The sequence below is a fragment of the Pseudomonas sp. BC42 genome, from assembly GCF_021560055.1.
Classification (GTDB): Bacteria; Pseudomonadota; Gammaproteobacteria; order Pseudomonadales; family Pseudomonadaceae; genus Aquipseudomonas.
Window position 1 is genome coordinate 57,672 of sequence record NZ_CP091067.1, and the last position, 55,290, is coordinate 112,961.

Genomic DNA, 55,290 nt, shown 5'->3' on the forward strand with positions numbered 1-55,290 from the left:
AGCGGACTGGCACCAGCGCGGTGCCAGCCATGTCGGCGGTTGCTGCGGCATCGGCCCGGAGCACATTGCGGTGCTGGCGCAGAAGCTGGGCTGACCCCTGTAGCCGCTGCCGCAGGCTGCGCCAAGGTCCGCAGGACCTTCAACGGCGGCGCCCGCTGCGTCGGAGTGCCGCCCAGCCCGGTCGCAGCCTGCGGCAGCGGCTACAGGTCTTCTACCAGGCCGGGTCCACCGCTCTCTTTTCGGCGCCGGCTTGCCGGCGAACCCCCCGTTACCCGCGACACTCTGCCAGAGACTTGAGCTGCCCCGAGCCGCTCTGGTTCTCATCGCTGAGCCATTGCTCGAAGCCCTTGGCGATCGCCGGCCATTCCCCATCCAGGATCGAGAACCACGCGGTATCGCGGTTCTGCCCCTTGGCCACCATGTGCTGGCGAAACACCCCCTCGAAGCTGAAACCCAAACGCTCGGCGGCATAGCGCGAGCGGGCGTTGTCGTTGTTGCATTTCCACTCCAGGCGCCGGTAGCCCAGGGCGAAAGCTTCCCTGGCCAGCAGGTACACCGCCTCGGTGCTCTTGGGCGAGCGCTGCATCGGCGCGCCGAAGGTGACGTGACCGATCTCGATGCGGCCCTGGGCCGGAACGATGGACATCAGGCTGATCAGGCCCTGGGCCTGGCCACTGGCGCGGTCGATCACGGTGAAGAAATACGGATCGCTGGCCAGGGCATGATTGCCGAGCCAGGCGTCGAACACCGCGCGCTCGGGGAAGGGGCCGTAAGGCAGGTAGTTCCACAGCACCGGGTCGGCGCCGGGGCCTTGCAGCACCTGGAACAGCTGATCGCCGTGGCGCGCCGGGTCGAGCCTTTCCAAACGGATGAAGCGCCCTTCAAGCAGGGTGGCCGAAGGGGCGGGGACGCCTTTCCAATCGGCGAGAGAAATCGACATGCAGTGGCTCCTTGCGGGTTCAGAGGGGTTTGCGGAACTGGATAAAGCCCGGACGCTCGGCAATGCGCTCGTAGAGCTGGATGGCCGTGGCATTGGTTTCGTGGGTCAGCCAATGCACCTTGGCGCAGCCGTCCTGCTTGGCCCGGGTGTAGACGAACTCGATCAACTGGCGGCCGACACCGGTGCCGCGCTGGTCCGGAGTCACCAGCAGGTCCTGCAGGTAGCAGGCATTCTCGATGCTCCAGTTGGAGCGGTGATAGATGAAATGCACCAGGCCCACGGCGCGCTCGCCGTCCCAGGCCAGGGCGGCGTGGGTCGGTTCGCGGGTATCGAGAAAACGCTGCCAGGTGCTCTGGGTCACGGTGTCCGGCAGTTCGGTTTCGTAGAAGCGCAGGTAGGCCTGCCACAACGGCAGCCAGGCGGCGTGGTCGGCAGCGGTGACGGGGCGGATCTGAATCTGGCTCATGAAAGCTCCTTTATTGTTCTGGACGGGCGCTCAGCCCATCAGTTGCGACAGTTGCTGGTCACGCGGGTCGGCGCTGGCCGCCAGGCCTTCACGGACCCCGGCGATGTCTTCGGCATTGCGGTTCTGGCTGAGCTTGCGCTTGCCCTCCAGGCGCTGGATCGGCAGGGCGAAACCGACAATCGCCTTGAGCATGCCATCGACATAGTCGGCCGGAGCATCGGCCACCTTCCACGGTTGCGGGCGGCCGGCCTCATGGCGTTCGGTCAGGCCCTCGACCACCTGCAGCAACCGCTGCGGGTCGCTGAATATTTCAGGCTGGCCATAGGCGTGCACTGCCACGTAGTTCCAGGTGGGCACCACTTTGCCGTGTTCGGCCTTGCCCGGATAGAACGACGGGCTGATGTAGGCGTCTTCGCCGCTGAAAATCACCAGGGCCTCGGCACCGCTGGCCAGCTCGGCGCATTGCGGGTTGGCCTTGGCCAGGTGCCCATAGAGCGTGCCGCTGGCACCTTGCCCGGGGTCCAGCAGCAACGGCAGGTGGCTGGCTTGCAGGCCCAGGGCGCCCCAGGTCACCAGGGTGGCCAGACGGCTGTGTTGCATCACGCCGTGGAGGCGGGAAAGGTCTTCATCGACGAAAGCGCGAGGCAGGTACATGGAAAAACTCCTTGGCGAGTAGCTGCATCCTAGGCAGGCTAATGGTTCGTTGTAAGAGCCATCTCTGGTCTATTTCATAGGTCCAATTCCCGGGTGCCCCGCGATGAACAGTGCCTTGCCTCCGCTGTCTTTCAACCCTGCCGGGATCCAGCTGGATCGGCGCCAGGGCCTTAGCCGCCAGCTGTACCAGGCCCTGCGCCTGCGGGTGCTGGACGGGCGCCTGGCCAGCGGCACGCGCTTGCCGGCCAGCCGCGACCTGGCGGCGGCGCTGGGGATTTCCCGCAACAGCGTGGTGCGCGCCTATGACCAGCTGTATGCCGAGGGGTTTATCGAAGGGCGGGTCGGCGATGGCACCTACGTGGCCCAATTGCCGGAAACCCGGTTACCCATCAAAAAACTATCCACAAAAGTATCCACAGGGTTGTCAACAGGCTTGCCCACAGGGTTATCCACAAAATCGACGGAAATAACTGGTGATGCATCCAGTAAAGTTATCCACAGCAGTGGTGTGCAGCGCCTGCAAGAGCACCATCTGAGTACGCCGCCCAGTGGTCCGCCGCGGGCTTTTCGGGTCGGCGTGCCGGCTTTCGATCTGTTCCCGTTCGAGGTCTGGGCCAAGCTGAATGCGGCTTTCTGGCGCAGGCCGAACCTGCACCAGCTGTGCTACGGCGACTCCGCCGGCGATTCGCGGCTGCGCGGCCTGATCGCCGCTTACCTGCGCAGTGCCCGAGGGCTGCAGTGCACCGCTGAACAAATTGTGATCACCAGTGGTGCGCAACAGGGCATCAGCCTTTGTGCACAGCTGCTGGTGGAGCCCGGTGACGTGGTGGCTGTGGAAAACCCCGGCTATCGGGCGGCGGGTCACGCCTTTGCCGTGGCCGGGGCGCGACTGCAGGGCGTGGCGGTGGACCAGGAAGGCATCGACTGCCGTCAGCTGGAGCAACTGGAGCACTGCCGCCTGGCCTATGTCACCCCGTCCCATCAGTACCCCACCGGGGTGATCATGAGCCTGGCCCGGCGCCTGGAGTTGCTGGCCTGGGCCGAGCGCAGTGGAGGCTGGATCGTCGAGGACGACTACGACGGCGAATACCGCTACAGCGGCGCGCCCCTGGCCCCGCTGGCGGCGCTGGACCGGCAGGGACGGGTGATCTATGTCGGCACCTTCGGCAAGGTCGCGTTCCCGGCACTGCGCCTGGGCTACCTGGTGTTGCCGCCGCATCTGGTGCAGGCCTTTGCCCGGCGCCGGGCGGTGGATGTGCGCCATTCCGAAGTCAGCACCCAGGCGGTGATGGCCGAGTTCATGGCCGCCGGGCACTTCCAGCGGCATATCCGGCGCATGCGCCGCGCCGCCCTGAGCCGGCGCAACACCTTGCTCGCCGGCTGGCCCGAGGCGATCCCGGGCGTCGGGCCGCTGCCCACGGTGGCCGCAGGTTTGCACCTGACAGTGCGCGTGGACAGCCTGGCCCGGGAGCAGCAACTGCTGGAGCAGGCGGCCAGTGTCGATGTCGAGGTCAACGGCCTGAGCACCTACTGGTTGCCGCAAACGGCCTTGCCCGAGGATCGGCGGGCCGGACTGGTGCTGGGTTTTGCTGCGGTGCCCGAAGCCGATATCCAGGCTGCGCTGGGGCGTTTGCGCCAGGCCTGGAGGGTTTGAGCGGGTATACTCGCGGGTCCTTTCCTGCCCGAGCATTCCCATGAGCCAGACCCTCTCCCTGGCGCCTGAACGCAAGTTCGGCGCCCCGCTGTGCGCCTTGCTGCTGTTGGTGCTTGGCGCCTTGTTCCTGCAGGTCCAGGTCGGGGCTCGGCAGGTGCTGCTGTTGCTGCTGGGGGCGGCCCTGGGGTTGACCCTGTATCACGCGGCCTTTGGTTTCACCTCGGCCTGGCGGGTGTTTATCCGTGATCGGCGTGGCGCCGGCCTGCGGGCGCAGATGGTCATGCTGGCCCTGGCGGTGTTGCTGTTTTTCCCGGCGTTGGGGGCGGGCAGCCTGTTCGGCCAGCCGGTGGTGGGGCTGGTGGCGCCGGCCGGGGTGTCGGTGATCTTCGGTGCCTTCATTTTCGGCATCGGCATGCAACTGGGGGGCGGTTGCGCCTCGGGCACCCTGTTCACCGTCGGCGGCGGCAATGCGCGGATGCTGGTGACCCTGGCGTTCTTCATCTGCGGTTCGCTGCTCGCCACCCAGCATGTGGACTGGTGGTTCGCCCTGCCGTCGCTGCCGCCGATTTCCATCGTCCAGAGCTTCGGCGTCGGCCCGGCCCTGGGCTTGAGCCTGTGCCTGTTCGCGCTGATCGCCTTGCTCACCCAGACCCTGGAAAAACGCCGCCATGGCCGCCTCGAAGCCCCGGTCGCCAGCCCGCACCAGGGCTGGCGCCGCCTGCTGCGCGGCCCCTGGCCGCTGGTCTGGGGCGCGGTGGCCCTGGCGTTGCTCAACTTCGCCACCCTGGCCCTGGCCGGGCGCCCGTGGGGCATCACCTCGGCGTTCGCCCTGTGGGGGGCGAAAGTCGCCAGTGGCTTGGGCGTGGACGTGGGCAGTTGGGTGTTCTGGCAGAGCGCGGCGAATGCCAAGGCCCTGGCGGCCCCGGTGTGGCAGGACATCACCAGCGTCATGGACATCGGCATCGTCCTGGGGGCCTTGTTGGCAGCGGGACTGGCGGGACGTTTTGCCCCGAGCCTGAAGATCCCCGCCCGTTCCCTGGTGGCGGCGGTGATCGGCGGGCTGCTGCTGGGCTACGGCTCGCGCCTGGCCTATGGCTGCAACATCGGCGCCTACTTCAGCGGCATCGCCTCCGGCAGCCTGCATGGCTGGCTGTGGCTGGTGGCGGCCTTTATCGGCAACGGCGTCGGCGTGCGCCTGCGGCCCTGGTTCTTCGCCGCAGAGCGCAGCCCCCAAGGCCTCAGCGGCTGCTAACCACTTGTCGTGGCGAGGGAGCGTGCTCCCGCTCGGCCGCGCAGCGGTCGTAACGCCGACGGTTGCGGTGTATCAGGCAGAACCGGGAAACCGCTCTTGGGCTTGCTGCGCCATCCAGCGCGAGCAAGCTCGCTCGCCACAGGGCGCGCGGTTCCCGTCCTGGATGAGGGTCAGGTGCCGGACTTGATCTTGGTCCAGGCCCGGGTCCGCGCCCGCTCCGCATCACGGGGCAGCGGCTGCAGGGTATACAGGGTGTTCATCGCCGCTGCTGTCGGATACAGGTTGGGGTTGTTGCGGATCGAAGGGGCCACCAGCTCCGTGGCGTCCTTGTTCGGGTTCGGGTAACCGACAAAGTCGCTGACCGGGGCGATCACCTGGGGTTGCAGCAGGTAGTTGATGAAGGTGTAGGCGTCTTGCGGATCCTTGGCGCCCTTGGGGATCGCCAGCATGTCGAACCAGATCGGCGCGCCTTCCTTGGGCAGGCGCATGTCCACGGTCACGCCGTTCTTGGCTTCCTTGGCGCGGTTGGCGGCCTGGGAGAAGCTCCCCGAATAACCCACCGCCACGCAGATGTCGCCGTTGGCGATGTCGGCCATGTACTTGGACGAATGGAAGTAGGTGATGTACGGGCGAATCTTCATCAGCAGCGCTTCAGCTTTCTCGTAGTCCGCCGGCTTCTTGCTGTTGGGGTCCAGGCCCAGGTGCTGCAGGGCCAGGGGCAGGATTTCCGACGGCGAATCCAGCAGGGCCACGCCGCACTGCTTGAGCTTGCTGATGTTCTCTTCCTTGAAGATCAGGTCCCAGCTGTCCACCGGCGCCTGGTCGCCCAGGGCGGCCTTGACCTTGTCCGGGTTGAAGCCGATCAGGATGGTGCCGTACATGTAGGGCACGGCGAACTGGTTGCCCGGATCGTTGGCCTCGATCAGCTTCATCAGCTTGGGGTCCAGGTGGTTCCAGTTGGGCAGCTTGCTGCGGTCCAGGGGCTGGAACACCCCGGCCTCGATCTGCTTGGCCAGGAACACGTTGGACGGCACCACCACGTCATACCCGGAGTTGCCGGTCAGCAGCTTGGCCTCCAGGGCTTCGTTGGTGTCGAAGATGTCGTAGACCAGCTTCACCTGGCTGTTCTGCGCCTTGAAATCCTCCAGGGCCTTGGGGGTGATGTAGTCGAACCAGTTGTACACCCGCAGCGTGCGCTCTTCGGCGTGGGCGGCGGTGCCCAGCAGGCTGGCGCACAGGGCGGGAATCACTAAGCGTTTGAGTCTTTGCATGATGCGAATCCCTCACTGGGCGCTTTGAAAACCTTCGAGAACGTTCACGGCGTTGATGCCGATTTCTGCTACCGCGTAACCGCCTTCCATGACGAACAGCGTCGGCTTGCCGAGGGCGGCGATGCGCTTGCCCATGGCCAGGTAATCCGGGCTGTCGAGTTTGAATTGCGAGATCGGGTCGTCCTTGAAGGTGTCCACGCCCAGGGACACCACGATGATGTCGGCGCCAAAGCGCTGGATCTCGTCGCAGGCCTGCTCCAGGGCCGCGCTCCACAGGTCCCAGCCGCTGCCGGCGGCCAGTGGGTAGTTGAAGTTGAAACCTTCCCCGGCGCCTTCGCCACATTCGTCGGCATAGCCCAGGAAGAACGGGAACTCGGCTTCCGGGTGGCCGTGGATCGAGGTGAAGAGCACGTCGTTGCGCTCATAGAAAATCGACTGGGTGCCGTTGCCGTGGTGGTAGTCGACATCGAGGATCGCGACTTTCCGGTGGCCCTGGTCGAGGAACGCCTGGGCGGCGATGGCAGCGTTGTTCAGGTAGCAGTAACCGCCCATCAGGTCGCTGGCGGCGTGGTGTCCCGGTGGCCGGCACAGGGCGAAGGCGCTGTGGGCGCCGTTCTGGATATGGGCCTGGGCGGTCAGCGCCACCTGTGCGGCGCTGTAGGCCGCCTGCCAGGTGCCGGCGGTGATCGGCGCGCCGCCGTCGAAGCTGTAGTAGCCCAGCTGGCCGTGGAGGCTGGTGGGAATCACGCTGCGCAGGGTGCGCGCCGGCCAGGTGTAGGGCAGCAGGTCGCCGTCGATGCCCTGCGCCGCCCAGCGTTCCCAGGCGCCCTTGAAGAAGTCCAGATAGGCCCGGCTGTGGATGCGCTCGATAGGCTCCAGGCCGAAGTCCCTGGGTGCCTCGACCGGACCGAGGTTGCGCTGTTGCACCCGGTCCAGCACGTGGTCGGCCCGGGAAGGCATTTCGAAACAGGGCATCAGTTGCCCGTCGATGAGTTCACAACGGCCGTGGTGCAGGTGGTGATCGTCCGAGTAGATCGTCAGCATTTTCTTGTTCTCCGCAGGCTGATTCGGTGGCTCACAGTCTTGCGGGGCGCGGGGTTTCGGAGAACGGCAGGAGCGGCCAAAAGGGGATCGATCTGGCCAAAGTGTTTGACCGAAATTCGCCCCTTAAAGAGGCGTGGCGCCCCATTGCGGGGCGCCACGGGTTTCAGCCGGCAGGTGGGGCGGGAACGTAGCGCTGCAGCACCTTGAGCATGTCCTCGCGTTTGTTCCGGGCAATGGCTTCCAGCAACAGGGTGTAGCCCTTTTTCTCGCAGTGCTGGCCGACAGTCGGGTCGGCGCCTTTCTCCAGCAGCAGGGCGAACAGCTCCAGGGTGTCCTGCTGGCTGACGGAGGGCGACTGGGCGTCGGCGGAGGTCTTGTCGGCCACCAGGGTCAGCAGGCTTTCGCCGACGGGCTGGTTGTAGCAGGTGCCGCGGCCGTAGCTCAGGTTGAGGTTGGCACCGGCCTCTATCAGCTGCCTCATGGCCACCTGGTTGTTGCCCGAAAACGCCCGATACAGTGCGGTTTCACCATCGGCGGTTGTGCGCCGGTCGAGGTTTTGCGGGTGTTGCAGCAGCCAAGTGAAGCCTTGCAGGCTGCGCTTGTTCTCGGCCATCTGCATCAGGGGCGTCACACCCTGGCTGTCGGGTTCGTCGAGGGCGACACCGGCCTCGATGAGGAACTTCAGGCGTCCGCCCTGGCTCAGGTCGGGGCTGTCGCCCAGATCGCGGCGCATGGCCAGGGTCGCCAGGGTGGTCCAGTTGTACAGGCCGCTGGTGTGGGCGCCGTGCTCCAGCAGCAGCCGGGCGATGTCCAGGTGCGGCGCGTCCAGGGCGTGCAACAGGGCACTGCGGCCATCGTCGGCCATGACCTCGCCGCTGATGCCGCTGGCCAGCAGGCGCTGCACTTGGGTCAGGTCGCCGGTATCCACCGCGTCCACCAGCGGCCAGAAGCCCTGGCACGCCTGTGGGTTGGCGGCGCTCAGGCCCAGGCGCTGCAGGACCCGGGGCGGGATGCTCATCTGGCGTCGCAGGCGCAGGCCGCAATACACCCGATAGCCCTCGATGGCCCGGCCCTGATGGGCGTTGTCCAATGGCCGCTGTTCGAACAGCGCCCAGTCCAGGTCCGCCAGGTTGAGGTAGGTCGGCATGCGTCCAGGGTCGCGGCGCAGCACTTCCCGGAGCCAGGGGCGGGCAGTTTGCAGCTGACCGGCCTGGCTGGCCCAGAAGGCGATGTCATTCAGCAGGCCGGGGTATTCGCGGCGCTCGCTGGCGATGCTGCGAAAGTCATGGACGACGAAGAAGTCTTCCACTGCGCGGATGCCCGGCAGTTTGTCCTTGGCCGTGCGCAGTTGTTCGTGCAGCGCGCGGAACTCTTTCCAGAGGCTGTCCGGGTTCGAGGCTGGCGCTGGCACATAGGCGTTGATGGTGATCGGCCCGCTGCCTTGGGTGAAGGGGCGGAACCACCGCGGGAATGTCTCCAGGGCCTGCAACCATTGCTGCCCGGTTTCCTCGCTGATGGGTTGCAGGGGGGTGAATTCCATCTGGCTCAGGTCCCGGCGGTGACTGATGGCCAGCAGCGGGTGCTGCGGATCGCGCTGGTCGACCAGCAGGTAGCGCCCGCTAAGTTGCCACTCGGCTGGCTCCTTACACTGGAAGCTCAGGGGCGTCAGGCTGATGCCGGGGACCAGGGTGTTGCTCGTGGGCCAGATGTCACTGACCGGGATGTCATCGCCCGGGGCTACACAGGCCCGCAGCTCTTTGGGGCTGAACAGGGCGATCGGCGGCGACTTGTAGATCCGTTCCCGGTACTTCAGGTCCTGGTAGGCATTGAAGTAGAACAGCCCGCGGTACTGGCTCAGGACAATCCGCAGCGGCACCCGCTCCAGGCCCGGCAGGGGGAACGGCTTGAGCTCCAGGGTGGCGGTTTCCGGGGAGTCGAGGACGAAGTTGCGGCGCATTCCCGACCATTTGAACCAGGCCAGGTCCAGGTCGAAGGCCTGGGCCGCGGGGGCGGCCGCCAGCAGTGCCAGCGCCAGGCCTAGCCCGCGAATGCCGATGCGCCGGGCGATGGCGCCTGAGAATAGCTTCAACGTTGCAGTCCCTTGCCGGTAGAAAGCCCGGCAATGTAATGCAATCGGCGCCGTTGTGCCGGGCTTTGTTTCAGGGGCGCAGCGGGCGCCACGCGTCAAAGACGAAACGCCGTCGCCGGCGGTGGTGGCGCAAAGCTTTGCAGCACCTTGAGCATGTCGTCGCGCTTGCGCCGGGCCATGATCTCCAGCAGCCAGGTGTAGCCGTTGTTCTTGCAGTAGCGGCCGAGGTTGGGGTCGGCGCCTTTTTCCAGCAGCAGGGTGAACATGTCCAGGCTCTGTTGCTGGCTGACCCAGGGATTGATGACCTCGGGCGAGCCCTGTTCGGCGACGATCATCAGCAGGCTTTCGCGAATCGGCTGCCCTGCGCAAGCATTGCGGCCGTAGCTCAGGTTGAGGTTGGCACCGGCCTTTATCAGTTCTCTGGCGGCGGCGTAGTTGCCGCCCTTGAGCGCCAGGAACAGCGCGGTTTCGCCGTCTGGCCCGCTGCGTTTGTCGAGGTCCTGCGGGTGTTGCAACAGCCAATTGAAGCGCTCGATGTCGTCGCGCTCCTTGGCCATTGCCTGCAGCACGGTGCCGCCCTGAGCATCCTGTTCATCGATGGCGGCGCCGGCCTGCAGCAGGAAGTTGAGGCGCTTGGCCTGGCTCAGGTCCGGGTTGTCCTTGAGGTCGCGGCGCATGGCCAGGAACACCTGGGTGCGGCCGTTGTACTGGCCCTGTGGGCGGGCGCCATGGGCCAGCAACAGCCGGGCGATGTCCAGGTCGGGCTTGTCCAGGGCATGCAACAGCGCCGGGCGCCCGTCGGCGGCGATCACGTCGCCGCGCAGGCCGCTTTGCAGCAGGCGCCGGACTTCGCCCGCGTCACCCTGGTCCACCGCTGTCACCAGCGGCCAGGCGCTCTGGCACGCCTGTTCGCTGGGTGCCTCAAGGCCCAGGCGCTGGGTGACCCTGGCGGGGACCCCAAGCTGGCGTTGCAGGCGCAGCCCGCAGTACAGCCGATAGTTCTCCATGGCCCGGCCCCGGTGCCGGGTGTCTGCGGGCTGCTGCTCGTACAGGCGCCAATCCAGGTCCGCCAGGTTGAGGTAGGTCGGCATGCGCCCCGGGTCGCGACGCAGCACGTAGGCCAGCCAGGGCCGGGCGCTCTGCAACTGGCCGGCCTCGGTGGCCCAATAGGCGATGTCGTTGAGCAGGCCCGGGTAGGTACTGCGCTCGGGGGCGATGGCGCGAAAGTCATGGCGGGTGAAGAAGGCTTCCGCCCGGGCGATGCCCGGGGCCTTGTCCTTGGCGTCGCGCAATTGCCCGTGCAACTGGCGGAACTCCGCCCAGACCTGATCCGCGCCGGGCGGCGGCGCATAGGGCTTGACGCTCAGCTGGCCGCTGCTGGCGTCAAAGGGTTCCAGCAGCTTCGGGTATTTGTGCAGGGCTTGCAGCCATTGCTGCTGCAGTTCGGGGGTGATTGGTTGCTGCGGGATGAAGTCGATCCGTGCCTCGCCCTGGCGCTGACCGATGGCCAGCAACGGCCGCTGGGGATCGCGGCTGTCCACCAGCAGATAGCGATTGCTCAACTCCCAGCCCGGGCTCTGGCAGTCGAAACTCAGCTTGGTCAGGCTCAGGGCGGCTTCCAGCTGCTTGCTCGGCGGCCAGTTGTCGGTGGCCTCTACGGGGCGCTGCTCGGGCGTGCAGTCCTGGAGCGCCTGGGCATCGAATAGCGGCAAGGGCGGTGACTTGTAGACCCGCTGCCGGTACTGCCCATCCCCATAGCCGTTGAGGTAGAACAGCCCTTGGTATTGGCTGAGGATCAGCCGGGCCGGCGGCTGGGCCAGCCCGGGCAGGGGAAAGGGTTCGAGTTGCAGCGTGGCGGTTTCCGGATCGTCCAGCAGGATGTCGCCCTGCATCTCCCACCAGCGGATCTTCGACAGGTCGAAGGCCTGGGCAACGGGGCCGCCCGCCAGCAGCGCCAGTGCCAGACACAGCCCGCGAATACCGATGCGCCGGGCGATGGCGCCTGTGATTGGGTTCAAGCTTGCAGTCCCTTGCCGGTTTCAAAGCTCGGCAATGTAAAGCAATCGGCGTCTTTATGCCGGGGTTTGTCTCAGGGCCGGAATTGGCTCGGCGCCACGCCGCTCCAGCGGATGAAGGCATGGCGAAAGCTCGCGGTCTCGCTGAAGCCCAGGGCCTCGGCAATCCGGTAGATGGGCATCTGGTCTTCGCAGAGCATCTGCTTGGCCCGCTCGAAGCGCAGCTCGTCCAGCAGCTCCTGATAGCTGCAGCCCAGGTCGCGCAGATGGCGGCGCAAGGTCCGGGCCGAGCAGTTCATCTGTTCCGCCAGCCCCTCCAGCCCCGGCGCGGCGTCCAGTTGCGCCGCCAGCAACTGGCGGATGCGCCCGAGCCAGGCCTGGCGTCCGGTGAACTCGGTGTTCTGCTTGCGGCAGCGCTCGGCCATGGCCTGGTGGGTGATGGCATCCGCCAGGGGCAGGGGGTGTTCGAGCCATTGCTGGTCGAAGGCGAAGGCGTTGCTGCGGGCGTTGAACTGCAGCGGGCAGTCGAAGGGCTCGCGGTAGCGCTGTTGATAGTCCGGCGCCGGGTAGTCGAAGCGCGCCCCCAGCAGCGGCAGCGGGTGGCCCAGCAAGTCGTCGCAGATGACCTTCAGCGACACCAGGCAGAACTCGGTATTGAACGCCGCCAGGGCCGGGCTTTCGCGGTAGCCGGCGGCGGTGAACCAGATGCGCGGGCCGTCGGCTTCCAGGCTCAGTTCGAAAAGTGTTCCCAACAGCGCCGGATAGCGCATGGCCAGGCGCAAAGCGTCACCTAAGGTGGCACTGGTGAGCAGGGCATAGCCGAGCATGCCGTAGGAGGAAACGTGCATGCGCCGGCCCAGTTCCAGGCCGATGTCCCGTTGCAGGGCCACGGCATTGGCGCACACCAGCATCTCTTGATTGGTGGTGATGCGGGTGTCGGCGCGGCTCAGGTCGGCGGGGTTTATCCCGCTGCCGGCCAACAGGGCTTCACTGTCCTGGCCCTGTTCCTTGAAGGTGTTGAGCACCAGGGAAACGGCGTTGAGGGTGGTGAGGTGCGAGTGCAGCATGCGCAGATTCCAGCCAGGGGAAGACCCTTAACCGGAGCAAGTTGCATGCCGCCCGCGATCAGACCTGCGGTTTGCCGGCACGCTGCACGGGGCATTGCGAGCGTTGTGTGGCTAGTGACTTGGCGCTTTGATTGGTGCAACCTGCCTGCCATTCATCGCCTGAAGTGGCGGTGCAGCAACCTCGATAAAGGACTATGTATGACCCTCATCCCTGCGCGTTCCCTGCTTCTGGTCTCCGGCTTGCTCCTGAGTTCGCTGTGCCTGGCCGAGGCTGAGCCAGGCAGCGAAAGCACCATCAAGGACTCTGCCAAGTCAGCCGTCTCATCAGCCATTTCGGCAGGCAAGAACCTCTTGGGCGGCGTCAGCGAAGGTGTGCTCGACGGTCGCCAATCGGCGCAAGGCGTCGACGGTGCCTCGATCATTTCCTCTCGCGAGCAAATGAAAGGCCGCGTCGATGTTCAGGTGTTGAAGACCGAAGCCGTCGGCGACAGCTTCAACGTTACCCTGGGTTTCAAGAACAGCAGCGACAGCCAGTTGCGACTGATCAACCTCAAGCAGACCGGCGCCCTGCTGGCGATCGACCAGGACGGTTACGCCAACAATCTGACTGTCAGCCTCGACAACCCGGACGAAGTCACCATCCCGGCCAAGGCGGCAGTGCGGCAGAAGTTCGTGTTTGAAGGGCCGATCGAGAGCTCGAGTTCGGTGCGGGTCTGGGGCCAGGATTACTCGGTCAAAAAGTAACCTGACAGCCACCCTCTGCTCGTCGTCGAGCCGGCAGCTACCGCAGTAGCCACCGGCTCCCGAGCGCGAGCTTCAGCTCAACTCGCCACACAGATCGAGTTCGACCAGGCGCCGCACTTCGGCGCTTTCCAGCCCGGCACCGAGCAGCGCATTGAGCTTGCCGAACGCCGCTTCGCGAGTCATGCCGCCACCGGACAGCACGCCCACGCCGCGCAAGCGGCTGCCGGCTTCGTAGATGTCCAGCTCCACACCGCCTTCATGGCACTGGGTCACCGCCACCACGACGATGCCTTGCTCCTGCGCGCGCTTGAGACTGGCCAGGAACGCCGGGTTGTCGCTAGGACCGGTGCCGCTGCCGAAGCACTCCAGCACCAGGGCCTGGATGCCGCTGTCGAGCACGCCGTCCAGCAGCTCGGCGCCGATGCCGGGGAACAGCGGCAGCACGCCGACCTTGGCCAGTTGCTTGGCCTGGCGGTAATCCAGCGCCGCAGGAAGCGCTTCGGCCTTGGCGCCGCCGCCATTGCGTTGCAGGGCGGCGAACGGATGACGGCCGAAACTGCGGATTTTCGCGCAGCGGGTCGGCGCCAGCAGCTCGCCGTGGAAGTACAGGTGCACCCCCGGCGCCAGGCCCTGGCCCAGGGCCAAGAGGGCGCCACTGAGGTTTTCCCAGGCGTCGCTGTCGGGCACGCCGGCCGGCAGCATCGAGCCGGTGAACACCACGGGCGCCGGCAGGCCCAGCAACTGGAAGCTCATGGCGGCGGCGCTGTAGGCCAGGGTGTCGGTGCCGTGCAGGATCAGCACGCTGTCGCAGCCTTGGTCCACGGCTTCGACCACCGCTTCACGCAGGCGCTGCCAGTAGTCGGGGGTCATGTTGGCGCTGTCGATCAGCGGCGCCATCTCGCGAAAGCGCCAGGCCGGCACCACCAGTTCGGGCTGGCTGTCGAGGTAGGCGCGCATGCGCACGTCGAAACCGGACGCCGGGGCCAGGCCGTCGGCGCTGGCCTGCATGCCGATGGTGCCACCGGTGTAGAGCACCATGACGTGCTGGGCGACAGGGTAGGTCGAAGGGTTCATGGGATTCTCCGAAACGGTGAGTTCCTGTGGGAGCGGGCAAGCCCGCTCGCACATTTATCGAACTGTAACCGACGGGTGCAGAGGATGCCCCCGTCGTTCACCCGTCAGCGTTGCGCTGCGGGTACGCCTTGCGGCTCGGCCTGGGTGGCGGCCGAAGGTTCGGCAGGCCAGGCCTTCAGGTCCAGGTCCAGATCGGCGAACTTGCGCGAGTCGAACACCGGCTGGTCGACGCCGGCGCGGCGCTGCTCGTCGTAGTCGCGCATCACCCGCAGGCCGACCTTGAACAGCATGGCCAGGGCCACCAGGTTGACGAAGGCCAGGCAGGTCATGGTGATGTCGGCGAAGGCGAACACGGTCGAAAGGTCCTGCATCGAACCCCAGACCACCAGCGCCAGCACCAGGCCGCGGAACAGCATCAGCACGACGCGGTTGCGGCTGAGGAACTGCAGGCTGTTTTCGCCCAGGTAGTAGTTGTAGAGGATGCAGGTGAAGACGAACAGCGACAGCGCGACGCTGACGAACAGGCGGCCCCAGTCACCGACCACGGCGGCCAGCGAGTTCTGGGTCAGGACGATGCCATCGCCTTCGAAGCCAGGAGTGTAGAAGCCCGACAGCAGGATCAGCAGCGCGGTGCAGGTGCAGATCACGAAGGTGTCGAGGAACACGCTGAAGGCCTGGACCACGCCCTGGGCGCCCGGGTGCTTCACGGCGGCCACGGCGGCGACGTTCGGCGCACTGCCCAGGCCGGCTTCGTTGGCGAACACGCCACGCTTCACGCCCATGACGATGGCGCTGCCCAGCAGGCCGCCGAAGGCCGGATCGAGGCCGAAGGCGCTCTTGATGATGGTTTCCAGCATGGCCGGCACGTGTTCGATCTGGGTGCCGATCACGTACAGGGTCACGGCGATGTAGGCCAGGGTCTTGATCGGAACCAGCAGGTCGGACACCGCGGCGATGCGCTTGATGCCGCCGATGAAGGTGATGGCCAGCAGCACCGCCAGGACGATGCCGGTGTGGCGTGGGTCAAAGGCAAAGGCGTCCTGCAGCGAGTGCGTCACGGTGTAGGACTGCAGGCCGATGAAGGCGAAGCCGTAGGTGACCAGCAGCAGGATGGAGAATACCACCGCCATGCCCTTGAGCTTCAGGCCGTGCTGGATGTAGTAGGCCGGGCCGCCGCGGTACAGGCCGTCGCCGTCGGCGCGCTTGTAGACCTGGGCCAGGGTGCACTCGAAGAAGCTGCTGGACATGCCGACCAGTGCGGTCACCCACATCCAGAACACCGCGCCAGGGCCGCCCAGGGTCACGGCGATGCCGACGCCGGCGATGTTGCCCGCGCCCACCCGGCCAGCAAGGCTGAGCATCAGCGCCTGGAACGAGCTGAGCTGGCCGCCGCTGCTTTTCAGGCTGTCGCGGAACACCGCGAACATATGGAGGAAGTGGCGCAATTGAACGAAACGCGAGCGGATCGTGAAGTAGCTGCCGAGCCCGACAATGAGCACGATCAGCACTTTCCCTGAGAGGAAGTCGTTGATGACTTCGAGCATGGATTATTCCTCGCTGTTTTTTGTGTAGGCAAAAGCAGAACGGACGGAAACATTCAGTTACACCGCTGATTGCACGCACGGCAATACGGTGGGGCGAGCGTTCGTCCCGGTTCTATATTTCGCGGGTTGTTATTAGTTCGGGTTTCCCGTGGGGTTGAGCCTCGTTACCGACGGCTGTCCACGTGAAGAGGGGGCGCACTATACCGGTGCGCGGGCTCGCCGTCTGCATGTTGCGTGTCGAGCCGAGGAACGGCAGTGCCGGCGGTGGGCTGAAACGGTTCTTGTCTTGCCCGGAAAATCCCGCGAACAGAGGCTCCAAGGGGCCCGCATCATCCCCGCGATACCGTTGCCAACCGTAGGAGCTAGCTGGCCAGCGAAGGGGCCCGTTTGAGCGGTGCCTGTCTTGAGGGCTTGTTCGCCGGCAAGCCGGCGACAACGGGATTACAGCCAGAATTGCTCCCGGCGTTCTTGGAACTCCTTTAACTCACCCTGCTCCAGCAACTGGCGAATCCACGGCCCCAGCAGATCCAGCGAGCTGTCCAGCGGGGTGGGCCGCTGCCAGCGCAGCGGCACCCGGGCAAAGCGTTGCTGGTTGGCGCTGACGTTCTCCAGGATCTGCCGGTCCTGCTTGAGGATCACCTTGAACAGCGGCTGCAGCACGCCGCGTTTGATCCAGCCCGGCAGGCGGCCGCGGGCCGTGGCGATGCGGGCGAACAGCCGCAACTGGCCCTCGGCGGCGGGGCTCAGCCAGGCGCTGACCAGCAGGTTGAGCCGGCCCTGGCGGTCGCGGTATTCGATTTCCGCCAGCCCCGGCAGGCGAAAGCGCCCCATGCTCAGGCCGCGTTCGCCTTCGAACAGCCGGGAAATCAGCCCGGATTGGGTGCCTTCTTCGCTGTACTGCGCTTCAACCCCGTCTTCGAGCCGATGCACCCAGGCGCTAATGCGCTGGCGCTGGCGATCGTGGCGAATCCAGCCGGTGTGCACGAAGTGGGTGTGGAAACCGTCGAGGAAGTTCTCCGCAGCGTCCTGCAAGCTGCACTGCACCCGGTCGCTGATCCAGAACACATCCAGGGCCTGGGCCTGTTCGGCGGCGGCCACCGGTGGCGCATGCGGCCGCTCGCTGGCAAGGCTGGCCCACACCAGCCCCTGGGCTTCGCAGCTGTGCAGCGGCTGCAGCAAGGGCTGGCTGCAACGCTGCTGCTCCAGCCCGGGCAACTGCGTGCAGCGACCCTGGGGATCGAAGCGCCAGCCGTGGTAGGGGCACTGGATTTGCCCGTCGCGCACCCGGCCGGCGCTCAGGGGCGCAAAGCGGTGAGGGCAGCGGTCCGGCAGCACCGCGGCCGCGCCGTCGGCGTCGCGAAACAGCACCAGCGGCACGCCGTGCAGGGTGCAGGCCAGGGGCTGCTTGTGCAGCTGCCGGCTGAGGGCGACGGGCCACCAGCCCGAGTGACTGTTCACAGTTTGAGCTTCCTCATCAGCGGTACGCCGATCCGTTGCAGCAGCAACCCCATCAGTTGCCACACCAGCCTGCGCGGCCAGGGCAGGTGGGCGATGTGGATCAGGCTGTATTCGATTTCGGGCTGGCCGCCGCGCAGGCGCTTGAAGGCGGCGGCGCCGGAGCTGAAGTTGAGCACCTGACGGCGGTTCACCGCCTCTTGCAGGCACAGCCTGGTCAGTTGCCGGTACAGCCCGGCGCGCTGGGGCAGGGCGGTGTCGTAGCCAACAATGGGGGTGCTGATCAGCGCGCTGTTGGCGAACCAGCCCAGGGCGCCGTCGATGCGGCCCTCGGCGTTGCGCAGGGCGCGCACGTCCAGCCAGCCTTCGGCCTGCCCGCGTTGCAGCCATTGGGCGCTGTAGTGGGGGTTGAGGCGGCTGTATTTATCCAGGTACAGCAGGTTGTACAGCTGCTCGATGCGCTGGAAGTCGGCTTCGTTCAGCTGGCTGCCGGGCACCACCGTATACGGGCTGCGACGCAGCAGGGTGGCATCCAGGCGGGTGTTGTGGTGGCGCAGGAAGGCTGAATTCTCTCCCTGGCGGCCGTCGAACAGGTACACCTGGCGGCTGGGAATCGCCAGGTAGCCCAGGGCTTGCAGGCGCTTGCGCAGGGCGCGGTTGCTGAAGTCGTTGAGCGAGCGAAAGCCAAAGCCGTGGTCGGGAAACGCCCGGCGCAGCAGCTTGGTGATCGCCGGCAAGTCCGCGCCGTCCCAGTCGGCCGGGTACAAGTTGGTGGACAGCAGCCAGTTGTTGACCTGCACCAGCCGGTCGACCTTGGCCGCGCTCAGCAGCCGGTCCACGCCCTGGGTCAGCAGCCTCAGCGGCCGGGCCAGCCAGGGCCGTTTCAGGCGCTGCAGTTCTTCCCGGGCGTAGCCGCTGTAGGCGGTTTGCGGCGACACCACGTAACAGTTATCCACAGGGTCGTGGCCATGGTTGATGCTCACCGGGAACTGATGATGGCCGGTGTCCAGCAGGGCCAGGGCGGTGCTGACGTTGCCGATCAGCGCGCCGCCGGCGCAGGTGCGCACGTACTGCCGGGCGTGGCTGTCGCCGGCGCTCGGGGGCTCAAGGGCCAGTTGCTCGGGCATCCACAGCTTCATCGGCGCGTTGCCCCCAGGGGTTGGCCGTTCCATTCGATATCGGCGGTGGAGGCGGCCAGCAGCCCGCAGCGGCGGGTCAGGGCGCGGCCGATGATCTCGCTCAGGCTCAGCAGCTGGGCGGTCAGCGGGCCACGGTCACCGTCCTGGACGATCACGTCCCGGGCTTGTTGGTAGTCGTGCCAGAACTCGCGGCTCAAGAGCCGTGACGGTGCCGCCAGAAGCAGCATGGCCAGGGCGATCATCCTGGGTTCCAGGGTCGCCTCCAGCGCAGCGCCGGCTTCGCTGCCCAGCGCCGCTACCAACGGCACGCGCTGGTCGTCGAACAGGTGCACGCCGCTGGTGGCCCTGGGGTTGCACTCCAGCACGTGGAAGCGGCCGTGCGGGTCCTCGATGAAGTCAAAACCCACCTGCCCGGTGTAGCCGGTGGCCCGGCCGAACTGCTCCAGGAAGGCGCGGATCGGCGCCGGGGCGCAGCTGTGGAAGTAGATTCCCGAGCCGCGCCCGACCCGGTAGCGCGGCTGGTAGCTGCTGTGGGCGCGCAATTGACCGTCCACCAGCACGCTGAAACTGCAGTATTCCTGGCCGGGGACAAACTGCTGGGCCACCCAGGGCGCCTCGCTGCTGGGCCGGACCTTGGCCAGTTGCGCCGGGCTCGGGCGGATCAGGGTCTGGGAGGCGAAGCGCGAATAGGCCGGCTTGAACACCAGGGCGTCGTGCTCGGCGACCAGGGCCTGCAACGCGGCCGGGTCATGCAGCACCCGGGTCGGCGGCGCGGCCACATCCCAACCTTGGGTCATGGCGGCGAAATCGCCCTTGTGGTGCAGGCGGTGCAGCAGCTCGAAATCGCTGGTGAACACCCGGCACAAAGGCCGCAGACGCTCCAGGCCGTGGGCCAGGTAGAACACCTCTTCGCAGGTCGGCAGCAGCAGGTCGATGGCCTGTTGGCGGATGACCCCGGACAGGGCCTCGATCCAGGCATCCGGGTCGTGGCGCGGCTCCGGCAGGCGCACGAAGTGCTCGGCGGCGCGGCTGAAGCGGCTCAGGGGCTGGGCCAGGGAATCGGCCACGGTCACCGTCCAGCCGGCTTGGCTGAAGGCCCGGGCCCACTCCAGGCAGGCCGGGGCCCGGGCGCCGAGAATCAATACACGCATGGCAGTCCCTCGGGCAGTTGCAGCATCAGCAGGCGGCGTCTTTTCGTCTGTGGCGGCGGCGCCTGCCAGTGGCCGAAGCTCAGCTGCGGCGCCTGCAGCCCCTGTTGCGCGCAGAGCTCGGCGAGGGCCTCGCTCAAGCGTTGGCACAGCCCGTGGTAGTCGCCCGAGGTGCGCAGGTTGACCTGCCAGAGCAGCCCGCGCTGGTGGATTTCATATTCCTCAAGCGTCGCCCCCAGCATCAGCAAGGCGCGGCGCAACAGGTCGGGGTAGAGCGGTGCCAGCTGCTGGCCGTCGAGCCGCGGCAGCCAGAGGATCTCGTCGGCGCGGCCTTCCACGGCGGCGATGGCCCGTTCCGCGCGGCCACAGGGGCAGGGCGCTTCGGCCACCCGCAGGATGTCGTTGAGGCGATAACGCACGATCAGCTGCGTACGCCGGGAAAAGTCGGTGATGATCGGCTGAAAGCGCGTGCGCTCAGGGTCCAGCCACTGCGGTTCGATGTGCAGGTGGCTTTCATTCAGGTGCAGGGTGCCGGCCTCGCAGGTGTAGCCGAGGAAGCCTTCGCTGGCCTGATAGATCTGCCGGGGCTTGAGCCCGAAGGCCTGCTGCACCACTTCGGCGTCAGTGCTTTCCAGCACTTCGGCCACCGACAGAATGTGCCGGGGGCGGATCGTCAGCTGCCCGGCCAGGGCCGCCTGGGCCAACCCGCGCAGCACCGTGGCCGGGGCCACCAGCACGTCCGGGTTCTGCTGGTTCAGGCGCTCCAGGGAGGCGCTCAGGCCCAGGGTCAGGTCATGAAAGGCGAAGTCGATGCGGCGGTTGGCCAGGGTGGTGTACAGGCGGCTGTTGGCTCGCAGGAAGAAGGCGATGCGCAGCGGCGCCAGCCAGGGGCACAGCAGCCGGGGCAGCAGGGCCCGGGGCAGGGTGCGCGCCAGCAGGATGCCGGCCCAGCGCTGGCGCTCCGCGCTGCTGACCAGGAACACCCCCTGGGCCCCCGAGGTGCCGCTGGACAGGCCTACGGTGATGTCCCCCAGGGTCGGGCTGAAGTCCCGGGAACGCTCGGCCTGCAGGGCCACCGGCAACACTTGTTCCAGGCTCAGGGCGCGGGTGTTGAAGGCGGCGAAATCGCTCATCAGGCTGGCCTTGTCCATGATCGGCAAGCTGTGCAGGCCATCGTGGGTCAGCCCGTTGAAGCGCTGGCCACGGGGCATGACCCGCGCCATGAAGTGCTTGAGGCGTCGGGCCTGCCAGGCTTCCAGGCGCTCGCGGCGACGAAAGCGCAGGGCGTAGCGGCTGAACACGAAGGCGCCGATGCTGCGCAGGGTGCCCAGCAGGCGTTCACTGTTCATGGGCGAACGCCTCCCAGGCCTGGGTGCAATGGGACGGCAGCACCGCCACCGCCGGTTCGCGGCGAATCAACTGACCCAGGCCGCTGTAGGTGCGCACATATTGCTGACGGTCGGCGCTGGCAAACCACAGGGCCGGGGCAGCGGGCAGGCGTTCGGCGCGGCAGGCCGGCACCGACCAGCAGGCGTCGGCCACCAGGAACACCGGTCGGCCCTGGGCATCGGGGATGAACAGGCCCAGCTGGCCTTCGCTGTGCCCGGGCAACGGCACGCCGATCAGGCTGCCATCCCCGAACAGGTCCAGGCCCTGCTCGAAGGGCGCCATCCAGCTTGGCAGCGCACAGCTGGGGCTGGCTTCGGCCAGGCGCAGGCGGGCGCTGAAGTCGTCCGGCAGCAAGCCCGGCAGATGGCCGCCGAGGGTGGCGCGCCAACGCTGGCCGCGCAGGCTGTCGATATGCCGGTAATCGGCTTCCAGGGCGATGAAACGCGCGTTGGCAAAGTCCCGCAGCCCGGCGACATGGTCGGCGTGAAAGTGGGAAATGATCACGTGGCGGATATCCCCCGGGCCGATGCCCAGCTCATGCAACTGCGCGCCCAATTGTTCGACCACCGGCAACTGCACCGGCACCGCACTGCGGTACAGGCGCTCGGGCAGGGCGCGGGTGGCCTGGAAGAAGTGCTCGGCGTAGCCGGTGTCGTACAAAATCCAGCCGTGGTCCGGGTGCTGGATCAGCCCGCACAGGGCCGGAAACTGCACCGGCGCCAGGCGCCCGCCACGGTCGGCCATGCATTCCAGGTGCTGGCACCAGCCGGCCCGGAGGATCTTCAAGCTCACGCTGCGGCTCATGCTCGTTGCCTCTGTTGGGCCAGCCACCATTGGGCGTGCTGGGCGATGCCCTGGCCCTGGCTGATCACCGGGCGGTAGCCCAGCTCGCGCTGGATGGCGCTGATGTCCAGGGTCTGACTGAAGGCCAGGACGCCGGCGCCGTAGCGGGTGATCAAGGGTTCGGCGCTGTTGCCCAGGCGCGCCTTGAGCTCCAGCAGGTGCGCCACGCCGTGCACCAGGGGCCAGGGCAGGCGGCGGGTGCGCAGCGGCAGGCGGAAGTGCTCGGCCATCTGTTGCAGCAGGTCCTTGAAGGCCAGCGGCGTGCCATTGCTCAGGTTGTACACGCACAGCGGGCGCGGCAGGGGCTGGGTCAGGGCCAGCCACACCGCGTGCACCAGATTGTCGACGCAGGTCAGGTCCAGCTGCGCCTGGCCGCCGCGCATCAGCGGAATCGCCCCGCGCTGCATCACCCGCAGCAGGCGCGGCATCAGGGTTGCGTCCCAGGGGCCGAACACCGCCCGGGGGCGCAGGATCACGCACTCGGGCAGCTTGGCGTCTGCCAGCAGGTTTTCGGCCTGGGCCTTGCTGCGGGCGTAGTCGTTCACCGGGTTTGGCAGCGGCTGGTCTTCGCGGATGCCCAGGCGGTCGCTGAAGTCGAAGTACAGGCTCGGGGTGGAGATGTGCACCAGCCGCGGGATGCGGTTCTTGCCGCAGGCGTGGATCACCTCGGCGGTGGAGTCGAGGTTGGCCCGGGCAAACGTCTGGGGTGAACCCCAGGGTGACGACAAGGCGGCGCAATGCACGATGGCGTCATGCTCGCGGCTGGCGTCGGCCAGCAGGCGCTTGGCCAATGGGCTGCCGTGCTCCAGCGGCAGCCAGCGCACCGGCGCCGGGCTGTGGGCAATCACCTCGGCCGCCGCCTCGGGGTTGCGCCCGCTGAACTGTACCTCACAGCCTTCGGCGGCCAGCTTCCAGACCAGATGCCGACCGATAAAACCGGTGCCGCCGGTGACCAGGATCTTCATCAGAACTCCAGGATCATGCCGCCGAGGGACAGGCCCGCGCCGGTGCCGATCAGCAGCAGGGTGTGTCCGCGTTGAATGCGCCCGTCGCGCACCGCGATGTCCAGGGCGGTGGGCAGCGAGGCCGCCACCTGATTGCCGTGCTGGGCAAAGATATCGATGACCTTGTCCGGCCCCAGGCTCAGGCGCTTGGCCGCGTGTTGCATGGCCTGCTGGCTGGCCTGATGGGGGATCACCCAGTCGATCCGTGCCAGGGGCAGCGCGGCTTGCTGCAGCAAGTCGTCCAGCAGCTCGGGCAGGTGCTTGGCCGCCAGGCGGAACACGCCCTTGCCCTGCATGGCGAAGCTGGTCAGGGGCTCGAACGGCACGTCGATGCGCCGCGGATGAAAGCGCGAACCGCCGGCGGGGATCTGGCACAGCGCCGCGCCTTCGGCGTAGGTCTTCAGGCGCGAGGCGAGGACCTTCTGCCCGCCATGGCCCGGGCCCAGCACCACCGCCGCCGCGCCGTCGCCGAAGATGCCGCAGACTTCCACCTGCTGCCAGTCCAGGCCGCAGGAAGCGATATCGGCGCACACCAGCAGCACGCGCCGGTAATGCCTGGCCTGGATCGGCCAGGACAAGGTATCCAGGGCGGCGATAAAGCCCAGGCAACTGGCGTTGATGTCCATGGCCGGAATGCCCGACTGCCCCAGGCCCAGCTCCTGTTGCAGCAGCGCGGCGTTGCAGGGCATGCCCTGGTCCTGAGTGCCGCTGGCGCAGACGATCAGGTCCAGCTGGCCAAGCTCCAGGCCGGCCGCCTGCAGGGCCTGGCGCGCGGCACGGGCGCCGAGGCTGGCGGCGGTGTCCGCAGGATCGGCGACGTGGCGCTGCTGCACCCCGCTGATGCGCGCCACGCTACCGGCTTCCAGGCCGAGCTGGCGGTCCAGCTCGGCACTGCTGACCACCCGCTGCGGCAGGGCGTGGCCGGTGCCGAGGATGGCCAGGGCGCGGGCCGGGCGGGGGGAGGACGCTGATGTGTGCATGCAAATTCCGTGTGTGGGGCGTCGGGGGAGGCTTGGTCAGGTGGCGGACGGCGCGACCGGGCATTGGCTCAGAAAGGCTTGCAGCCCTTGCTGATACTCCTCGGCGTCCATCAGTTCGCTGTGTTTGGCGATGCGGCAGGCCTGGCCTTTGCGCTGCATTTCGGCGCTGGCCACGTCATAGAAATTGGCCGCTTCACGCAGGTACACGACCTGCTCCCAGGTCATGCTGCTCTTGGCTCTGGGAGGTTTGCTCAGGGTGAAACCCTGGTCGTCGAAGCTCAGGTGGTAAGTGCCCTCGACAGCCTTCAAGGGCGCCCGCAGGCGGGCCTCGATCAGGCGGTGGTTCAGGCCGCGCAGCGGTGTCCGGTGCCGGGTGCGGGCCTGTAGGCGCTGGATCAGGCGCCCGGAAAAGCGCCACCAGAGCGGGATGAAGACCAGCGCGCAGAGCACCAGGGCGATGATCTTTTCCGGGGTAAAGCGCCGCTCGGGGAAATACAGCGCCAGGGGCGCGGCGATCAGGCACAGCAGCAGGATCAGCGGGCCGAGCAGGCGCCCCTGCCAGCGCGAGGTGGCGCTGGAGATCCGCGTCTCTAACTGGTCATGCTCAAGCAGCGCCTGGGGCAGTTTTTCGGCAAGCCGGGCTTCGGTGTGGGCCGGGGTGAGGCGGTACTGCAATTCCATGGCGGCTGAATCCGAGGTCCGTGTTCGGTGAGGGCGGCAGTTTACCGATTTCTCGGGGGCGGGTATCTGCGACGTGTGCGCCAGCACCCGTTCGCTGCTCAGGTTGGGAACTGTTCGATGTATCGCTCCACCCATTGATACAGGTGTTGCTCCAGCTGCGGCCGCTGCTGGTTGAATTGGTCCTGGTAGCGGTTGAACAGCGGGTCCTGGTTGATGCGCATGCTCAACTCGGTGGGGCTTTCGCTCTCGGCGTGGGTCGCTCTTAGTTGCTGCTGGCGCTGATCGGCGTGCTCCAGGGTGTCCGCCAGGTCGTCCAGTTGCAGGTGGCGCAATTGGGCGATGGCCTGGGACAGGTGAAAGTGCAGGGCGCTGTCGAAACCTTCCCAGCCCTCGAAGGCCAGCCACTCGTGCAGGATCATGAAGCAGCGCGGTGCCGGGGCCAGCGCCTCCAGTCGCGCGAAATCCAGCCAGTACTGGCGGGGCAGGTGCTCGGCGGTTTCGATGGCTTGGGCGATCAGGTCCAGGGCCTGGCCCGGGTCCCGGTGATGCTTGCGCAGAATGCGCTGGGTCAGGGTGAAGCGCGCTTCTTCTATAGCGTGCAGGGCGCGGTTCAGGTCGTAAGCGGCGGCGAGCAAGTGTTCCCGGGCTTGCTCTTGGGGCAAGCCGGACTTTTCTACCAGCACTTGCAGCAGCTCGGATTTGTACAGTTCGGCGGCTTGCTGCGGATTATTGGCGCAGCGGGCGAGCAGGGCCTGGGCATGGCGCAGGCCGATGGGGATCAGCTTGCGTAGCTGTTGCAGAGCTTGGGTGTGCGTCGGGTCCATCGACAGGGTGCCTTGGTCGTCATTGCCGGTGGCGGCGGGAGGCTGATTATCCACCGTGCCGAGCAAAACCTGTAGCCGCTGCCGCAGGCTGCAAACGGCCCGAAGGGACGCAGGGGTCTCAAGGTCGCTGAAGGTCCTGCGGACCTTTTCGCAGCCTCGCAGGCTCGGCAGCGGCTACAAAGAGGTGGCGGTCGCAGTTCAGGTTGGGGGTGTAGCCGCTGCCGCAGGCTGCGAACGGCCCGAAGGGACGCAGGGTTCTCAAGATCGCTGAAGGTCCTGCGGACCTTGTCGCAGCCTCGCGGGCTCGGCAGCGGCTACAGGTTGCGTCAGGGGCCGGGGCGGGCGCCGTCGAGCAGGGCGTCCACCACGGCGCGGGCCATTTCCACGGAATGCACCATGGACCAGATCAGCCCGCGCTCGATGCCGCTGGCCCGTTCGGTGATTTCATCGGACACCTCTTCGGCGCATTTGAGCAGCAAGGAAACGTGCATCAGCGCGTCTTCGGCATTCACCTCGGGCTGTACGGCAAACAGCGGGTGGCCCTGGGCGTCGCGCAGGCCGAAGGGGCGATGGCGGGTGCCGTGCAAGGCGGCCAGCAGGTTGGCGTTGGCGCGGTCCAGCTCCGGGTCGCGGCGTGGATGATCGGTTTGAAGAGGTGGGTCGGGGACGAGCTTTTTCATGAGACTGGTTCCTTTAGCAATTTAAGAAACCGCCGGATCTCACTTCCACATGAGAGGGTGGCAGCCGTGCGCAGGTGTGGAAGACCGGGCTAAAGGAACCGGCGCACCCGAAGGTGCCCTACGCACAGCCGCCATAGATCGAGTTCACCCAAGCCGCATCGGCAAGGGTGTTCGAATGAGACGACTGCACGTCCTTTATCCCAGACTTCCACATCCGGGCCGCTGATTTGGCAGCGGCACCGGGAGACTGCCTGATCGTTCGAAGGGGTACAAGGCGCTCAAAGGCGTGGGGGATTCTCTCGGATTTGCCCTACAAAACAAAGCGAAACGGCTCCGGCACTGGACGGTATTCCCTGACAAATCGGGTGCTGGGCAGGGGGATAGGGGCTTTGTTGAATGTGCGAGTGGGGTCGGGCAGGCAGAGTGTGCTGGCAGGTTTTGCGGCCCCTGCGGTGCCGTTCGCAGCCTCGCGGGCTCGGCAGCGGCTACAAAGAGGTGGCGGCCGCAGTTCAGGTTGGGGGTGTAGCCGCTGCCGCAGGCTGCGATCGGCCGCGCAGCGGGCGCAGCGATTTCAACGGCAGGCAAAAACAGCAGGCAAAAAAAAGGGCCTGGAGACGTATCTCCAAGCCCTCAAAAGGTGAGAGGTGTCTAGTCCCTCAACCTGGTGAGCGGTGTTGCATGTTTCGGGGGCGCGGCGGTTACGCTTTCAGCGGAACCAGGCGCGGGGCAATCATGTTTTCCGGACGCAGGATGTCGTCGAGCATGGCGTCGTCCAGCAGGCCTTCTTCGCGCACCAGTTCCAGTACGCCACGGCCACTTTCCAGGGCGATGCGGGCGATACGGGTGGCGTTTTCATAGCCGATGTACGGGTTCAGCGCGGTGACCAGGCCGATGGAGTGCTCCACCAGTTCGCGGCAACGGGTTTCGTTGGCGGTGATGCCGGTGATGCAGTGCTCGCGCAGCATGTCCATGGCGCGTTGCAGCAGGCGGATCGAGTCGAAGATCTTGAAGGCGATCAACGGCTCCATCACGTTCAGTTGCAGCTGGCCGCCTTCGGCCGCGATGGTCAGGGCCAGGTCGTTGCCGATGATCTGGAACGCCACTTGGTTGACCGCTTCCGGGATCACCGGGTTGACCTTGCCAGGCATGATCGAGCTGCCGGGCTGACGCGCTGGCAGGTTGATTTCGTTGATGCCGGTGCGTGGGCCGCTGGACAGCAGGCGCAGGTCGTTGCAGATCTTCGACAGCTTGACCGCGGTGCGCTTGAGCATGCCGGAGAACAGCACGAAGGCGCCCATGTCGGAGGTGGCTTCGATCAGGTCGGCGGCCGGAACCAGCGGCTGGCCGCTGATGGTGGCCAGGCGTTGTACGGCCAGGGCCTGGTAGCGCGGGTCGGCGTTGATGCCGGTGCCGATGGCGGTGCCGCCCAGGTTGACTTCGGTCAGCACTTCCGGCGCCAGGGTCTTCAGGCGAGCCAGGTCTTCACCCAGGGTGGTGGCGAAGGCCTTGAATTCCTGGCCGAGGGTCATCGGCACGGCGTCTTGCAGCTGGGTACGGCCCATTTTCAGGACGTGGCTGAATTCGTCACCCTTGGCGGCGAACGACTGGATCAGGCTGTCGAGGCTGGCCAGCAGGGCGTCGTGACCCAGCAGCAGACCCAGGCGGATCGCGGTCGGGTAGGCGTCGTTGGTGGACTGCGCCATGTTCACGTCGTTGTTCGGGTGCAGGTACTGGTATTCGCCCTTGCTGTGGCCCATGGCCTCCAGCGCGATGTTGGCGATGACTTCGTTGGCATTCATGTTGGTGGAAGTGCCAGCGCCGCCTTGAATCATGTCCACCACGAACTCTTCGTGGAAGTCGCCGCGGATCAGGCGGGCACAGGCCTCGCTGATGGCGGCATGCTTGGCTTCGCTCAGATGACCCAGTTCGCGGTTGGCGTCAGCAGCTGCCTGCTTGACCATTGCCAGGGCCACGACCAGTTTTGGGTAGTGCGAAATCGGAACGCCGGAGAGGCGGAAGTTGTTCACCGCTCGCAGGGTCTGGATGCCGTAATACGCTTGAGCCGGTACTTCGAGTACGCCAAGCAGGTCTTTTTCTGTGCGGAAAGATGCAGCGGAGGACATGACGGAGATCATCTCGTTAGGGACCCGGTCTGTGCCGGGAACGCTGCGAATCCTAGGCCGAAGGGAATTTTTGGGCCAATGCTGTTAAACACTGGGCTATGCATATTCGGCATAATGCCGGTGTGACGCCGCTTTGCCGGCGAGCGTGTGACCTAAAATGGTGCGTGTCCGGGAGGACGTGATGAATCTGGAAAGCAAATGGCTCGAGGACTTCAGTGCCCTGGCCGCCACCCGCAGCTTTTCCCAGGCTGCCGAGCGACGTTTCGTGACCCAGCCGGCCTTCAGCCGGCGCATTCGCAGCCTGGAAGCGGCCCTGGGCCTGACCCTGGTCAACCGCTCGCGCACGCCGGTGGAACTGACGGCGGCGGGGCAGCTGTTCCTGGTCACCGCGCGCACCGTGGTCGAACAGCTCGGCGAGGTGGTGCGTCACCTGCATCATCTGGAAGGTGGCCAGGGCGAGGTGATGCAGGTGGCGGCGGCTCACTCCCTGGCGCTGGGCTTCTTCCCGCGCTGGATCGCGCAACTGCGCAATGAAGGGCTGAACATCGCCACGCGGCTGGTGGCCACCAACGTCGGTGACGCGGTGCACGCCCTGCGCGAAGGCGGCTGCGACCTGATGCTGGCCTTCTATGACCCGGACGCGGCCTTGCAGATGGACTCGGAAATCTTCCCTTCGCTGCACCTGGGGCACACCGAGATGCTGCCGGTGTGCGCCGCCAACCCCCAGGGCAAGCCGCTGTTCGACCTGGAAGGGGAATCCAGTGTGCCGCTGCTGGCCTACAGCGCCGGGGCCTTTCTCGGGCGTTCGGTGAACCTGCTGCTGCGCCAGCGCAACCTGCGATTCACCACGGTCTATGAAACTGCCATGGCCGACAGCCTTAAAAGCATGGCCCTGGAAGGGTTGGGCATTGCCTGGGTGCCGCAGTTGAGCGTGCGGGCCGAGCTGGCCCGGGGCGAGCTGGTGGTGTGCGGCGGCGCGCAATGGCATGTGCCGCTGGAGATCCGCCTGTACCGCTGCGCCCTGGTGCGCAAGGCCAACGTGCGTTTGCTCTGGCGCAAGCTGGAAGGCGCCGCCGCACAAGCCGCGGCCACGTAGGAGCCGGCTTGTCGGCGAACGCGTCGGTCGGGAGGGTGGTGATCGCAGGGCTGGCCTGTTCGCTGGCAAGCCAGCGCCTACGAGGGGTACGGGATTGACCTGGGAGTCAATAAAACCGGGGTTTTGCGCCGGAAATACTTTGTTCGACAGATGGTCGGCGAAAGTGCGTTTAGCGCGGCTTTTTCGGTATACTGCGCGGCCTTCGGCCGGTTCGTCCGGCCATAATTCGTACAGTCAAGCCACGCATTTTCGCGTGGCTTGTTGTTTTTGACGCGCCTGCGGGCGCCCAGAGAGAAGAGGCACGACGATGAGTGCACTGGTTGGCGTGATCATGGGCTCCAAGTCCGATTGGTCCACCCTTAGCCACACCGCCGATATGCTGGAAAAGCTCGGCATCCCTTACGAGGTGAAGGTGGTGTCCGCTCACCGCACCCCGGACCTGCTGTTCCAGTACGCCGAAGAGGCTGAGGCGCGTGGCATCGAGGTGATCATCGCCGGTGCCGGCGGCGCGGCGCACTTGCCGGGCATGTGCGCGGCCAAGACCCACCTGCCGGTGCTGGGCGTGCCGGTGCAGTCGTCGATGCTCTCGGGCGTGGATTCGCTGCTGTCCATCGTGCAGATGCCCGCCGGCATCCCCGTGGCCACCCTGGCCATCGGCAAGGCCGGCGCGATCAACGCGGCCCTGCTCTCGGCGAGCATCCTGGGCGCCAAGCACCCGCAGTTTCATGCGGTGCTGAAAAAATTCCGTGCTGAACAGACAGACAGCGTTCTGGACAATCCAGACCCGCGCGTCGCCTGAGGTTGTTGACGATGAAGATCGGTGTAATCGGTGGCGGCCAGTTGGGCCGCATGTTGGCCCTGGCGGGGACTCCGCTGGGAATGAACTTCGCTTTCCTCGACCCGGCGCCGGACGCCTGTGCCGCTGCCCTGGGCGAACACCTGCGGGCCGACTACGGCGACCAGGACCACCTGCGCCAGCTGGCCGATGAAGTGGACCTGGTGACCTTCGAATTCGAGAGCGTGCCGGCGGAAACCGTGGCCTTCCTTTCGCAGTTCGTGCCGGTCTACCCGAGCGCCGAAGCCTTGCGCATCGCCCGCGATCGCTGGTTCGAGAAGAGCATGTTCAAGGACCTGGGGATTCCCACCCCCGAGTTCGCCGACATCCAGTCCCAGGCGGATCTCGACGCCGCCGTGGCGCGCATCGGCCTGCCGGCCGTGCTCAAGACCCGCACCCTGGGTTACGACGGCAAGGGCCAGAAGGTCCTGCGCAGCGCCGCCGACGTTGCCGGCACCTTCGCCGAACTGGGCAGCGTGCCTTGCCTGCTGGAAGGCTTCGTGCCGTTCACCGGCGAAGTCTCGCTGATCGCCGTGCGTGCCCGTGACGGGGAAACCCGTTTCTACCCGCTGGTGCACAACACCCACGACAGCGGCATCCTGCGCCTGTCGGTGGCCAGCAGCGATCACCCGCTGCAGGCTCTGGCCGAGGACTACTCCAGCCGCGTGCTCAAGCAGCTGGATTATGTCGGCGTGATGGCTTTCGAGTTCTTCGAAGTCGACGGTGGCCTCAAGGCCAACGAGATCGCCCCGCGGGTGCACAACTCCGGGCACTGGACCACCGAAGGCGCCGAGTGCAGCCAGTTCGAAAACCACCTGCGGGCGGTGGCCGGCCTGCCCCTGGGCTCCACGGCCAAGGTCGGCGAGAGCGCGATGATCAACTTCATCGGCCAGGTGCCGCCGGTGGACCAGGTCATCGCCATCGACGACTGCCACCTGCATCACTACGGCAAGGCCTTCAAGGCCGGGCGCAAGGTCGGCCACGCCAACCTGCGTTGCGCCGATCAGGCGACCCTGCAAGCGCAGATCCTCAAGGTGCAAGCGCTGATCGCCGAGTAACAAATCCACCGGCTGGCGGGAACCTTCGTTTCCCGCCGTTCTCTGATAGCGGGAGGCCAGAGCGCTGACTAGGCTTTGGCTTGATCCCCCCTTACAGAGGAACAGCCATGGGCATTATCGGAACCATTTTCATCGGCTTGATCGTTGGTCTGCTGGCGCGTTTCCTCAAGCCGGGAGACGACAGCATGGGCTGGATCATGACCATCCTGCTGGGTATCGGCGGTTCGCTGGCGGCCACTTATGGCGGTCAGGCGCTGGGTATCTACCATGCGGGCCAGGGTGCCGGTTTCATCGGTGCGCTGGTGGGCGCGATCGTCCTGCTGGTGATCTACGGCTTTATCAAGAAAAGCTGATTCCCCCTGCAAGCCCCCTCTGCCGCTCGGGCAGAGGGGAGCCCTTTTCTTCATCTGAAACTTCAACGCAGCCGACGGTTTGGGCACTAGAATGCCCGGGTTTTTCCGTCCTTCCTTTTTGACCGAGCCAGCCTCTCATGCGCCGTCTTCTATTGACCTTTGTTCTGCTGGGCTGCGGCCTGGCCCACGCTGGCGAACTGCCGGAAACCGACTGGCTGGAGCTGATGCCCAAGTCGGACCAGAAGGCCCTGGAGCAGATGCCGGAAATCGACCACAACTCCCCCGAGGCCAACGGCACCTTCACCGACAAGGGCGGCCTGAAGCAGAGCAAGGGCTTGCCGGCGGTGATGTATTCCACCAAGACCGTGCCGGCGATGAACGACAAGCAGATCCGCCTGGGCGGCTACCCGGTGCCGCTGGAAGCCGATGCCAAGGGCCGCAGCACGCTGTTCTTCCTGGTGCCGTACCCGGGTGCCTGCATCCACGTGCCGCCACCGCCGCCCAACCAGCTGGTGCTGGTGCGCTTTCCCAAGGGCGTGAAGCTGGACGATATCTACACGCCGCTGTGGGTGACCGGGACCCTGAAGATCGAGAAGGTCAGCAATGACCTGGCTGACGCGGCCTACGCCCTGGATGCGGCGAAGGTGCGGGTGGTGCAGGAATCCGACCTGTAGCGGGACTGAGGGGATTAGCCAGGAATTTGGGGCCAGGAGGGCTGTTGTGGCGAGGGAGCTTGCTCCCGCTCGGGCGCGTAGCGGCCGCAAGACCTGAGTACGCGTTCTGCCTGACAGACCGCGGATTCAGGACTTGGGAAGGCTGCGCCTTCCAGCGGGAGCAAGCTCCCTCGCCACGCCCAGCCTGAACACAGGGCCCATCAGCGCAATCGTGGGTCAGAGCGGGGCGGCGCCGATGCTCACGCTCAGGGTGTGGCGGGCGCCGGGGGCCAGGGTGACGATGTCGTCCATCACGTTGGCGGTCTCGATGCACAGCATGCGCTGCCAGCCGTCGTCGGCCATGTCGCTGAACTGCGCGGCGCGGTCGATCCAGGGGTTCCAGATCACCGCGGTGCGCGAGCCTGCGCTGGTCAGGCGAATCCGTCGTTGCCACTCGGGGTCGACGATCTCCAGCTGCGCCGGGACGTTCAGGTAGATGCGATCAGTCTCGCCGCTAAAGTGCAGGGCACCTTGCTGGACCTTGGTGGTCCAGTCTTCCAGGGTTTCGATGTAGCTCAGCCCGTCCAGGCCTTCGACCTGCACATTGCGCACATCACTGACGGCGAAATAGCTGTGCAGCGCCTGGCTGATGCTCACGCTTTCAGTACCCAGGTTGTGGCTGCTGAGGCTGATGTGCAGTTGCTGGTCGAGGCGGATGCTCAGGCGCGGTTCCACTGTATGGGGCCAGCCGGGAAAACCGTCAGCGGGGCAGGGCAGGCGCAGTTCCACCAGCAGGCTGTCGCCCTGGCTTTCGATGCCCAGCAGCTCCCAGTCGGTGGCTCGCACCAGGCCGTGGGCCGGTGCCGGTTCAGCGCTTTGGCGCATGGCCTGCACGCTTTGCGGGTTGCGCGCCAGGTTGCCGAACCAGGGCCAGCACACCGGAACCCCGGCGCGGATGCTCTTGCCGCTTTTGAACACGGCCTCGTCGTTGAGCCAGATCAGCGGCTGTTGCCCAGCCACCTGATAACTGAGGATGTGCGCACCTTGCTGGGCCACCAGCAGTTCGGCGTCACCGTGGCGGATGCGCCAGCAGTTCAGTTCATCCAGTTTGACGGTTTCGACCTGGGGCGTAGGCATGCTGCTGTTCTCGTTCGCAAGGTTTGGGCGGGCATGGCGCGCATGACCGCCTCCAGGTTTAACGGGCGCGGGGTGGAACCGAGCGGGTGCGGCCGCTGCCGTCGATGGCGACGAACACGAATACCGCCTCGGTGACCTTGCGCCATTCGCTGGACAACGGGTCGTCGCTCCACACTTCGACCATCATCTGGATCGAGCTGCGGCCGATTTCCAGGGTCTGGGTATAGAAGGACAGCTGCGCGCCCACGGCCACCGGCACCAGGAACGCCATGCGGTCGATGGCCACCGTGGCCACCCGGCCACCGGCGACGCGGCTGGCCATGGCGGTGCCCGCCAGGTCCATCTGCGCCACCAGCCAGCCGCCGAAAATATCGCCAAAGCCGTTGGTTTCACGGGGCAAGGCGGTGATTTGCAGGGCCAGGTCGCCTTGCGGGATTGGATCTTCTTGTTCGAGCTCTATCATGCGAGGGGCCTCTGACCCGTGACGCTTCATGGGTACTTCAGGTGAATAGCCGTCTTCAGGAAAAACGATTCAGCCCGAACACACTGCGTTCGTCACGTTCTTTCCAAGGCGTGCTAAAGGGAAACTCTGCGAAATCGACTGGCACTGTCCAGGGACTGGGGCGCGCAGCAGCGTTTTCGCACAACAACCCTTGCCAGGAGCGGCTTTGCGCTCCGCGGTTTGCGAGTATATCGGTCGATAGACTCCGCGACGACCCACTCAGTTCGCAAATTTGTGAGTCATTTGTGCGCCGCTGTGTACGCATTCGAACAATTTGCTATCGTGCCGAACCTGCCAGGCCCCAACCAGCGCTGTTGCGGCTTCCAGAACCGACTAATAAGAGAAGCCCTTGCCATGACCACTGTGCCCGCGAGCGCCGCGCAATCTGCGCAACCCGCCCGTCCGCTGACCCGTAGTGACTACAAGACCTTGTCCCTGTCCGCCCTGGGCGGGGCGCTGGAGTTCTACGACTTCATCATCTTCGTGTTCTTCGCCACCGTGGTCGGCAAGCTGTTCTTCCCGGCGGACATGCCCGAGTGGCTGCGCCTGATGCAGACCTTCGGCATCTTCGCCGCCGGCTACCTGGCTCGTCCCCTGGGCGGGATCGTCATGGCCCACTTCGGCGACCTGCTGGGGCGCAAGAAGATGTTCACCCTGAGCATCTTCATGATGGCGGTGCCGACCCTGATCATGGGCCTCTTGCCGACCTACGCGCAGATCGGCATGTGGGCGCCGATCCTGCTGTTGCTGATGCGGGTGATCCAGGGCGCGGCCATTGGCGGCGAAGTGCCCGGGGCCTGGGTCTTCGTTTCCGAACACGTGCCGCAGCGGCACATCGGCTATGCCTGCGGCACCCTGACGTCGGGCCTGACCGCCGGGATTCTCCTGGGCTCGCTGGTGGCCACGGCGATCAACAGCATCTATACCCCGGTGGAAGTGGCGGACTACGCCTGGCGGATCCCGTTCCTGCTGGGCGGGGTGTTCGGCCTGTTCTCGGTGTACCTGCGCCGCCTGCTGCACGAAACCCCGGTGTTCGCCGAGCTGCAACAGCGCAAGGCCCTGGCCGAAGAGCTGCCGCTGCGCGCGGTGCTGCGCGATCACCGCGGCGCCATCGTGATTTCCATGCTGCTGACCTGGCTGCTGTCCGCCGGGATCATCGTGGTGATCCTGATGACCCCCACCGTGCTGCAGACGGTCTATAAATTCCCGGCCATCACTGCCCTGGAAGCCAACAGCCTGGCCATTGTGTTCCTGAGCCTGGGCTGCGTGATCTCCGGGGTTCTGGCGGATCGTTTCGGCGCTGGCAAGGTGTTCGTGTTCGGCAGTGCCTTGCTGCTGGCCACCTCCTGGACCTTCTATCACGGCTTGCTGGATAACCCGCAGTGGCTGTTCCCGATGTATGCCCTGACCGGTCTGTTTGTCGGCACCATCGGCGCGGTGCCTTATGTGATGGTCAAGGCGTTCCCGGCGGTGGTGCGTTTCAGTGGCCTGTCGTTTTCCTACAACCTGGCCTACGCGATCTTCGGCGGCCTGACGCCAATGGTGGTGACCTGGTTGCTCAAGGAAAGCCCGATGGGCCCGGCCTATTACGTTGCGATCATCTGCGGCATCGGCCTGCTGGTCGGCCTGTACCTGTGGGCCAAGGGCCGCTGATCGCCGCCAGCTTGTAGCCGCTGCCGCAGGCTGCGACAGGGCCGCAGGCCCTGCTGGGCGCTGAAGAGTGTCGCGACCCTGCGGGTCGGTCGCAGCCTGCGGCAGCGGCTACAGAGTTTTTTATCGCTGTATAAAGAAAGGCCAGCCTCCGTTCAGGAGTGCTGGCCTTTCATCTAATTGTCATATTCCGGACATAGAGTGTTCACACGGCCTACAGATACTTGGCCCCGACTTAACACACCCTATCTGCTAGGAGTAAGGCATGAAACTGAAGCGTTTGATGGCGGCAATGACCTTTGTCGCCGCTGGCGTTGCGACTGCCCACGCGGTTGCCGCTGTTGACCCTGCTATCCCGAGCTACACCAAGACCACTGGTGTGTCGGGCAACCTGTCCAGCGTCGGTTCCGATACCTTGGCGAACCTGATGACCCTGTGGGCCGAGAACTACAAAAAAGAATACCCGAACGTCAACATTCAGATTCAGGCCGCCGGCTCCGCCACCGCGCCACCCGCGCTGACCGAAGGCACCTCCAACCTGGGCCCAATGAGCCGCAAGATGAAGGACACCGAGCTGGCGGCCTTCGAGCAGAAGTACGGCTACAAGCCAACCGCTATCCCGGTGGCCGTGGACGCCCTGGCAGTGTTCGTGCACAAGGACAACCCGATCCAGCACCTGACCATGGAACAGGTCGACGCGATCTTCTCCTCGACTCGTCTGTGCGGCGCCAAGGAAGAAGTCAAGACCTGGGGCGACCTGGGCGTGAAGGGCGACCTGGCCAACAAGCCGGTCCAGCTGTTCGGTCGCAACTCGGTATCCGGCACCTACGGCTACTTCAAGGAAGAAGCCCTGTGCAAAGGCGACTACAAGCCTAACGTCAACGAACAACCCGGCTCGGCGTCCGTTGTGCAGTCCATCAGCTCCTCGCTGAACGGCATCGGCTACTCGGGCATCGGCTACAAGACCGCCAGCGTGAAGACCGTGGCCCTGGCCAAGAAAGGCAGCAGCGACTTCATCGAAGACACCGAAGAAAACGCCCTGAACGGCAAGTACCCGCTGTCGCGCTTCCTCTACGTCTACGTCAACAAGGCCCCGAACAAGCCTCTGGCCCCGCTGGAAGCCGAGTTCGTGAAACTGGTCCTGTCCAAACAGGGTCAGGAAGTGGTGGTCAAAGACGGCTACATCCCACTGCCTGCCAAGGTGGCCGCCAAGGCCCTGGCTGACCTGGGCCTGAAAGAAGGCGCATAAGCCGCCGCACAAGGGTCCGGTCCCCGGACCCTGTCGTATCCGTAGGAGCTGACCGGGCGGCGTTGCGCTTGCCAGCCAAAGCGCCCGCAAGGGCGACCAGGGCTCAAGGCGCTGGTCGTCGACCGGCCAGCTCTTACTACCTCATTTTCTGTCCGCTGCCGGCGCTGCCACGCGGCGGATTTGTTGCGTCACTGCATTGTCATCTTTCTGTCATACAGGATCGCTAGGGTGTGCGCATGAATGATCTGGCCAACTCCACCATGACTACGACTTCTCCCCCCAAGCGCATTGACTTCAATACGCCTGAGCTGCAACGCAAGCGCCGTATCCGCGCGCTCAAAGACCGTCTGACCCGCTGGTACGTCCTGGTGGGCGGCCTGGCCGTACTGGGTGCGATCACCCTGATCTTCTTCTTCCTCGCCTATGTCGTCGCGCCGCTGTTCCAGGGTGCCGAGCTGACCGCCAAGGACCCGCTGACCCCCGCCTGGATGCAGGACGCCGGCAAGCCGCTGATGTTCTCCCTGGAAGAGCAGAACCAGGTGGCCATGCGCGTCTCCGACAAGGGCCAGGCGCTGTTCTTCGACATCGACAGCGGCGCCGAGCTGCGCAAGGTCGACCTGCCGATCCCGGCGGGCGCCAGCGTCACCTCCATCGGCAAGGACCAGCCCGGCAATCCGCTGGTGGTGGTCGGTCTGTCCAACGGCCAGGCCCTGGTGTTCCGCCACACCTACAAGGTCAGCTACCCGGACGGCAAGAAGACCATCTCGCCAGCCATCGAGTACCCCTACGGCGAAACCCCGATCACCCTGAACGATCAGGGCGGTGCCCTGGAGCACGTCAATCTCAATGCCAGCGATTCGTCGCTGATCGTCGCCGGTTCCACCGGGGCGCAGTTGCATGTGCTGAAGCTGACCCGCGAAGAAAACATGATGACCGGCGAAGTCACCAGCGAGCAGAGCCGCATCGAGCTGCCGCAGATGACCGAGCCGGTCAAGGCGATGTACATCGATCCGCGCCAGCAATGGCTGTATGTGATCAATGGCCGGGCCCTGGCCGACGTGTTCAGCCTGCGGGACAAGAGCCTCAACGGTCGCTACAAACTGCTGGACGACGCCAATGCCGAAGTCACCGCCAGCACCCAGCTGGTGGGTGGCATCTCGCTGATCATCGGCACCTCCAAGGGCGGCCTGGCCCAGTGGTTCATGGCCCGCGATGCGGATGGCGAGCTGCGCCTGAAGCAGATCCGCACCTTCCAGATGGGCACCGCGCCCATCGTTGAGATCACCGCCGAAGAGCGTCGCAAGGGCTTCGTCGCCCTGGACGCCGCCGGCAAGCTCGGGGTGTTCCACAGCACCGCCCATCGCACTCTGCTGGTGGACCAGGTGGTGGACGGACAGGGCCTGTTCGGTCTGTCGCCACGGGCCAACCGGGTGATCGTCGAGGCCGGCGGCAAGCTGCAACCGCTGCTGCTGGACAACCCGCACCCGGAAGTGTCCTGGAGCGCGCTGTGGAGCAAGGTCTGGTACGAGAACTACGACGAGCCTAAATACGTCTGGCAATCCACCGCGGCCAACACCGATTTCGAACCCAAGCTGAGCCTGTCGCCGCTGACCTTCGGCACCCTGAAGGCGGCGTTCTACGCCATGCTGCTGGCGGCGCCATTGGCGGTGGCGGCGGCGATCTACACCGCCTACTTCATGGCCCCGGGCATGCGCCGCAAGGTCAAGCCGGTGATCGAGCTGATGGAAGCGATGCCGACGGTGATCCTCGGCTTCTTCGCCGGCCTGTTCCTCGCGCCTTATGTCGAGGGCCACTTGCCGGGCATCTTCAGCCTGCTGCTCCTGCTGCCGATCGGCATCCTGGTGGCCGGTTTCGCCTGGAGCCGCCTGCCCGAGTCGCTGCGCCTGAAAGTGCCGGACGGCTGGGAGAGCGCGATCCTGATCCCGGTGATCATCCTGGTGGGCTTCCTCTCGCTGTACATGAGCCCGTTCATGGAGAACTGGTTCTTCGGCGGCGACATGCGCATGTGGATCTCCCATGACTTAGGCATCACCTACGACCAGCGCAACGCCCTGGTGGTCGGCCTGGCCATGGGCTTTGCGGTGATCCCGAACATCTACTCGATCGCCGAAGACGCCGTGTTCAGCGTGCCCCGCGGCCTGACCCTGGGCTCCCTGGCCCTAGGCGCCACGCCGTGGCAGACCATGACGCGGGTGGTGATCCTCACCGCCAGCCCGGGGATTTTCTCGGCGCTGATGATCGGCATGGGCCGCGCCGTGGGCGAGACCATGATCGTGCTGATGGCCACCGGCAACACCCCGGTCATGGAAATGAACCTGTTCGAAGGCCTGCGCACCCTGGCCGCCAACGTCGCGGTGGAAATGCCCGAATCGGAAGTCGGCGGCAGCCACTACCGCGTGCTGTTCCTCTCGGCGCTGGTGCTGCTGCTGTTCACCTTCGTCATGAACACCCTCGCCGAGCTGATTCGTCAGCGTCTGCGCAAGAAATACTCGTCGCTTTAAGAAAGGTAGAAGTCTGTGAAACAGAACTCCCTAAAAGACTGGTTCAAGAGCGGCGCCCCGGGCGTCTGGATCAGCGGTGGCGCGGTGTCCATCGCGGTCATCATGACCATCGGCCTGCTGGCGGTGATCGCCGTGCGCGGCCTCGGCCACTTCTGGCCGGCCGACCTGGTGCACGCCAGCTATGACGTGCCGGGCCAGGCCAACCACCTGGTCATCGGTGAAGTGGTGCAGAAGGAAGAAGTGCCCCGGGCACGCCTGAAGAGCGCCGGTTTGCCGGTGCCCGACCAGGGCCCGGAGTTCATGACCCGGGAGCTGATCAAGGTCGGCAACCGTGACCTGAACGGCAACGATTTCACCTGGATCGTCGGCGAGTGGCTGACCAACCAGAGCTACCCGAAAGAGCTGATGGCCATCGAGCGCCGTGAGTGGGGCAACTTCTACGGCTACCTGGTCAACGTCAAGGAAAGCGGCAAGGTGATCGCCGAAGGCGAGGCTGCCTGGCCCGAGCTGCAAGCGCGGATCAACCGGGTGAACCAGCTGGCGGCCCAGCTCAAGACCCTGGAAAAATCCGACATCGGCGCGATCAACGCCGGTCTGGAACGCATCCGCCTGCACGGTCGCAAGCTGGAACTGGACGGCAAGATGAACGCCGCCGCCCAGGCCGACATGGACGCCGAGCGCGCCGAACTCAATGCCCGTTACCAGGAGATCGAGGCGCGCCTGAGCGACCTGCACGCCCAGTTCAACCGTGACAGCCTGACCGCTCGCGATGCCAACGGTAAGGAAATCGAGATCGGCCTGGGCAAGGTGGTGCACGCCTACCAGCCGAATGCCATGGGCACCTTCACCAAGATCGGCTTCTACTTCAGCAAGGTCTGGGAATTCCTCAGCGACGACCCCCGTGAAGCCAACACCGAAGGCGGGATCTTCCCGGCGATCTTCGGCACCGTGATGATGACCCTGATCATGGCCATGATCGTCACCCCGTTCGGCGTGCTGGCGGCGGTCTACCTGCGCGAATACGCCAAGCAGAACACCCTGACCCGGGTGATCCGCATCGCCGTGAACAACCTGGCGGGGGTTCCGGCCATCGTCTACGGGGTGTTCGGCCTGGGCTTCTTCGTCTACGTGCTGGGCGGTTCCGTGGACCGGCTGTTCTTCCCCGAGGCCCTGCCGGCGCCGACCTTCGGCACCCCGGGCCTGCTCTGGGCGTCCCTGACCCTGGCGCTGCTGGCGGTGCCGGTGGTGATCGTGGCCACCGAGGAAGGCCTGGCGCGAATTCCCCGCACCGTGCGCGAAGGGTCCCTGGCCCTGGGTGCGACCAAGGCCGAGACGCTGTGGAAGATCGTCCTGCCGATGGCCAGCCCGGCGATGATGACCGGGATGATCCTCGCGGTGGCCCGCGCCGCGGGTGAAGTGGCGCCGCTGATGCTGGTGGGCGTGGTGAAACTGGCGCCGTCGCTGCCGCTGGACGGCAACTACCCGTACCTGCACCTGGACCAGAAGATCATGCACCTGGGCTTCCACATCTACGACGTCGGCTTCCAGAGCCCCAACGTCGAGGCCGCGCGGCCTTTGGTCTACGCCACCGCGCTGCTGCTGGTGCTGGTGATCGCCACCCTGAACCTGTCGGCCGTGTGGATCCGTAACCACCTGCGCGAGAAATACAAGGCGCTGGACAGCTAACACTCAAGCTTTAAGCCATAAGCGGCAAGCTCCAGGCGGAGCGCCGCTTTGCCCTAACTTGCGGCTTGCAGCTAAAAGCTTGCAGCTACGAACGGAGTGAGACCATGCAACACGAAACCCATTCCCATGGCATCAACATGTCCGCCCTGGGCCGCGACAAGCAGAGCCTGAGCCTGGAACAGGAAACCGTGGCCATCGAAGTGCCCGGTCTGAGCCTGTTCTACGGCGAGAAACAAGCGCTGTTCGACGTCAGCATGAACATCCCCAAGCAGCGCGTGACCGCCTTCATCGGCCCGTCCGGCTGCGGCAAGTCGACCCTGCTGCGGACCTTCAACCGCATGAACGACCTGGTGGACGGCTGCCGCGTAGAGGGGGCGATCAACCTCTACGGCAACAACATCTACCGCAAGGGCGAAGACGTGGCCGAGCTGCGTCGCCGGGTCGGCATGGTGTTCCAGAAGCCCAACCCGTTCCCCAAGACCATCTATGAAAACGTGGTCTACGGCTTGCGCATCCAGGGCATCAACAAGAAGCGCGTGCTCGACGAGGCCGTGGAATGGGCGCTCAAGGGCGCGGCGTTGTGGGACGAGGTCAAGGACCGCCTGCATGATTCGGCCCTGGGCCTGTCCGGCGGTCAGCAGCAGCGTCTGGTGATTGCCCGCACCATCGCCGTGGAGCCGGAAGTGCTGCTGCTGGACGAACCCTGCTCGGCCCTGGACCCGATCTCGACCCTGAAGGTCGAGGAGCTGATCTACGAGCTCAAGTCCAAGTTCACCATCGTCATCGTGACCCACAACATGCAGCAGGCGGCGCGGGTTTCCGACTACACCGCGTTCATGTACATGGGCAAACTGGTGGAGTTCGGTGACACCGACACGCTGTTCACCAACCCGGCGAAGAAGCAGACCGAAGACTACATCACCGGGCGTTACGGCTAGAAAGCAGCTGCAAGCCGCAAGCTTCAAGCGGCAAGTGAGAGCGGTTCAGGGTAACGACATAGATAGCTTGCAGCTTGTAGCTTGCAGCTCACAGCTTTTGCGGAGCAAACCATGATTTCGAAGGAAGGGTTAACCCATCACATCTCCCAACAGTTCAATGCCGAGCTGGAAGAGGTGCGCAGCCACCTGCTGGCCATGGGCGGGCTGGTGGAGAAGCAAGTCAACGACGCGGTCACCGCGCTGATCGAGGCTGATTCCGGCCTGGCCCAGCAGGTGCGCGAGATCGACGACCAGATCAACCAGATGGAGCGCAACATCGACGAGGAATGCCTGCGTATCCTCGCCCGTCGCCAGCCGGCGGCCTCCGACCTGCGCTTGATCATCAGCATCTCCAAGTCGGTGATCGACCTGGAGCGCATCGGCGACGAAGCCACCAAGATCGCCCGTCGGGCCATCCAGCTGTGCGAAGAGGGCGAGGCCCCGCGCGGCTACGTGGAAGTGCGGCACATCGGCGACCAGGTGCGCAACATGGTGCGCGACGCCCTCGACGCGTTTGCCCGCTTCGATGCCGACCTGGCACTTTCCGTGGCCCAGTACGACAAGATCATCGACCGCGAATACAAGACCGCGTTGCGCGAGCTGGCCACCTACATGATGGAAGACCCGCGCTCTATCTCGCGGGTCCTGAGCATTATCTGGGTGCTGCGCTCGCTGGAGCGGATAGGCGATCACGCGCGCAACATTTCCGAGCTGGTGATTTACCTGGTGCGCGGCACCGATGTACGCCATCTGGGACTCAAGCGCATGAAGGAAGAAGTTGAAGGCACAAGTGGCGAATCCGCTAATGTTCCGGATCAAGCTGACGATAAGTAAGAGTGCCCGAGAAGAGCGCCCGGCCCTTTGGCCGGGCGTTTTTGTTTGGGTCCCTCACATTTGAAAAGCAGCACCCGCGAACGAAAAGTCCCGGCGTGACTGAAGAGTTTTGGCAAAGTGCCATCAGCCAGCGTTATGCTTGCCGGGATTTTTAAAGGGGTGGTCGATGAGTAAGGTAAGTGTGTTGGTGGTGGACGACGCTTCGTTCATTCGTGACCTGGTGAAGAAGTGCCTGCGCAACTACTTCCCTGGCATCAAGATCGAAGACGCGATCAACGGCAAGAAGGCCCAGGCGATGCTCGCCCGCGAAGCCTTCGACCTGGTCCTGTGCGACTGGGAGATGCCGGAAATGTCCGGCCTTGAGCTGCTGACCTGGTGCCGTGGGCAAGAGGCGCTCAAAGCCATGCCCTTCGTCATGGTCACCAGCCGTGGCGACAAGGAAAACGTGGTGCAGGCGATCCAGGCCGGGGTGTCCGGTTATGTGAGCAAGCCTTTCACCAACGAACAGCTGCTGACCAAGGTCAAGCAGGCGCTGAACAAGGTCGGCAAGCTCGACACCTTGATGAACAGCGCTCCGACCAAGATGAACTCGGCTTTCGGCAATGACTCCCTGAGCGCCCTGACCGGTGGCAAGCCGGCGGTGGTGGGGGCGGCTTCGGCTCCGGTCAATCCGTTCGCCAAACCGGCGGCTGCGGCCCCTGCACCGGCCCCTGCAGCCGCAGCGCCGGCGCGCGGCTTGCTCAACAGCCCTCCGGTCAAGGCTCCGGCGCCCGCGACAGCGGCCAGTGGCGGTCGGGGCCAGGGCCAGTTGCGCCTGTCCAGCGGCAATCAGCAGTGCGTGATCAAGGCCCTGAGCATCAAGGAAGCGTTGCTGGTGGTGAAGCGTACCGACAGCCTGCCCCAGGTGCTGGAAAGCGCGGTGCTGGACCTGGAGCAGGGCGACAACGCCGAAGTGGCACGGCTCAATGGCTACCTGCATGCGGTGGTGGCGTTGGAGCCCAAGCCAGACAGCGAGTGGCTGCAACTGACCTTCCGTTTCGTCGACCAGGACGCGCAGAAGCTCGACTACATCTCGCGTCTGATCGCCCGCGGTACCGCGCAGAAGCACTTCGTTCCCGGCGCCTGATCCTCCCAGTCCGCTTCGTAGGAGCTGGCTTGCCAGCGAAAGCGTCCACAAGAGCAACACAAGGCTTGCGGGTCTCTTCGCCGGCAAGCCGGCTCCTACGAGGATCAAAGCTGCGGAAATCTGCGGAAAACACTTTTCCCGTTGCGGATTTTTGCCTTGCGCTGAGAGGGCCTGCTGCACCATCCCGCTATCGAGCGAACCACTCGCAACCTAGGCCGTAACCCTCAGGCCACAAGGCCTTCGCCGTACCCCTCGATACGTTCTGCCGTACGTCCGATTGATCTTTTTGTCCTTGATTTATATCTGTTTGGATATAGATTGCACAGAGCGCTCCGTGTCTTTCAGCGCTTGCGGCCATGCCTTGAAACAACCCGGCGCGGTCGCTCCTGGCCATGTTGATTAGCCTTGTTCCTGGTCATTCACAGGAGAGGTTCGATGCCCAGGCACAAGGATGTGGTGTTTGTCGGGAGCGCGCTGCGGGATCTCCGGGCGTTCCCCGAAGATGCCCGCCGGGCCGCCGGTTACCAGCTGGATCTGCTGCAGCAGGGGGAACAGCCCTACGATTGCAGGTCGGTGAAAACCATCGGTCCGGGCGTTTTCGAAATCAGGATCCATGAGGATTCAGGGGCGTTTCGGGTGTTCTATGTGGTCAGGCGGCCCGCAGCCATCTATGTGCTGCACGCGGTGCGCAAGACCACCCGCAAGACCGAAGCGCGGGATATCGAGCTGGCTCGTGCCAGATATCAAGAAGCAGGTTCACGCCATGACTGACCAACCGATCAACCAGCGCTTTGCCAGCGTCTGGGACGCCCTTGAAGCCACGCCCCAGGAGGCCGCCAACATGCGCCTGCGGGCCAAGTTGATGCTTGAACTGGGCAAGACCGTGCAAGCCTGGGGGGTATCGCAGAAGGAGGCGGCCAAGCGCCTCAACATCTCCCAGCCACGCCTCAATGACGTGCTCAGCGGCAAGATCAACAAGTTCTCCCTCGATGCCCTGGTCAACCTGTCGGAGGCCGCGCAACTGGGGGTGGATATCCATTTCGACGCGTCGGGCCCGCACCCTCTGGCCCCGGCCTGATTCACACAAGCTCCATATCCGGCTGTTAGCGTGCCTGCATAACCTGCCAAGAGGCTGCCCAATGCTTGTGCGCCTGCTGCTGTTGTGCGGACTGTCCCTGCTGGCCACCTCGCTGGCGGCGATGACCGTCTACAAATCCGTCGACGCCGATGGCGTGGTGTCCTACAGCGATCGGCCTGCGCCGGGAGCCCAGGCGTTCGTGTTTCACGACCGCATGGAAGAGCACCTGGAGCACCAGGTGCGCCTGGATATCCACAAGCACAAGGGTGTGGAGGCGCTGTATGTGCGCAATGACCTGTACGCCCCGGTGCAGATCGAGCTGGGTTTTACCGGGCTGAACAATGTCAGTGGCGCGCCCGGGCAGCCGATTCGCCAGGTGCTGCCGGCCCGCAGCAGGCAGCGTCTGGCGCTGCTCACGGCGACTCGTGCCGACCAGCCCTTGAGCTATGTCCCCAGGTTCCGTTATTCCCTGGGCGACCCGGCAGGCGCCGCCCAGGCCTATCGCTACCCGCTGCCCTGGCGCGGCGGGCCGTTTCGCCTGACCCAGGGGGCCAATGGCCAATACAGCCATTTCGGGCCCAGGAGCCGATACGCAATGGACATCGCCATGCCGGTGGGCACGCCGATCATTGCTGCGCGTGGCGGGGTGGTGGTCAAGACCGAGAACGCCCAGAACGGGCGGGGCGACAACCCGGCGGGCAACTTCGTCCGGGTGCTGCACGACGACGGCACCATGGGCGTGTACCTGCACCTCAAGCAAGGTTCGGTGAGTGTGCGGGAAGGGCAGCGGGTGGCGGTGGGCAGCCCGCTGGGGTTGTCGGGCAACACCGGCAACAGCAGCGGGCCGCACCTGCATTTCGTGGTGCAGCGCAATACCGGGCTGGGGCTGGTGTCGATTCCCTATCAGTTCAACCAGCCGCTGGGGGATCTGCCGAATTTTGCCCTGGGCAAGAAATGACCCGCTGCTGTAGGCGCCGGCGTGCCGGCGAACGGGCCGAGGGGCCCGTCAATCCAGCATCAGCACCTTGGCCAGGATGATCTTCGGCCCTTTCATCTTCTTGATGATGATGCGCAGGCCTTCGACTTCCAGCACTTCTTCCTCTTCCGGCACCCGTTTCAGGGTTTCGTACACCAGGCCGGCGAGGGTTTCGGCTTCGATATGGTCCAGGTCGATGCCCAGCAGGCGCTCGACCTTGAACAGCGGGGTGTCACCGCGCACCAGCAGCTTGCCCGGCTGATAGGCGAGGATGCCGCGCTCGGTCTTGCGGTGTTCGTCCTGGATGTCGCCCACCAGCACTTCCAGCACGTCTTCCATGGTCAGGTAGCCGATCACCTTGCCGTCGGCTTCTTCCACCAGGGCGAAGTGCGAACCGCCCTTGCGGAACTGCTCCAGCAACTGCGACAGCGGCATGTGCCGCGACACGCGCTCCAGCGGGCGGGTCAGCTCGGCCAGGTTGAACGACTCGGGAATGTGGTCCAGGGCCGCCAGTTCCAGCAGCAGGTCCTTGATGTGCAGCAGGCCGACGAACTCGTTGCGCTCGCTGTCGTAGACGGGGTAGCGGCTGAACTTGTGGCGGCGGAACAGGGCGAGGATTTCCTTGAGCGGCGCGTTGAATTCGACGCTGATCAGGTCTTCCCGGGAGTTGGCCCAGTCCACCACTTCCAGTTCGCCCATTTCCACGGCCGAGGCCAGCACGCGCATGCCCTGGTCGCTGGGGTCCTGGCCGCGGCTGGAGTGCAGGATCAGCTTGAGTTCTTCACGGCTGTAGTGGTGCTCGTGGTGCGGGCCGGGCTCGCCCTGGCCGGCGATGCGCAGAATGGTGTTGGCGCTGGCGTTGAGCAGGTAGATGGCCGGGTACATCAGCCAGTAGAACAGGTACAGCGGCACCGCGGTCCACAGCGACAGCAGCTCGGGCTTGCGGATCGCCCAGGACTTGGGCGCCAGCTCGCCGACCACGATGTGCAGGTAGGAAATGATGAAGAACGCGGTAAAGAACGACACGCCGCGGATCACTTCCGGGGAGTTGACCCCCACCGCACCCAGCAGTGGCTCCAGCAGGTGGGCGAAGGCCGGCTCGCCGACCCAGCCCAGGCCCAGGGAGGCCAGGGTGATACCCAGCTGGCAGGCCGAAAGGTAGGCATCGAGCTGGCTGTGCACGGTGCGCAGGATCTGCCCGCGCCAGCCGTTCTTGTGGGCGATGGCTTCGACCCGGGTCGAGCGCAGCTTGACCATGGCGAACTCTGCGGCAACGAAAAAACCGTTGAGCAGGACCAGGATCAGAGCAAAAAGAATCATGCCGAAGTCGGCGAACAGAGACGCGAGGGTAAAACCAGGGGAAGGGTCCATGATGGAGTTTTGCGGGTTCCGTGTATTCGAAAAAGAAGGAAAGGCGGTGCCTGAAGGGCAGGCACAAGCTACGCAATGTAGCGGCTGACAGGGCGATTGCCTAGGGGCACGCCACGGTCAGCGCTGTTCGGTCAGGCTGGGGGTCGCGGTTTTTTTCACCTGGGCCGGGGCAAAATGGCAGGTAAAGGTGCTGCCGTGGCCCAGCACGCTGCTGATTTCCAGGCGCGCGCGGTGGCGCAGCAGCACGTGCTTGACGATGGCCAGGCCCAGGCCGGTGCCGCCGGTGTTGGAGTTGCGGCTCGAGTCCACCCGGTAGAAGCGTTCGGTGAGGCGCGGCAGGTGCTTGTTGTCGATGCCGATCCCCGAATCCTGCACGCTCAGGTGCGCGCCCTGGTCGTCACCCCACCAGCGAATGCGGATATTGCCTTCGGCCGGGGTGTATTTCACCGCGTTGAACACCAGGTTGGAGAAGGCGCTGCGCAGTTCCGCTTCGCTGCCCTTGAGTTGCACCGAGCCATCGGCCTCCAGGGTGATGCGCTGGTTGCGCTCCCCGGACAGCGCCTGGGCATCGCTCTTGATCGATTGCAGCAGCGCGTCGATGGGCACCGGCTGGTTGTCCGACGGGTAGTCGGTGGCTTCCAGCTTGGCCAGCAACAGCAGGTCGTTGAGCAGGGTCTGCATGCGTCCGCCTTGCTGCTGCATCTGCTGCAGGGCGCGGCTCCAGCGCGGGTTCACTTCGTCGACGTTGTCCAGCAGGGTTTCCAGGTAGCCGCAGATCACCGTCAGCGGGGTGCGCAGCTCGTGGGACACGTTGGCGATGAAATCCTTGCGCATCTGTTCCAGCTGGTGGATGCGGGTCACATCGCGCACCAGCATCAGGTGCTCGTTGTTGCCGTAGCGGGTGATGTACAGCTGGATGCGCACCCGGTCGTTGGCCGGAGAAGGGATCTCCAGCGGTTCGGCGTAGTTGTCCTGCTCGAAGTACTCCTTGAAGCGCGGGTGGCGCACCAGGTTGGTCACCGGCTGGCCGCTGTCCTGGGGTGTCTTGAGCCCCAGCAAGGTTTCGGCGGCGCGGTTCCACCATTCCAGGTTGCCGTCGCTGTCGAGCATGATCACCGCGTCTTTCAGCGCCGCAGTGGACTCCTGGACCCGGTCGATCACCGCCTGCAGGCGCCCGCGTACCCGCTGATCGCGGCGTTGCAGGTGATAGATGCTGTCGAAGACTTCGCCCCACAGGCCATAGCCATCGGGCGGCGCTTCATCGGGTTGATGCAGGCGCAGCCATTCGTGCAGGCGCAGCAGCTGCTTGAGGGTCCAGGCCAGGTAGAGCCCCAAGCCGGCGGCCAGGCTCCAACCGTAGTAGCCGCTGATCAGGCCCACCAGCAGGCAGCCGGTGATCAACAGCAACAGGTGGCGAATCAGGGTGCCATGCCAGTTTTGATTCACGTTGAAAAGCAGCTCCATGCTGTAAGCCGCAAGCTGCAAGTTCAGAGGCGGTCGGTCATCAACCTGCCGCTTGTGGCTTATAGCTTGCCGCTGTTGTTAGGCCTTGGTGGAAAAACGATAGCCGGTGCCGCGCACGGTTTGTACCAGATTCTCGTAGGCGTCACCCAGGGCTTTGCGCAGCCGGCGGATGTGCACGTCCACGGTGCGTTCCTCGACGTACACATTGCCGCCCCAGACCTGATCCAGCAGTTGGCCGCGGGTGTAGGCGCGTTCCTGGTGGGTCATGAAGAACTGCAGCAGGCGGTATTCGGTGGGGCCCATTTCCGCCGGCTTGCCGTCGATGGTCACCCGGTGGCTGATGGGGTCCAGCAGCAGGCCGCCGACTTCGATCGGTGCTTCGCCGTCGGTGGGGCCGGCGCGGCGCAGCACGGCCTTGAGGCGCGCCACCAGCTCGCGGGGGGAGAACGGCTTGGTGATGTAGTCGTCGGCGCCGACTTCCAGGCCCTGGATCTTGTTGTCCTCTTCGCCCTTGGCGGTGAGCATGATGATCGGGATGTCACCGGTCAGTTCGTCGCGCTTGAGGCGTCGCGCCAGCTCGATGCCGGAGGTGCCGGGGAGCATCCAGTCCAGCAGGATCAGGTCCGGCTTGCGGTCGACGATGATGGCATGGGCCTGCTGGGAGTTCTCTGCCTCCATGCAGTCATAGCCGGCCATTTCCAACGCGACGGCGATCATTTCGCGAATCGGCGCTTCGTCGTCAACGATCAGAATGCTTCTGCCAACCATGCTGGAACCTCTTGTCATTTAACTGTCTTGCGCCGCATTAGATAACGGAATTATTGCAGTCGTGTGACAGTATTTCAGGTGGCGCAGCGCGGTGCTTGTTCGTCGACTAAGCTTTGAGTCCGATTCCTGACAACCACAAAAGAAGGTTTCCATGACTCTGTTCAAGCAATCGTTGAAAGTCCTGCTGGTAGGCGCTGTCCTGGCCCTGCCGACATTCGCCCTGGCCGCCGACCCTGCGATGAGCAAGGACGGCGTGCTGGTCAATCTCCAGGGCATGACCCTCTACACCTTTGCCAAGGACACCGGTGGCAAGTCCATGTGCAACGACAAATGCGCCGCCAATTGGCCGCCGCTGATGGCCGAAGGCAGCGACAAGGCCATGGGCAAGTGGACGGTGATCAAGCGTGACGACGGCAAGATGCAATGGGCCTATGACGGCAAGCCGCTGTACAGCTTCGTGATGGACAAGAAGGCCGGTGACATGACCGGTGACGGCAAGATGGACGGCGCCTGGAAGGTCGCCAAGTCCGACTGACCTCGGGCCGTTCGCAGCCTGCGGCAGCGGCTACACCGATCTCTGTAGCCGCTGCCGAGCCATGGCGAAGCTGCGAAAAGGCCCGCAGGGCCTTGCCTGACGCGCTAGCGCAACGCGTAATCCAGCACCACGCCGATAAAGATCGCCATGCCCGCCCAGTGGTTGTGCAGGAAGGCCTTGAAGCACTTCATCCGGTCGCGATCCCGGGTGTACCAGAACTCCCAGGCAAAACACCCCGCCGCCACCAGCAGCCCCAGGTGGAACCAGCCCCCCAGGTTAAAGCGCGCCCCGGCCAGCAGCAGGCAGCCCAGTGACAGGCCCTGCAGGGTGAGAATGATCACCCGGTCGGCATCGCCGAACAGGATCGCCGTGGACTTGACCCCGATCTTCAGGTCGTCGTCGCGGTCGGTCATGGCGTAGTAGGTGTCGTAGCCCACGGTCCATAGCAGATTGGCGATGTACAGCAGCCAGGCAGTGGCCGGCAGTTCGCCGTTCTGCGCGGTGAAGGTCATCAGGATGCCCCAGGAGTACGCGGCCCCCAGCACCACTTGCGGGTAATAGGTGTAGCGCTTCATGAAGGGGTAGCAGGCGGCCAGGGCCAGGGCGCCGAACGACAGCCAGACCGTGGTGGCGTTGGTGCACAGCACCAGCAGGAAGGCGGCGCCCATCAGTATCGCGAACAGCGCCAGGGCTTCCTTGGCGCTGACCTTGCCGGTGGCCAGGGGCCGCTGGTCGGTGCGCTTGACCTGGCCGTCGACCTTGCGGTCGGCGAAATCGTTGATGGCGCAGCCGCCGGCGCGGGTCAGGACCACGCCGAAGGTGAAGATCAGCACATGGCTCAGGGACGGCTTGCCCTCGGCGGCGATCCACAGGGCCACCAGGGTCGGCCACAGCAGCAGATAGATGCCGATGGGCTTGTCCATGCGCGCCAGTTGCAGGAAGTCCCAGGCCCGCGGATGCAGGCGGTTGAGGGATTTGAGCAGGCTCAGGTACATCAGCAGGCCTCCGGTTGGGCTTGGATGGCGCGCCACAGGCTGGGCAGGAAGACTTCGGCCACCAGCAGGCTCAAGGGGCCGCGATCGAAGCGCGAGCGACGGCCCCAGAGTCCGTCGCTGGCCACCGCGTCGGGCAGCCAGGCCTGTGGATAGCGGCAGACCTCGATGGGACGGCGGGCAAAGGCCTGGTCGCAGAACAGCAGTTCACCCAGGGAGCGGCTGCCCAGCTCATCGATGTTCAGGCCGCCGTCTTCCAGGGCACTGCGGGCGGCGACGCTGCGGGCGAAGACCCAGGCTTCACCGTGGCCCCGCAGGTACACCTCGCGGACCCAGCCGATGCTCTGTTCGGGCAGGTCCAGGGCGACGCATTCGTCGTGGCGCAGGGTTTGCCATTCTTCCACCAGCGGCGTGACGCTGAAGCCGTTTTGCGAAAGGCGGGTCAGGCGCCGGGTCAGCGACCCTTCATCGAACAGCCAGTTGGCCACGGCTGCGCCGGGGAAGGGGGACAGACGGCTTTGCGCCAGCCAGGTGGGGGCCGGAGCGGGGGGCATTGAGTGCGGCACAGTGGGTCAGTATTGGCAGCAAATGAGGCGGCGAGCTTAGCATGACGATCGGCGATTTTGATTGATCCAGGACGTCCGGCGACACGAACCTGCTTGCATCTGCCGGTAGTGATCAGTAAAAAACCCCAGTGCCGAACGCTGATCAGCGTGGCCTTTAGAGTCGATTCATCGACCGAGCCTGAACTCCCGAGGAAATGCAGCAATGAAAAAGTGGCAATGTGTGGTCTGCGGCCTGATCTATAACGAAGCGGAAGGCTGGCCGGACGACGGTATTTTGCCTGGGACCCGTTGGGAAGACGTGCCCGAAGACTGGCTCTGCCCGGACTGCGGCGTGGGCAAGATGGATTTCGAAATGATCGAGATCGCTTGATCGACTTTTGTGGCTTGAACGACCAATGACAAGGAGCAGGGAATGAGCGCACCGGTGGTGATCGTGGGGACAGGCCTGGCGGGTTACAACCTGGCCCGGGAATTTCGCAAGCTCGACGGCCAGACGCCATTGCTGCTGATCACTGCCGATGATGGCCGTTCCTATTCCAAGCCGATGCTTTCCACCGGCTTCGGCAAGAACAAGGATGCCGACGGCCTGAGCATGGCCGAGCCCGGCGCCATGGCCGAGCAGCTCAAGGCCGAGGTGCGCACCCACACCCGCATCAGCGGCATCGACCCGGGCCACAAGCGCCTGTGGATCGGTGAAGAGGCGGTGACCTATCGCGACCTGATCCTGGCCTGGGGCGCGGAGACCGTGCGCGTACCGGTGCAGGGCGATGCATCCGAGCTGATTTTTCCCATCAATGACCTGGAAGACTACGCACGCTTTCGCAACGCCGCCGCCGGCAAGCGGCGGGTGCTGTTGCTGGGGGCCGGGCTGATTGGCTGCGAGTTCGCCAACGACCTGATCCTCGGCGGCTACAGCGTGGACCTGGTGGCCCCGTGCGAACAGGTGATGCCAACCCTGCTGCACCCGGCCGCCGCCGCGGCGGTCCAGGCCGGGCTGGAAAGCCTCGGCGCGCGCTTCCACCTGGGGCCGGTGCTCAATCGCCTGCAACGCAGCGGTGATGGCCTGGAGGCCCATCTGTCCGATGGCCAGGTGATCGCCTGCGACCTGGTGGTCTCGGCCATTGGCCTGCGCCCGCGCATCGATCTGGCCGCGGCGGCCGGGCTGGTGGTCAATCGCGGCGTGGTGGTGGACCGCGAGCTGAAAACCTCCCACGCCAACATCTACGCCCTGGGCGATTGCGCCGAGGTCGATGGCCTCAACCTGCTGTACGTGATGCCGCTGATGAGCTGTGCCCGGGCGCTGGCGCAGACCCTTGCCGGCACGCCGACGGCAGTCAGCTATGGACCGATGCCGATCACCGTGAAGACCCCGGTCTGTCCACTGGTGGTGTCGCCGCCACCGCGGGGCGCCGAAGGCGTCTGGAGCGTCGAAGGGCAGGGCGCCGACATCAAGGTCCTGTGCCGTGACGCCAGCGGCCGGTTGCTGGGCTACGCCCTGACCGGGGCGGCGGTGATGGAAAAACTGGCCCTGAACAAGGAACTCCCGGCCCTGCTGGCTTAAATACCGGTCGTTCTGTCGGAATAACCGGGATTTTGCCCCTACAAAGGTCGCGCCAAGACTGGCGCCACCTTCAAGCGCGTGCCATCCTCACACCCGTCTGCCGCAGCGTAGAGCCTGCGGCGCCTTGGGCGCTGTTCCCGTGAACAGCACGGACATAACAACAAAAAACCGTCAAAGAGGCTTCACACTATGCGTAAACCAGAACTCGCCGCAGCCATTGCTGAAAAAGCGGACCTGACCAAAGAGCAGGCCAATCGCGTGCTCAACGCCATCCTTGAGGAAATCACCGGGGCTCTGCACCGTAAAGACAGCGTCACCCTGGTCGGTTTTGGTACGTTCCTGCAACGTCACCGTGGCGCCCGTACCGGCAAGAACCCGCAAACCGGCGAGCCGGTAAAGATCAAGGCCAGCAACACCGTGGCATTCAAACCGGGCAAGTCGCTGAAAGACAGCGTCAACCCATAAGCATTGCGCGGGCTCCCACAGCGGGAGCGCGCAGGGGAAAATAGGCACGCCGAGCGCATCGGGTGCCTATTTTTTTTGCCCGCCGCTGGCCCTTGCGCAGCTGTAGTGGCGTGGCTAGGATGCGCGATTGTTCGCTCGCGACCCAAGGCCAAGGATGACCCGCACCCCTGACAAACCCCCAGCATTGGCAGCCGCCCTTCGCTGCCTGGGGCGCTCCGGCGCAGCCGCCATGGCGCTGGGCTCGATCCTCGCCCTGAATCTGCCAGCGGCCTGGGCCGCCGGCGATTCGCGCCTCGGCCAGATCGGCTACCGCGAAGCCCTCAGCTGGTTCCACAGTCAGCAATACGACAGTCGCGGCTCCTGGCTCTGCGGCTACTCCCTGGCCCGCGAAGACTACAGCGTGCCAGCCAAGGCCCCGCGCCTGCTGGTGGAAGTGGACGAGCGCTATCTGTACCTCAAGAGCGGCGGCCAACTGTTGGAACTCACCGGTGGCGCCCAAGGCCCCGAGCGCAGCGAGTACCAGAATGCCGGTGCCCACATCCGCGTGACCCTGAACATCCTCAAGCGCAACAATTTCAGCGAGTACCAGGAGTCCCACGACCGCCAGGTGCTGGCGAAGATCGAGATGAACGACCAGGTCGAAACCCTCACCCTCAAGGGCCAGTCATGCGGTACTTGAGCTCCCTGGGCCTGAGTCTGCTGCTCACCGGCCCCAGCCTGCCGGCCCTGGCCGACGACGCCAACCCGGGCCAGGGCTGCTACGGCCACCTCACCGAAATGGTCAGGAGCAGCGATTTTCCCTACCGCGACTTCACCACCCCGGAGCGCCTCAAGCTGCTGATCGACCGCGATGATGGCGACCAGCTGAGCCTGCAGCTGTTCTACGAAACCTCCGGCAGCGGAATCATCGGCTGGGTCCGCTACGACGTGCCGCAGCAGGCCCTGTGGAATGTCAGCATCGATCCCGAGGAGCCTCAGGCCCTCCGGTTCGACCGGCGTTTTGCCCAGGCCTACGCGTCCTGCCTGAAGGCGCGCTGAGGGCGATCCGGGTGCCCCGCGGGGGCGAAAGCGATTGTTCAGAGTTGCCGACGGGTTCCTTGATTGTTGCCGGTCATTGCTTGAAAATCCGCCGCTGTCCGACCCCTAAGCATGGAACGCCTACCCCTTGTCCTCCTACCGTATTCAAGAAGCCGATCTCGATATTCCTGACGCCTGGCAGGACCAGAGCATCAACATCTTCAAGCTGCCGGCCGTGGGCGGCGCCCAGGAAGCCAGTTTCGTCATCAGCCGCGACCCGAGCCAGGGCGATGCCGCCTTCGCCGATTATGTCGCCGGACAACTGCGCTCCGCCGAACAGCAACTGCCGGGTTTCACCCTGATCAAGCGCTGGGACTTCGACATGCACGGCCACGCCTCGGTCCTGCTGGACTACAGCTGGAAACGCGAAGGTCGCGAGCTGATGCTGCGTCAGGTGTTCATCGAGCGTAAGCCGGCGGTGCTGATCACCACCCTGACCACCACGCCGCAAGACCTGGTGCACCACGAGCCGGCGTGGAAACAGGCCATGCAAAGCCTCAAGCCTCAGCCTTAGCGGGCCTGATCCCTTCGCTGAGACACGGGACCCAGATGAAATTCATCGATCTGTTTGTCAACCGCGAAGAGATGTTCTCCATGGGCATCGAAGAGCTAAGCGGCCAGTACTACGTCTCCTTCCCAGTCAGCCTCGGCGTGGTCGACTACGAGGAGTACTACGCCA

Annotated in this window: 55 protein-coding genes (2 of these 55 running past the window's edge); 27 read left to right on the plus strand and 28 right to left on the minus strand. The window is 65.2% G+C overall.

All coding sequences use genetic code 11. The features are described from left to right. A protein-coding gene (locus L1O02_RS00270) for a homocysteine S-methyltransferase family protein (protein WP_235759380.1) crosses the window boundary here: on the plus strand, positions 1 to 94 show its 3' portion. The gene continues 806 nt to the left of window position 1, outside the view; 94 of the gene's 900 nt are visible here — the last part of the coding sequence; the start codon falls outside the window, past its left edge; it ends in the stop codon at positions 92 to 94. 174 nt (positions 95 to 268) lie between these two features. Here the strand turns inward: L1O02_RS00270 and L1O02_RS00275 are convergent, their stop codons facing one another. From L1O02_RS00275 to L1O02_RS00285, 3 genes are read right to left on the minus strand one after another with little or no spacing between them, the layout of a single operon-like run. Then, complete coding sequence (locus tag L1O02_RS00275; RefSeq protein ID WP_060841793.1) at positions 269 to 940, minus strand: GNAT family protein; 672 nt, start codon at positions 938 to 940, stop codon at positions 269 to 271. Positions 941 to 959: 19 nt separating this feature from the next. After that, positions 960 to 1,406, minus strand: a complete 447-nt coding sequence (locus L1O02_RS00280) for a GNAT family N-acetyltransferase (protein WP_060841792.1) — start codon at positions 1,404 to 1,406, stop codon at positions 960 to 962. Between the two features lie 30 nt (positions 1,407 to 1,436). Then, positions 1,437 to 2,060 (minus strand): FMN-binding negative transcriptional regulator, encoded by a 624-nt coding sequence (locus L1O02_RS00285; RefSeq protein WP_108544981.1) that lies wholly within the window; start codon positions 2,058 to 2,060, stop codon positions 1,437 to 1,439. Between the two features lie 103 nt (positions 2,061 to 2,163). Here L1O02_RS00285 and L1O02_RS00290 point away from each other — a divergent pair, with 103 nt between their 5' ends. Beyond that, positions 2,164 to 3,714, plus strand: a complete 1,551-nt coding sequence (locus L1O02_RS00290) for a PLP-dependent aminotransferase family protein (protein WP_060841790.1) — start codon at positions 2,164 to 2,166, stop codon at positions 3,712 to 3,714. Between the two features lie 40 nt (positions 3,715 to 3,754). Beyond that, positions 3,755 to 4,966: a YeeE/YedE family protein gene (locus L1O02_RS00295; protein ID WP_235759382.1), complete on the plus strand. Its 1,212-nt coding sequence runs from the start codon at positions 3,755 to 3,757 to the stop codon at positions 4,964 to 4,966. Between the two features lie 170 nt (positions 4,967 to 5,136). Here L1O02_RS00295 and L1O02_RS00300 read toward each other — a convergent pair whose 3' ends face one another. The 5 genes from L1O02_RS00300 to L1O02_RS00320 form a co-directional block, all read right to left on the minus strand. Then, positions 5,137 to 6,237, minus strand: coding sequence for a polyamine ABC transporter substrate-binding protein (locus L1O02_RS00300; RefSeq protein ID WP_235759384.1), 1,101 nt, complete (start codon positions 6,235 to 6,237; stop codon positions 5,137 to 5,139). A gap of 12 nt (positions 6,238 to 6,249) precedes the next feature. Next, on the minus strand, positions 6,250 to 7,281 hold the full coding sequence (locus tag L1O02_RS00305) for a histone deacetylase family protein (RefSeq protein ID WP_235759386.1): 1,032 nt from the start codon (positions 7,279 to 7,281) through the stop codon (positions 6,250 to 6,252). 163 nt (positions 7,282 to 7,444) lie between these two features. Beyond that, positions 7,445 to 9,370 carry an ankyrin repeat domain-containing protein gene (locus L1O02_RS00310; RefSeq protein WP_235759388.1) on the minus strand — a complete coding sequence of 642 codons (1,926 nt, stop codon included), beginning with the start codon at positions 9,368 to 9,370 and terminating at the stop codon, positions 7,445 to 7,447. A gap of 95 nt (positions 9,371 to 9,465) precedes the next feature. Further along, on the minus strand, positions 9,466 to 11,262 hold the full coding sequence (locus L1O02_RS00315) for an ankyrin repeat domain-containing protein (RefSeq protein ID WP_235760277.1): 1,797 nt from the start codon (positions 11,260 to 11,262) through the stop codon (positions 9,466 to 9,468). 197 nt (positions 11,263 to 11,459) lie between these two features. Then, positions 11,460 to 12,452, minus strand: a complete 993-nt coding sequence (locus L1O02_RS00320; RefSeq protein WP_060841784.1) for an AraC family transcriptional regulator — start codon at positions 12,450 to 12,452, stop codon at positions 11,460 to 11,462. Positions 12,453 to 12,650: 198 nt separating this feature from the next. On the opposite strand from L1O02_RS00320, the gene L1O02_RS00325 reads away from it, so the two are divergent. Continuing rightward, positions 12,651 to 13,196, plus strand: coding sequence for a hypothetical protein (locus L1O02_RS00325; RefSeq protein ID WP_041120452.1), 546 nt, complete (start codon positions 12,651 to 12,653; stop codon positions 13,194 to 13,196). Positions 13,197 to 13,268: 72 nt separating this feature from the next. Here the strand turns inward: L1O02_RS00325 and L1O02_RS00330 are convergent, their stop codons facing one another. The 13 genes from L1O02_RS00330 to aspA form a co-directional block, all read right to left on the minus strand. Continuing rightward, the gene (locus L1O02_RS00330; protein ID WP_060841782.1) at positions 13,269 to 14,270 is read right to left on the minus strand and encodes an asparaginase; all 1,002 of its coding nucleotides are present in this window, start codon (positions 14,268 to 14,270) and stop codon (positions 13,269 to 13,271) included. 104 nt (positions 14,271 to 14,374) lie between these two features. Next, positions 14,375 to 15,814: an alanine/glycine:cation symporter family protein gene (locus L1O02_RS00335; protein WP_235759390.1), complete on the minus strand. Its 1,440-nt coding sequence runs from the start codon at positions 15,812 to 15,814 to the stop codon at positions 14,375 to 14,377. Between the two features lie 441 nt (positions 15,815 to 16,255). Further along, positions 16,256 to 17,272, minus strand: coding sequence for an aromatic ring-hydroxylating dioxygenase subunit alpha (locus tag L1O02_RS00340; protein ID WP_235759392.1), 1,017 nt, complete (start codon positions 17,270 to 17,272; stop codon positions 16,256 to 16,258). Continuing rightward, positions 17,269 to 18,441: a hypothetical protein gene (locus L1O02_RS00345; protein WP_235759394.1), complete on the minus strand. Its 1,173-nt coding sequence runs from the start codon at positions 18,439 to 18,441 to the stop codon at positions 17,269 to 17,271. The genes L1O02_RS00340 and L1O02_RS00345 overlap by 4 nt, the downstream gene beginning before the upstream one ends. After that, positions 18,405 to 19,559, minus strand: a complete 1,155-nt coding sequence (locus L1O02_RS00350) for an ATP-grasp domain-containing protein (protein ID WP_235759396.1) — start codon at positions 19,557 to 19,559, stop codon at positions 18,405 to 18,407. Before L1O02_RS00350 ends, L1O02_RS00345 begins: the two co-directional genes overlap by 37 nt. Then, positions 19,547 to 20,905: a F390 synthetase-related protein gene (locus L1O02_RS00355; protein WP_235759398.1), complete on the minus strand. Its 1,359-nt coding sequence runs from the start codon at positions 20,903 to 20,905 to the stop codon at positions 19,547 to 19,549. The genes L1O02_RS00350 and L1O02_RS00355 overlap by 13 nt, the downstream gene beginning before the upstream one ends. After that, entirely contained in the window at positions 20,895 to 21,749 is an 855-nt protein-coding gene (locus tag L1O02_RS00360; RefSeq protein ID WP_108544992.1) for an MBL fold metallo-hydrolase, read from the minus strand. Before L1O02_RS00360 ends, L1O02_RS00355 begins: the two co-directional genes overlap by 11 nt. Next, a complete protein-coding gene (locus tag L1O02_RS00365; RefSeq protein WP_235759400.1) occupies positions 21,746 to 22,753 on the minus strand; it encodes an NAD(P)-dependent oxidoreductase in 1,008 nt (335 codons plus the stop codon). The genes L1O02_RS00360 and L1O02_RS00365 overlap by 4 nt, the downstream gene beginning before the upstream one ends. Then, positions 22,753 to 23,772 carry a beta-ketoacyl-ACP synthase 3 gene (locus L1O02_RS00370; protein WP_235759402.1) on the minus strand — a complete coding sequence of 340 codons (1,020 nt, stop codon included), beginning with the start codon at positions 23,770 to 23,772 and terminating at the stop codon, positions 22,753 to 22,755. The genes L1O02_RS00365 and L1O02_RS00370 overlap by 1 nt, the downstream gene beginning before the upstream one ends. A 36-nt stretch (positions 23,773 to 23,808) precedes the next feature. Further along, positions 23,809 to 24,453, minus strand: coding sequence for a hypothetical protein (locus L1O02_RS00375; RefSeq protein ID WP_129405871.1), 645 nt, complete (start codon positions 24,451 to 24,453; stop codon positions 23,809 to 23,811). Between the two features lie 98 nt (positions 24,454 to 24,551). Continuing rightward, the gene (locus tag L1O02_RS00380; RefSeq protein WP_231978990.1) at positions 24,552 to 25,331 is read right to left on the minus strand and encodes a hypothetical protein; all 780 of its coding nucleotides are present in this window, start codon (positions 25,329 to 25,331) and stop codon (positions 24,552 to 24,554) included. Between the two features lie 272 nt (positions 25,332 to 25,603). Further along, positions 25,604 to 25,957 (minus strand): DUF3077 domain-containing protein, encoded by a 354-nt coding sequence (locus L1O02_RS00385; protein ID WP_060841772.1) that lies wholly within the window; start codon positions 25,955 to 25,957, stop codon positions 25,604 to 25,606. 698 nt (positions 25,958 to 26,655) lie between these two features. Further along, entirely contained in the window at positions 26,656 to 28,080 is a 1,425-nt protein-coding gene (gene aspA / locus L1O02_RS00390; RefSeq protein ID WP_060842033.1) for an aspartate ammonia-lyase, read from the minus strand. 181 nt (positions 28,081 to 28,261) lie between these two features. On the opposite strand from aspA, the gene L1O02_RS00395 reads away from it, so the two are divergent. From L1O02_RS00395 to L1O02_RS00415, 5 genes are all read left to right on the plus strand, one after another. Continuing rightward, the gene (locus L1O02_RS00395; RefSeq protein ID WP_060841771.1) at positions 28,262 to 29,176 is read left to right on the plus strand and encodes a LysR substrate-binding domain-containing protein; all 915 of its coding nucleotides are present in this window, start codon (positions 28,262 to 28,264) and stop codon (positions 29,174 to 29,176) included. 307 nt (positions 29,177 to 29,483) lie between these two features. After that, positions 29,484 to 29,975: a 5-(carboxyamino)imidazole ribonucleotide mutase gene (purE, locus tag L1O02_RS00400; protein WP_016967060.1), complete on the plus strand. Its 492-nt coding sequence runs from the start codon at positions 29,484 to 29,486 to the stop codon at positions 29,973 to 29,975. 11 nt (positions 29,976 to 29,986) lie between these two features. Continuing rightward, complete coding sequence (locus tag L1O02_RS00405; RefSeq protein WP_060841770.1) at positions 29,987 to 31,069, plus strand: 5-(carboxyamino)imidazole ribonucleotide synthase; 1,083 nt, start codon at positions 29,987 to 29,989, stop codon at positions 31,067 to 31,069. 107 nt (positions 31,070 to 31,176) lie between these two features. After that, entirely contained in the window at positions 31,177 to 31,422 is a 246-nt protein-coding gene (locus L1O02_RS00410) for a GlsB/YeaQ/YmgE family stress response membrane protein (protein ID WP_060841769.1), read from the plus strand. Between the two features lie 137 nt (positions 31,423 to 31,559). Next, positions 31,560 to 32,096, plus strand: coding sequence for a DUF3299 domain-containing protein (locus tag L1O02_RS00415; protein WP_060841768.1), 537 nt, complete (start codon positions 31,560 to 31,562; stop codon positions 32,094 to 32,096). A 216-nt stretch (positions 32,097 to 32,312) separates the two neighbouring features. Here the strand turns inward: L1O02_RS00415 and L1O02_RS00420 are convergent, their stop codons facing one another. Both L1O02_RS00420 and L1O02_RS00425 read right to left on the minus strand, forming a co-directional pair. Continuing rightward, a complete protein-coding gene (locus L1O02_RS00420) occupies positions 32,313 to 33,212 on the minus strand; it encodes a D-hexose-6-phosphate mutarotase (protein WP_129405872.1) in 900 nt (299 codons plus the stop codon). Between the two features lie 58 nt (positions 33,213 to 33,270). Continuing rightward, entirely contained in the window at positions 33,271 to 33,675 is a 405-nt protein-coding gene (locus tag L1O02_RS00425; RefSeq protein WP_003229628.1) for an acyl-CoA thioesterase, read from the minus strand. Between the two features lie 402 nt (positions 33,676 to 34,077). Between L1O02_RS00425 and L1O02_RS00430 the strand changes: the two genes are divergently transcribed. From L1O02_RS00430 to L1O02_RS00475, 10 genes are all read left to right on the plus strand, one after another. Beyond that, on the plus strand, positions 34,078 to 35,367 hold the full coding sequence (locus tag L1O02_RS00430) for an MFS transporter (RefSeq protein ID WP_206736604.1): 1,290 nt from the start codon (positions 34,078 to 34,080) through the stop codon (positions 35,365 to 35,367). 262 nt (positions 35,368 to 35,629) lie between these two features. Further along, complete coding sequence (locus tag L1O02_RS00435) at positions 35,630 to 36,613, plus strand: phosphate ABC transporter substrate-binding protein PstS (RefSeq protein WP_016964962.1); 984 nt, start codon at positions 35,630 to 35,632, stop codon at positions 36,611 to 36,613. 488 nt (positions 36,614 to 37,101) lie between these two features. Next, the gene (locus L1O02_RS00440) at positions 37,102 to 39,135 is read left to right on the plus strand and encodes an ABC transporter permease subunit (RefSeq protein ID WP_206736605.1); all 2,034 of its coding nucleotides are present in this window, start codon (positions 37,102 to 37,104) and stop codon (positions 39,133 to 39,135) included. 15 nt (positions 39,136 to 39,150) lie between these two features. Next, complete coding sequence (gene pstA, locus L1O02_RS00445; RefSeq protein ID WP_060841764.1) at positions 39,151 to 40,821, plus strand: phosphate ABC transporter permease PstA; 1,671 nt, start codon at positions 39,151 to 39,153, stop codon at positions 40,819 to 40,821. A gap of 104 nt (positions 40,822 to 40,925) precedes the next feature. After that, positions 40,926 to 41,759, plus strand: coding sequence for a phosphate ABC transporter ATP-binding protein PstB (gene pstB / locus L1O02_RS00450; RefSeq protein WP_060841763.1), 834 nt, complete (start codon positions 40,926 to 40,928; stop codon positions 41,757 to 41,759). A gap of 111 nt (positions 41,760 to 41,870) precedes the next feature. Then, positions 41,871 to 42,632 carry a phosphate signaling complex protein PhoU gene (gene phoU / locus L1O02_RS00455; RefSeq protein ID WP_016964958.1) on the plus strand — a complete coding sequence of 254 codons (762 nt, stop codon included), beginning with the start codon at positions 41,871 to 41,873 and terminating at the stop codon, positions 42,630 to 42,632. 166 nt (positions 42,633 to 42,798) lie between these two features. After that, positions 42,799 to 43,758, plus strand: a complete 960-nt coding sequence (locus L1O02_RS00460) for a response regulator (protein ID WP_060841762.1) — start codon at positions 42,799 to 42,801, stop codon at positions 43,756 to 43,758. A gap of 435 nt (positions 43,759 to 44,193) precedes the next feature. Then, positions 44,194 to 44,529 carry a type II toxin-antitoxin system RelE/ParE family toxin gene (locus L1O02_RS00465; protein WP_235759404.1) on the plus strand — a complete coding sequence of 112 codons (336 nt, stop codon included), beginning with the start codon at positions 44,194 to 44,196 and terminating at the stop codon, positions 44,527 to 44,529. After that, positions 44,522 to 44,836, plus strand: coding sequence for an XRE family transcriptional regulator (locus L1O02_RS00470; protein WP_060844986.1), 315 nt, complete (start codon positions 44,522 to 44,524; stop codon positions 44,834 to 44,836). Before L1O02_RS00465 ends, L1O02_RS00470 begins: the two co-directional genes overlap by 8 nt. 61 nt (positions 44,837 to 44,897) lie before the next feature. Beyond that, positions 44,898 to 45,794 (plus strand): peptidoglycan DD-metalloendopeptidase family protein, encoded by an 897-nt coding sequence (locus tag L1O02_RS00475; RefSeq protein ID WP_129405876.1) that lies wholly within the window; start codon positions 44,898 to 44,900, stop codon positions 45,792 to 45,794. 48 nt (positions 45,795 to 45,842) lie between these two features. Here the strand turns inward: L1O02_RS00475 and L1O02_RS00480 are convergent, their stop codons facing one another. The 3 genes from L1O02_RS00480 to phoB form a co-directional block, all read right to left on the minus strand. Continuing rightward, positions 45,843 to 47,183 (minus strand): hemolysin family protein, encoded by a 1,341-nt coding sequence (locus L1O02_RS00480; protein ID WP_016964953.1) that lies wholly within the window; start codon positions 47,181 to 47,183, stop codon positions 45,843 to 45,845. 117 nt (positions 47,184 to 47,300) lie between these two features. Next, on the minus strand, positions 47,301 to 48,641 hold the full coding sequence (gene phoR, locus L1O02_RS00485) for a phosphate regulon sensor histidine kinase PhoR (RefSeq protein WP_162492862.1): 1,341 nt from the start codon (positions 48,639 to 48,641) through the stop codon (positions 47,301 to 47,303). Between the two features lie 84 nt (positions 48,642 to 48,725). Next, positions 48,726 to 49,415 (minus strand): phosphate regulon transcriptional regulator PhoB, encoded by a 690-nt coding sequence (phoB, locus tag L1O02_RS00490; RefSeq protein WP_003177195.1) that lies wholly within the window; start codon positions 49,413 to 49,415, stop codon positions 48,726 to 48,728. A 151-nt stretch (positions 49,416 to 49,566) separates the two neighbouring features. Between phoB and L1O02_RS00495 the strand changes: the two genes are divergently transcribed. Next, complete coding sequence (locus tag L1O02_RS00495) at positions 49,567 to 49,950, plus strand: hypothetical protein (RefSeq protein ID WP_060841758.1); 384 nt, start codon at positions 49,567 to 49,569, stop codon at positions 49,948 to 49,950. 104 nt (positions 49,951 to 50,054) lie between these two features. Here the strand turns inward: L1O02_RS00495 and ubiA are convergent, their stop codons facing one another. Together ubiA and L1O02_RS00505 are read right to left on the minus strand one after the other, a co-directional pair. Beyond that, positions 50,055 to 50,945 (minus strand): 4-hydroxybenzoate octaprenyltransferase, encoded by an 891-nt coding sequence (gene ubiA, locus L1O02_RS00500; protein ID WP_060841757.1) that lies wholly within the window; start codon positions 50,943 to 50,945, stop codon positions 50,055 to 50,057. Then, the gene (locus L1O02_RS00505) at positions 50,945 to 51,508 is read right to left on the minus strand and encodes a chorismate lyase (RefSeq protein ID WP_060844983.1); all 564 of its coding nucleotides are present in this window, start codon (positions 51,506 to 51,508) and stop codon (positions 50,945 to 50,947) included. The genes ubiA and L1O02_RS00505 overlap by 1 nt, the downstream gene beginning before the upstream one ends. A gap of 202 nt (positions 51,509 to 51,710) precedes the next feature. Between L1O02_RS00505 and L1O02_RS00510 the strand changes: the two genes are divergently transcribed. The 7 genes from L1O02_RS00510 to L1O02_RS00540 form a co-directional block, all read left to right on the plus strand. Next, the gene (locus L1O02_RS00510) at positions 51,711 to 51,878 is read left to right on the plus strand and encodes a rubredoxin (RefSeq protein WP_025130776.1); all 168 of its coding nucleotides are present in this window, start codon (positions 51,711 to 51,713) and stop codon (positions 51,876 to 51,878) included. A gap of 42 nt (positions 51,879 to 51,920) precedes the next feature. Then, on the plus strand, positions 51,921 to 53,069 hold the full coding sequence (locus L1O02_RS00515; RefSeq protein WP_060841755.1) for an FAD-dependent oxidoreductase: 1,149 nt from the start codon (positions 51,921 to 51,923) through the stop codon (positions 53,067 to 53,069). 189 nt (positions 53,070 to 53,258) lie between these two features. Then, positions 53,259 to 53,534: an HU family DNA-binding protein gene (locus tag L1O02_RS00520; protein WP_011064269.1), complete on the plus strand. Its 276-nt coding sequence runs from the start codon at positions 53,259 to 53,261 to the stop codon at positions 53,532 to 53,534. Positions 53,535 to 53,718: 184 nt separating this feature from the next. Next, positions 53,719 to 54,213 carry a hypothetical protein gene (locus L1O02_RS00525; RefSeq protein ID WP_231978989.1) on the plus strand — a complete coding sequence of 165 codons (495 nt, stop codon included), beginning with the start codon at positions 53,719 to 53,721 and terminating at the stop codon, positions 54,211 to 54,213. Then, positions 54,201 to 54,572, plus strand: a complete 372-nt coding sequence (locus tag L1O02_RS00530) for a hypothetical protein (protein WP_060844981.1) — start codon at positions 54,201 to 54,203, stop codon at positions 54,570 to 54,572. Before L1O02_RS00525 ends, L1O02_RS00530 begins: the two co-directional genes overlap by 13 nt. A 127-nt stretch (positions 54,573 to 54,699) precedes the next feature. Then, a complete protein-coding gene (locus L1O02_RS00535) occupies positions 54,700 to 55,125 on the plus strand; it encodes a DcrB-related protein (protein ID WP_060841752.1) in 426 nt (141 codons plus the stop codon). A 35-nt stretch (positions 55,126 to 55,160) separates the two neighbouring features. Continuing rightward, on the plus strand, positions 55,161 to 55,290 hold the start of the coding sequence (locus L1O02_RS00540) for a hypothetical protein (protein WP_060841751.1). It continues 131 nt past the right edge of the window; only the first 130 of its 261 coding nucleotides appear in the window; the start codon lies at positions 55,161 to 55,163; its stop codon lies off the right edge, out of view.

Coding starts and splice junctions, on each gene's coding strand:
- L1O02_RS00335 (WP_235759390.1), bottom strand. CDS start 15,814: ATGCTCGAAGTCATCAACGACTTCCTCTCAGGGAAAGTGCTGATCGTG.
- L1O02_RS00365 (WP_235759400.1), bottom strand. CDS start 22,753: ATGAAGATCCTGGTCACCGGCGGCACCGGTTTTATCGGTCGGCATCTG.
- L1O02_RS00315 (WP_235760277.1), bottom strand. CDS start 11,262: ATGCAGGGCGACATCCTGCTGGACGATCCGGAAACCGCCACGCTGCAA.
- L1O02_RS00440 (WP_206736605.1), top strand. CDS start 37,102: ATGCAGGACGCCGGCAAGCCGCTGATGTTCTCCCTGGAAGAGCAGAAC.
- L1O02_RS00285 (WP_108544981.1), bottom strand. CDS start 2,060: ATGTACCTGCCTCGCGCTTTCGTCGATGAAGACCTTTCCCGCCTCCAC.
- L1O02_RS00510 (WP_025130776.1), top strand. CDS start 51,711: ATGAAAAAGTGGCAATGTGTGGTCTGCGGCCTGATCTATAACGAAGCG.
- L1O02_RS00425 (WP_003229628.1), bottom strand. CDS start 33,675: ATGATAGAGCTCGAACAAGAAGATCCAATCCCGCAAGGCGACCTGGCC.
- L1O02_RS00515 (WP_060841755.1), top strand. CDS start 51,921: ATGAGCGCACCGGTGGTGATCGTGGGGACAGGCCTGGCGGGTTACAAC.
- aspA (WP_060842033.1), bottom strand. CDS start 28,080: ATGTCCTCCGCTGCATCTTTCCGCACAGAAAAAGACCTGCTTGGCGTA.
- L1O02_RS00360 (WP_108544992.1), bottom strand. CDS start 21,749: ATGAGCCGCAGCGTGAGCTTGAAGATCCTCCGGGCCGGCTGGTGCCAG.
- L1O02_RS00320 (WP_060841784.1), bottom strand. CDS start 12,452: ATGCTGCACTCGCACCTCACCACCCTCAACGCCGTTTCCCTGGTGCTC.
- L1O02_RS00375 (WP_129405871.1), bottom strand. CDS start 24,453: ATGGAATTGCAGTACCGCCTCACCCCGGCCCACACCGAAGCCCGGCTT.
- L1O02_RS00280 (WP_060841792.1), bottom strand. CDS start 1,406: ATGAGCCAGATTCAGATCCGCCCCGTCACCGCTGCCGACCACGCCGCC.
- L1O02_RS00465 (WP_235759404.1), top strand. CDS start 44,194: ATGCCCAGGCACAAGGATGTGGTGTTTGTCGGGAGCGCGCTGCGGGAT.
- L1O02_RS00410 (WP_060841769.1), top strand. CDS start 31,177: ATGGGCATTATCGGAACCATTTTCATCGGCTTGATCGTTGGTCTGCTG.
- L1O02_RS00530 (WP_060844981.1), top strand. CDS start 54,201: ATGCGGTACTTGAGCTCCCTGGGCCTGAGTCTGCTGCTCACCGGCCCC.
- L1O02_RS00385 (WP_060841772.1), bottom strand. CDS start 25,957: ATGAAAAAGCTCGTCCCCGACCCACCTCTTCAAACCGATCATCCACGC.
- L1O02_RS00495 (WP_060841758.1), top strand. CDS start 49,567: ATGACTCTGTTCAAGCAATCGTTGAAAGTCCTGCTGGTAGGCGCTGTC.
- L1O02_RS00475 (WP_129405876.1), top strand. CDS start 44,898: ATGCTTGTGCGCCTGCTGCTGTTGTGCGGACTGTCCCTGCTGGCCACC.
- L1O02_RS00415 (WP_060841768.1), top strand. CDS start 31,560: ATGCGCCGTCTTCTATTGACCTTTGTTCTGCTGGGCTGCGGCCTGGCC.
- L1O02_RS00395 (WP_060841771.1), top strand. CDS start 28,262: ATGAATCTGGAAAGCAAATGGCTCGAGGACTTCAGTGCCCTGGCCGCC.
- L1O02_RS00300 (WP_235759384.1), bottom strand. CDS start 6,237: ATGCAAAGACTCAAACGCTTAGTGATTCCCGCCCTGTGCGCCAGCCTG.
- L1O02_RS00370 (WP_235759402.1), bottom strand. CDS start 23,772: ATGCACACATCAGCGTCCTCCCCCCGCCCGGCCCGCGCCCTGGCCATC.
- L1O02_RS00460 (WP_060841762.1), top strand. CDS start 42,799: ATGAGTAAGGTAAGTGTGTTGGTGGTGGACGACGCTTCGTTCATTCGT.
- L1O02_RS00305 (WP_235759386.1), bottom strand. CDS start 7,281: ATGCTGACGATCTACTCGGACGATCACCACCTGCACCACGGCCGTTGT.
- pstB (WP_060841763.1), top strand. CDS start 40,926: ATGCAACACGAAACCCATTCCCATGGCATCAACATGTCCGCCCTGGGC.
- L1O02_RS00470 (WP_060844986.1), top strand. CDS start 44,522: ATGACTGACCAACCGATCAACCAGCGCTTTGCCAGCGTCTGGGACGCC.
- phoB (WP_003177195.1), bottom strand. CDS start 49,415: ATGGTTGGCAGAAGCATTCTGATCGTTGACGACGAAGCGCCGATTCGC.
- L1O02_RS00275 (WP_060841793.1), bottom strand. CDS start 940: ATGTCGATTTCTCTCGCCGATTGGAAAGGCGTCCCCGCCCCTTCGGCC.
- L1O02_RS00290 (WP_060841790.1), top strand. CDS start 2,164: ATGAACAGTGCCTTGCCTCCGCTGTCTTTCAACCCTGCCGGGATCCAG.
- L1O02_RS00480 (WP_016964953.1), bottom strand. CDS start 47,183: ATGGACCCTTCCCCTGGTTTTACCCTCGCGTCTCTGTTCGCCGACTTC.
- purE (WP_016967060.1), top strand. CDS start 29,484: ATGAGTGCACTGGTTGGCGTGATCATGGGCTCCAAGTCCGATTGGTCC.
- L1O02_RS00420 (WP_129405872.1), bottom strand. CDS start 33,212: ATGCCTACGCCCCAGGTCGAAACCGTCAAACTGGATGAACTGAACTGC.
- ubiA (WP_060841757.1), bottom strand. CDS start 50,945: ATGTACCTGAGCCTGCTCAAATCCCTCAACCGCCTGCATCCGCGGGCC.
- L1O02_RS00345 (WP_235759394.1), bottom strand. CDS start 18,441: ATGGAACGGCCAACCCCTGGGGGCAACGCGCCGATGAAGCTGTGGATG.
- L1O02_RS00350 (WP_235759396.1), bottom strand. CDS start 19,559: ATGCGTGTATTGATTCTCGGCGCCCGGGCCCCGGCCTGCCTGGAGTGG.
- L1O02_RS00355 (WP_235759398.1), bottom strand. CDS start 20,905: ATGAACAGTGAACGCCTGCTGGGCACCCTGCGCAGCATCGGCGCCTTC.
- L1O02_RS00295 (WP_235759382.1), top strand. CDS start 3,755: ATGAGCCAGACCCTCTCCCTGGCGCCTGAACGCAAGTTCGGCGCCCCG.
- L1O02_RS00330 (WP_060841782.1), bottom strand. CDS start 14,270: ATGAACCCTTCGACCTACCCTGTCGCCCAGCACGTCATGGTGCTCTAC.
- L1O02_RS00405 (WP_060841770.1), top strand. CDS start 29,987: ATGAAGATCGGTGTAATCGGTGGCGGCCAGTTGGGCCGCATGTTGGCC.
- phoU (WP_016964958.1), top strand. CDS start 41,871: ATGATTTCGAAGGAAGGGTTAACCCATCACATCTCCCAACAGTTCAAT.
- L1O02_RS00325 (WP_041120452.1), top strand. CDS start 12,651: ATGACCCTCATCCCTGCGCGTTCCCTGCTTCTGGTCTCCGGCTTGCTC.
- L1O02_RS00520 (WP_011064269.1), top strand. CDS start 53,259: ATGCGTAAACCAGAACTCGCCGCAGCCATTGCTGAAAAAGCGGACCTG.
- L1O02_RS00435 (WP_016964962.1), top strand. CDS start 35,630: ATGAAACTGAAGCGTTTGATGGCGGCAATGACCTTTGTCGCCGCTGGC.